We start from the raw sequence: 56,989 nt of genomic DNA, 5'->3' as shown, positions 1-56,989 counted from the left end.
ATGGAAGGGGATTGCTGGTATAATGCAATCAATAGATAGTTGGAGGAGAGACAATATGGAATCTGTTCAGTGGAATTTTCATTCCTATTTAAATTTATTCCGCGGTGTCTTAAAAGTAATGGAAGAAGACTGGCAAAAGGCGGCAAATGAGCTGGGAGTCACACAGGCCGAGCAGCATATACTCTGGATTATATACATAGAAGGCCAGGCTACGATGTCGCAGGTGGCGGACCTTGGCTTATGGGACTTATCAACCGTCATGCAGATTATGAAACGGCTGAGGGAGAAAAAATTAATCGAGGTAGAAAAAAATGACTCCGACCTCCGAGTATCCTACGTTTCGTTAACAGAAAAAGGAGAAGAAACCAGAAAAGCTTCCGCAGAAAGACACCACCGCTTATTTGATTTTTTAGCCGTCTATGCAGAAAAAGAATCAGACAGCGAAGCGATGCTGGAGAGTTTTCATGACTTTTTAAAAGAGGCCAATCTTTATTTTCACGGTCGTGAATTTGTAGACTGGGTGGGAAAGACAAGATCGTCTGAGACCACATAGGCGGGGTTTTTCTGCTTTTTAAGAAAGGGGAAGAGGATGGACGCAGCAGAATGGAAGGGGAAAATCATATTTCACATAGACATGAACAGTTTTTATGCCAGTGTGGAAAGAAATCACGATCCATCCCTGAAAGGAAAACCTCTAGCTATAGCAGGAAACCCGCGGGAACGAAAAGGAATCGTTGTGACGGCTAGTTATGAAGCAAGAGAATATGGCGTGAAAACAACGATGCCGGTGTGGGAGGCATTGAAAAAATGTCCCAGTCTTATTATTCGGAAGCCAGATTTTGAAAAATATAGAGCAGCTTCTGCGCAATTGTTTCAATTTCTGGAGGAATACACGGATTTAGTGGAGCCGGTTTCCATTGATGAAGGATTTATGGATGTTACAAGCGCTTTTAAAGAAAGAAATATTCTGGAAATGGCATCTGAAATCCAAAACCGACTGCAAAGGGAACTGGCCCTTCCTTCCAGTATCGGCATAGCCCCTGGAAAGTTTTTGGCTAAGATGGCGAGTGATATGAAAAAGCCGCTTGGGATTACGGTATTAAGAAAACGGGAGCTGCCGGAAAAACTATGGCCTCTTCCAGTGGGGGAAATGCACGGCGTTGGTAAAAAAACAGCAGAAAAGCTGAAGAGGCTTCACATTCATACGATTGGAGAGCTTGCTGCCCAGTCCCAGTTCACTTTGAAAGACCGATTTGGCGTAATGGGAATAAAACTTCACGAGCGTGCAAATGGAGTAGATGACCGCGATGTGGATCCAGAAGCAGCTCAAGAAGTAAAAAGCGTAGGGAATTCTACGACAATGTCTTACGACGTGACTCAAAAACAGGAACTGAAGCAGATTATCGCCCAGCTCTCTGAAAAAGTAGAACAAAGAATGAAGCGGAAGGGAGTCTGTTCCAACAATATTCAGCTTACGATCAGATACAGTGACCGGCAGACCATTACTAGAAGCAGGCAGCTGCTTAATCCCATGTTTTCCAAAGAAGAGATCAATACACAGGCTGCAGAGCTGTTGGATAAATACTGGAACACAAAGCCGGTAAGACTTTTAGGAGTCACAGGATTGAATGTCTTACCGGTTACTCAGGCATACAAACAGCTTGATTTGTTTTCTTATCAAAAAGATATCCAGGAGATGCAGATCACACAAACCGTTTCTCAATTAAAGGAAAAGTTTGGACATGATATTATTCAAAAAGGACAAAGGAATCATGATAATAAATAATATCCCGGGAAATAGTAATTCCCGGGTTTTTTAGTACCAAGGTACGATAAAATACTCCCGGCTTTTGACCGATAAAAAGAATAGAGAAAGCAAACGGGGTGAAAGGATGCAAGTAAATACATACATGCCCTCAAAACAAACCCAGACATCTTCGATGCGGATGCAGGAAGGGGAAGTCTATCGCGCCCGGATTTTAGAGAGAAGCGATAGTAAACAGGCCGTACTGGGGCTTCGGGGCGGAAAAATAAAAGCTTCTTTTGAAGGCGCGATGCCGCGTCAGAATCAAGTGGCTTTTCAGGTTACTGGAAATAAAGAAGGTGTCCTTCAGGTGAGAGCCCTGCAGCAGAATGCCGGCACCAGGACAGGGAGTTCCCTTGATATTTCCGGGATTTTAAAAAATCTCGGGATCCAGCGGCCATCCAATGCAATGACAAGTGCGGCGAAAACAATGCTTCAGGCCGGATCGCCCCTGACAAAGGATACAGCAGCCTCGGTGCAGCGATTTATAGAACAATCGACCGGAACCCAGGAACAAAAACAAAACACGATCCGGGCAGCATCAGCAAAAGGGGTTAAAATAAACAATACAAATCTGCAGCATATACATGAAGGGCTTCATCGTAAGAGTTCGATTGATTTTATAAATGATCTTACAAAACCCGGGACCTCTGTCTCCAATAAGGAAAATACAGATATAACAGCTGCGGTAAAAAATGCGTTAAAGACTTCTGGAAGCGCAGAAGACGGGGTCAAAGAAATAGCGGATGATATCCGCAGGAAGCTGCAAAATGGAGGATCTTTGGAAAAAGCCGTCACCTCTGTGAAAAAACAGCTCCTTAATCACCCTGATTTACCGAAAGAAGAAGCGGCACGGATTGAAAAAGCGGTAAAAGAGGCAGAACACTTGACGAACACAGGAAAAGAACGGCTTGAGAAGGCATTGCAGACCGTTCATTCCAAATCCACCGGCCCCACAGGTTCCCCGGGGGGGCTGGAAAAAACTTTTCAAGAACTGCACCAGCAATTAAAAAATGGGAAGCCTGTGGAGGAAGTTATCCAAAAAGCCAGAGAAGTACTTTCCGAGGCCAGTGTGGATAAGACTGTCAAACAAGCAGCGGAACAACAATTGGATAAAGTGGAACAACAGCTTCAGAATGGCAGCGGGAAGGAAGCACGCAGACAATTGGAACAGCTGCTTTCACCGCCCTCCTCCAACAAGCAGTCGGCGGCGGGGGACTTGCTGAACCAGATTCAGCGTATACAGGAGAAACTTGGAAGTTCAAGCGCAGCCCACCAGGAAATAAAACAGCTTTTGCAGGAAAACGGCATTCACGGAAAAGAAGCAGAACGTATTCTGAAATTAGTTTCCCAGCTCCAACAGTTGGATGAAGCTGGGAAACAACAACTTATGAATTCGCTGGACCGTACGCTTTCTTCAAGAACAGGGGAGACAGGAGGGCCTCAGGGTACCTTCCTTCAAAATGCGTTATCGAAAGTATGGAACAGCCTTCAGGAAGATCCTGACATGGAGAACGTGATGCAGAAAATGAAAACCGACCTTTCCGGTTTTCTGCCAGAAACCATACAAAAGCAGGTATCCGGCCAAATGGCCGAAGCAGAAGAACTCTTGAGAAATGGAAAGGAAATGGCTTCCCGACAGGCTGTCGATCAAATCCTTCAGGACATGAGACAAGCGGGGCAGACCGGAGAGTCTGTTCAGAACAGGCAGAGCTTTATGAATCCCGGTGCTTCTTATGCATTAAATGAAACCCAGCAGACCGTACCGCCTTTTGAAGCAAAGCAAATGCTTGAAACGAAAATAACGGATCGCATGGTGAGGGTCACGGATGATTTTAAGCAGCTGAGACAAAATACCGTAAAACAGCTGGATCAGGCAGCAAAAATGGTGGAACAGGAAAGACAGTCTGCTCCACAGGCGAAGCAGGTTCTCGAAGCAGCGATAAAAAAACTGGACCGCTCCATCCTGCGCAGTGATTTCATGCTTTTTACGGATATGAAGACCGAACGGAAAATGCTGCAGGCCAGCAGTCAATTGGCAGAAGCAAAAAACATGCTTTCAAAAGGCCAGAATCAGGCAGCCCTGAAGATAATAAAAGACGTGCAGCAATCAGTGGAGGCAATGGAATTTAAAGCGTCCGAACAGAAAGTGAAACATGTAATAACAAGAGAAGAAAGCATGGCCATCGATAAAAGCAGGCAGGGTGCTTTGCAGCAGGCTGCGGATCAATCGAGAGCTGTGACGCAGGAGCCCTCGTCACGACAGTTGTTTGAGCTTGTCCGTTCTCTCGGCCTTAACAGAGAAACAGAAATTGCTCAAAACCTTGCTTCGGGCGGAAAAGAACAACAGGGACAAACCGGCTCCCAGCAGCAGAACATGAAAGAAGCCCTTCTTCATTTATTAAAAAGGGAGGAGGGAGGAAGTACATTACAACAAAAAACCAGCCAAAGCCTGGCGAATGTTACCGGTCAGCAGCTTATGAGTAAATCAGATCAGGGAAATAACGTCCAGCAGCTCCTTTTTAACCTTCCTGTTCCGTTGAAGGATAAGCTCGAACAGTTACAGGTTTATGTTCAGTCCAGGCAGGAAGAAGGGCAGCTGGACTGGGAAAATTGTCATTTGTATTTCCTCATTGAAACCCCATCACTTGGGGAAACCGGAATTATGGTGCAGGCTGCAGACCGGCAGCTTTCTGTCACATTGAAAAACGATGAACCGGACTTCAAAGAGACGATGGAACCGCTGGTGGAACAAACGACCGAATCGATAAGTGATCTCGGCTATAACATTTATGATATACAGTATCAGCCGATGACGCCTCCTGCGGAGGAAGGGCAGGAGGAGGTCATGGAAAAAGAGGAGGAAAAACCAGCAGATTTGTTTCTTCCTTTTTATACGGAGAAAGGATTCGACTACAAAATATGATCCATTCCAATTATATTAATCAAAAAAACCGGAGAATGCAGAACGGCCCAACCGCAGCGGTGATTAAATACGATGAAGGGGAAGCCCCTCGTGTTACAGCGCAGGGCAGCGGAGACGTCGCCCGGCAGATATTGTCCCTGGCTGAAGAAAATGATATATACCTGCAGGAAGATCCAGGGCTTTTGGAAAGCCTGCTTGATATGGACCTTGGGGAAAATGTGCCGCCCCAGCTGTATTCCGTGATCGCGGAAGTATTACTGTTGATTGAAGAAATGGAAAAGAAATATTAACAGCCGGGACAGGACTGCCGATATTAATGGTAACTAAACAATCCGGTTGAAAAAGGATGAAAAATATGTTTCTCAGTGAAGAAATGTTGTTAAAAAAAACGCCGCAGCAGCTGACCGCGCTGTTGTATGAAGCATGTGAACGAAATCTTGAGGAAGCAGTTTCCAGTATGGAACAGAAGCATTTCACGGAAGCGAATCAAAAGTGCCAGCGCGCAATAGAGATTATTGAAAGACTTGGAGCAGGATTGAATTACGAAGCCGGGATCGTGGCAGATGAGCTGGATGCTTTGTATAACTATATGAATGAACAGCTTATTGCCGCTAATTATGAAAAAAACATAGAAACGGCACGGCATGTGTTACACCTGCTGCAGCGGATCGCGTCTTCCTGGAACGAAGCCCTTCAGACTCAGACAGACACACTGGGACGCCTTGAAAAGAAGCAAGCCAATGCTTATGAAAAACAGTTTCATTATGGAAAGTAAAAAGGGGAGAAGGAAATGAAAATCAACAGCAATATTCAGGCATTAAACGCCTACCGCAATTTAAACCAAAACCAAAGCCAGGTTTCAAAAAATCTGGAAAAGCTCTCTTCCGGGCTTCGTATTAACAGAGCGTCGGATGATGCGGCCGGCCTTGCGATTTCCGAAAAAATGCGTTCTCAGATCAGAGGTTTGAAGCAGTCGGAACGAAACTCCATGGACGGTATTTCGCTCATGCAGACCTCAGAAGGGGCGATGCAGGAAATGCATTCGATGCTGCAGCGAATGAGGGAATTATCCGTTCAGGCTGCCAACGATTCGAACACCGAATACGACCGCGGACAGATCCAGAAAGAGATCGATGAGCTGACTAAAGAAATTGACAGCATCTCCGAAAAAACAGAATTCAACACTAAAAAACTCCTCGACGGCTCCAGTGCTGTCTATGCCAGCATGGGGGAAGCTGATAATGGAGCCGGCCTTGCCTCTTCTCCAATGCCGGAAGACACCGATATCAAAGGTGGAAGTTATGAATTAGAAATAGATAGTGCTGATGTAAATATATCAGTGAGCGATAGTGGAACGAATATGGACGACCCTGCAAATTTTGAATTGACAGATAGCGATATGCCTTTAGGAGATTATAAGGTTGAAGTAGAAGACTATGATTCAGCAAATGAGAGTGCTAAGGTTACTGTGTTTGATCCAGACGGCGCTAAACTTGAAAGTAAAACGGTAAATACAGGCGGGGCCAGTAATGTGGGAGGAATGAAGGTACCTGCTGGAAGCATCGAAGGTAATGGCAGTGTAGAGGTCACAGCTGAAGCTTCCGGAAAAGTGACACTATTTCTGGATGGAGAAGAAGTTGAGACGATATCAGACTTTGATACGAAAAATGGAAAAGTAAGTATCGGAGGTCTGGAAATTCCGTTTGATTCAGACATTGATAATGGGACAACTAATTTTGAAGTCACCAATAACGCTTTGGCGTTTCAGATCGGGCCGAATTCGGATCAGCAGGTGATGGTGGATATTCCGGAACTGGATTCAGAGGAACTCGGCATTGCTGATGTCGATGTGACAACGTCGGAAGGCGCAGCGGCTGCGTTGGAAAAATTTGATAATGCCATTAATCAGGTGTCTGACGCTCGAGCCAAATTAGGAGCCGTGCAGAACCGTTTTGAACATACCGTCAACAATTTACAGGTGACCCATGAAAACCTGTCATCTTCGGAATCTAGAATTCGTGACGCGGACATGGCCCAGGAAATGACCGAATTCACAAGAAATAATATCATTAATCAATCAGCGACAGCAATGCTTGCCCAGGCCAACCAAATGCCGCAGGGCGTGCTCCAGCTTCTCCAATAGGAGAGCCTCTGTTTACGTTTAAACAAATTATGATAAAATGACCCTAGATTGACGGAAAAGGTCGTGACCATATGGATATCCAAAAAGTAATGCAGACAGGAACGACACCGCCGGCCCAAAAATCAAAAGAAGCCCCCCGCCCTGGTGTCACTTTTTCTGAAATCATGGAACAGCGCCGCAGTGATAAAGCTTACGATCGATTTACCAAAATAATTCAGGACATCGATGATCTAGGAAAAGTCCTGTCAGAATCGCGTACCGTTGAAGAACTTCGAAAATATAAGCAGCTCGTGAAAGATTTTATGGAGGAAGCCGTTGAGCACGGCCTGAATCTGGAAGAAAAGCGGGGCTTTAATCGGAGGGGACGCACCAAAGTATATAAAATTGTAGAGGAAGTAGACCAAAAACTGCTCGATTTAACCAATTCAGTAGTGGATCAACAGAAAAGCAGTCTGGACATTCTCGACCAGGTGGGAGAAATCCGGGGGCTGCTTGTCAATATTTACGCATAACGAATGGAGAACCAATCCCCCAGCTGGAAATGGTTCTCTTCTTCATTTCCATTCTGATTATTGTATAATGAAACAGATAGGTTATAATGAAGATAAAACGAGGTGCCTTTTTTATGAAAGTAAAAGTCTTATTCCTCTGTTTGGGTAATATCTGCCGCTCCCCGATGGCGGAAGCAGTGTTCCGAAGTAAAGTGGAACAAGCTGGTTTAGAGGAATCCATAGAGATTGACTCAGCCGGACTGGGCCACTGGCATATTGGAAAACCTCCGCATAAAGGGACAAGAAAGCTGTTAAAGAAAAATAAAATATCGTTCAAAAACATTACAGCCCGGCAGCTGGATGACGAGGATGTAAATCGTTTCGATTACATTATTGCGATGGATCAGGCCAATAGGACAGAACTGGGAGAACCGGAAGGGCCTTTTATCGGCAAACTCCTGGATTTTCATCCCGCCCTTCAGGGAGAAGATGTACCTGACCCTTATCACACCGGAAATTTTGATGAAGTGTATGATATGATACATAGCAGCTGCGAGTACTTTTTAGACTGGCTTCGAAAGCGGGAAAACCTATGAATGAAAACTTAACAATGGCATTACGGCAGGCCGGCATCCAGGAAGAGGTAAAGAACATACAACAGGTTTCCGGCGGAAGTATCAGCAAGGCTTTTATGGTGGATACCGGGCGTGCCTCCTATTTTATAAAATGGCACGAAGAAGCTCCTACTGACTTTTTCCGGCAGGAAGCCCTGGGGCTGGAGTTTTTGGCAGAGGCGGAAGCATTATCCGTCCCATATGTATATGCCTGGGATAAAAAATTTATCGTCATGGAGCCCGTAAACGGCCGCTCTGCTTTTGGTACGGAAGAAGAGCTGGGCCGGGGGATGGCTGTCCTCCATTCGACAAAAGGGACGGTTTTTGGACTGGAAGAAGATAACTTTATTGGGGAGCTTCCTCAGATAAATGGCTGGGAGGAGTCCTGGCTTCCTTTTCTGCGGGAGAAACGCCTGCGGCCGCAGATCGATCTGGCCCGATCCCTGGGGAGGCTGCCGGAATCAAGAGCAAAACGAGCCTATCGACTATTGGAGCGCCTGGACAAGTGGATTCCCGACCATCATCAGCCTGTAAAGTTACACGGGGATCTTTGGGGAGGGAACTGGCTCCCGGGACGGGACGGACAACCCTATTTTATTGACCCCGCTGTCTGGTATGGGGATCATGAATTTGAACTTGCCTTTACTTATTTATTCGGAGGATTTTCCGAAACAGTGTATCAAGCTTATCAGGAACATAAACAGATTGATTCTTTATTTGAAGAAAGAAAACCTCTGTACCAGCTCTATTACCTGCTGGTGCATTTGAATATTTTTGGGGAAAGCTACGGCTCTCCGGTGGACCGGATTCTGAAAAAATATACTGAATAAGAAAAAGGGAGCTCCGGGCGTTCAGACCGCCCGGGCTCCCTTTTCTTCAGACCCCTGTTTCTCCTTTTGTTTATTGGTTTTGGATAGCGGGAATGGAGCCAGCGATGGCTCTGCTGAAACCAGAGAACGACACGAGGTGAAATGATGGTAAAAGACTGGATACGATTAATACAGGCCCGGAAATGGATGAAGAAAACGGGAGCTTTTCTTCCGGCTTGGCATGCCTATCTTGGCTATTCGCTGGACTTATTTGATCTGTTTCATAAACCAGCCTGTCCCGGCTGTATCGCCAGGTTATACAACTTGGATGAAACGCTGCTGCGAAGGTGGATAGAGGTAGGCTTAACTTTGGGGCATTTAGAGCCCAAAGGAAATGGGAAAGTAAAAAGCAAAAAAGCGTACAGAAGGTATTTGTCCAAAAATAGTCCGTACTCCATAGGGAGCTTGTTGGAAGAAATGCTTGAACTTCATATCCCTGCGCTGCTGGACTATCCCAGTTTGATCAACCAAAACAGCAAAGCCCCTTATCTGGAAAAAGAGTATGGCGGGACAGTGGCCCAAACCTCTGAGTTATTGGAGTCCTACGCCTTTCCCAAAATAGCGGAGAGGATTAAAAAAAGGAAGGCAGGCTCCCTGCTTGATATGGGATGCGGCTACGGAGGGTATTTGAAAAGGATATATAATCAGTATCCCCGGATGAGACTGATTGGCATCGAGATTAACCCAAATGTTTATCAGGAAGCGTACACCAGATTAAAACATACTGCGGTAGAAGTAAGGCATGATGATATGATGGCGGTGGAGGGAAATGACCGCCGTATGGAAATGATTATGATGAATAACGTATTATACTATTTTCCACGTGAAAGCCGCCCGTCTTTGTTTGAAAAGGCTGCGGATATGATGACAGCGAAAGGAACCCTGCTTGTAATCTCCCCTTTGTCTAATGCTAAACACGGGAAAGCATTTTCTGCGGCGTTTAATAGTTTCCTGTCTGTTCATCACAATCTATTTCCCTTACCTTCCGTAAAGGAATTAAAAGAAGACAGTAAAACCTCCGGATTTAAAATAAAAAGGATGGATACAGTCGTGAAAGAAGGCGGATGGTACCTCATTGAATTACAAAAACAATAATAAACATACACGTCTCCCCCTGCGGATGAATAAAATGAAGTGATGTGTTTTTTTCAGAAAGGGGTATTTTTATGTGCGGTATTACTGGTTGGCTTCATTTTGATAAAAATATGAAAGAAAATGAGGGGCAGATTGTAAAAATGATGGATACCCTTCATTTCAGGGGGCCGGATGAAAAAAACGTATATGCCGCAGATCATATAGGTTTTGGCCATACCCGTTTAATTGTTATTGACCCGGACGGCGGGAGACAGCCGATGCAGAAAATTTACGACAACAGTAATTATGTCATGGTGTACAACGGGGAATTATATAATACCGAAAAGGTTCGTACGCAATTAAAACAGCTGGGCCATACGTTCTCCTCTCATTCTGATACGGAGGTCGTATTAACATCTTATATAGAATGGGGAAACCGCTGTGTTGAAAAATTGAATGGTATCTTTGCTTTTGCGATCTGGGATGAAACCAATCAGGAGCTGTACTTAGTGAGAGACCGACTAGGGGTCAAACCGCTGTTTTATACAGAAACCAGGGACGGCTTTTTGTTTGGATCAGAAATAAAAGCACTGCTGGCCCATGAAAGTGTAGAACCGCATGTCGATGAAGCGGGTCTCTTGGAATTATTCAGCCTGGGCCCTTCCAGAACTCCGGGATATGGTATTTATAAAGGGATATATGAAGTGAAACCAGGTCATGCGATGAAGATTTCCCGGGATGGAAAGAAATCTATCTGCTACTGGAACGTCCAAAGCCGGTCCCATTCAGAGTCACTTGAAGAGACAGTGGATCAGGTGCGGTCGTACCTTTCTGCTGCCGCGGATAGACAGCTGGTATCGGATAAACCGATCAGTACATTTCTGTCAGGAGGGTTGGATTCCAGTGCTCTGACCGCATTTGCAGCTGCCAGACACGAAGGAAAGCTCCATACCTTTTCGATTGATTATGAGGAAAATGACAAATATTTTAAAGCTAACGATTTTCAGCCGGACAGTGACAAATGGTACATTGATCAAATGAAAGAGGTGTTTGGAACCGAGCATCACTATGAAACGGTAGATATTGATACATTGATTCATGAGCTGGAAGAAGCGGTGATCGCACGTGATCTTCCGGGGATGGCGGACATTGATTCATCGTTATTGTGGTTCTGCCGGAAAATAAAACACCAAGCAGTGGTGTCCCTGTCCGGGGAATGTGCGGATGAGATTTTCGGAGGGTATCCGTGGTTTTATAAACAAGAATTAATGAATAGAAAAGGTTTCCCGTGGATAGATTCCCTGCCTGAACGCCAGAAACTTCTCCATAAAAAATGGAGAAAAAAACTGCCGCTGGAAGAGCATGCGTATCAACGGTATACAGAAACGATAAAGGAGACTCCTCTAAACGGGGAAGAAGACAGGGAGGAGCGCCGCCATAAAGAAATGTCATATCTTAACATGCAATGGTTTATGCAGACCCTTCTGGAAAGAAAGGACCGGATGAGTATGCGGGCCAGCCTTGAAGTCAGGGTGCCTTTTGCAGATCATGAACTGGTAGAATACGTTTGGAATATCCCTGCTGAGTGGAAGAGGTACGGAGGAAAAGAAAAAGGAATTCTGCGGGAAGCCTTAAAAGGGGTGCTGCCTCAGGATGTCTTATACCGAAAGAAAAACCCTTATCCAAAAACTCATCACCCCCGTTATACAGAAGGAATGACCCGCAAACTGCAGAACGTGCTGGAGAAGAATGATGCTCCCTTGTACGATCTGATAGATCCTAAAAAATTGAAACGTCTGGTAAACAGTCAAGGCTCTTCTTTTCCCCGGCCATGGTACGGCCAGCTCATGAGCGGACCGCAGCTATTGGCATATTTCTGGCAGGTGAATTACTGGATGGAAGCGTATGATATCAAAATAAAATAAAACTCCATCCGTGGAAGTTCCTTTGGGCCCTGCAGGAAAGGCAAAAGCTCGAAGGATCAAGGTGTTCGCCGCTTTGTTCCCGCCGCTTATGGAAACCGGCAGGGCCAGGCCTCTGGACAAAAAAGAAAGCTGCCCATTAGGACAGCTTTCTTTTTTATGGAAGCCGCTTCCGAAATGAATAGATGTCAGCGGTATAATATGTTTTGAACAGTATCCTCGATCATGGGCTCAACAGCTTCAAACAAAAATCCACTTTTCCTCGCTTTGGTTGTATCCATAAAATATGTAGTGTGCGGAAAAGGATATTGATTTTCCACCGTAATATCAGCTGTTGTTCTAGGTTCCGTTTTCGTGAGCTCTCCAATTCGGTTCAGTAATTGGGCTGGCGTGATCGTTCCCTGCGAGGCTGCATTAACCGCTCCTTTGAGGGGCTTGTCTTTGATCCAGGCAAGAAAACGAGCCGCATCTTCAGCAGAAATAAAGGATTGCTTTATACCTGTATCTGCGATGCCGATGGGGGTTTCGTTTCTTATCCGGTCCACCAGTGTCTCAAGCCTATTTGTATAATCACTGGTTCCGAGAACGACAGGGAATCGAACATAAGTCGTTACAAATGAAGCGTGTTGTGCAAATACCGCTTCGGCAAGCTGTTTTCCTTCCCCGTATCCGGTTTGTTCCTCGGAGTCTCCCTGTAACGAAACCAGCGCTGGATTAAAATCTTTCTCGAACAGCGCCTGACGAGAATCAGGATACACAGCCATGGTGGAAGTCATAATATAATGCCCTGTGTGTCCACGGAATACTTCTGTGCTGATGGCAGCATCGGCCGCATTAAAACAGAGCTGGTCATAAATAACATCAAACTGCTTGCCGGAAAACGCTTTGGACATTTGTTTCAAAGAAGACCGGTCTACCTTTACAAAGGAGCATTCTTTCAGAAAAGAAGGACGTTGATTTCCTCTTGTTGCAACTGTTATTTGGTGACCTTCGGAAAGCAATATGTCTATAAGCGCTTTACCAAAAAACCTGGTACCTCCCAATACTAAAATGTTCATGATTAACGATTCTCCTTTCTGAAACCAGCTTATCATAAATAAAAGAGGGATACCTTGTTTTTCCAACAATACTCTTAACTGTAGAAGAGAGGACAAGGAAAGGAATACAAGTTATGATGGAATAAGAAGAAGTTTGGTTTGCCCTGCGGGAAATTGTGATATAAGATGAAAAGGAAGTATACGCAGAAGAAAGCAGTTTCAACCTGCAATTAAACCATCTCTATGAAAACAAAATTACGCAGGCCGGACATTCGCTTAAAAATTTAACCATTTTACCAGGAGAGGTGGAGGACGATGTTAAAAAAACTTTTCGGTAAAGGTGAGAACCAGAAAACCATTGAAATCAAAGCGCCGGTAACAGGCAGGTATGTAGAATTATCCGATGTGCCGGACCCTACATTTTCCGAAAAAATGATGGGGGATGGGTTTGCTGTAGAACCCTCGGAGGGAAAAGTTTTATCTCCGATCAAAGGAAGGATTGTCCAGGTGTTTCCGACAAATCATGCCGTTGGTATTAAATCGGAGGAGGGGCTGGATGTTTTAATCCATATTGGACTTGAAACAGTTTCTTTAAAGGGAAAAGGGTTTGACGTACATGTGAAGGAAGGAGACAAAGTGGATATTGGTTCTCCATTAGTGGATTTTTCCCTGGAAGATATTCAGCAGGAAGCAAAAAGTGCAGTTACTCCGCTTGTTCTTACAGAAGAATCACAGGTGGCGGATATTTCACGGCAGGACGTAAAAGAAATAACAGGCGGCAAGAGCACCGTCATGATCGTAACAGTAAAATAATCGGTGTTATAGACGTTTTACACCGCTTATAAAAAGCAGCGAGTTAATAATTGGAGAGTTAGGCATGATCGTTCAAAAGGTATTGAACCATAACGCGGCTATTGTTGTCGATGAAAATGAAGAGAAAGTAGCGATAGGCTCCGGGATAGCTTTTAAAAAAAAGAAGCATGACTACATCAACCCGGATCATATTGAAAAGCTCTTTGTCTTACCAGAGGAGCAGAGTGATCCGTTTACTCATTTACTGGAATCCGCTGAAAACTGGGAAACTGGTTTGATTCAGAATGTTATCTTCTGGATTGAAAAAGAGTATGAGTTACAGTTGGATAGTCATTCTTACGCTTTATTATTCGATCATTTTATCCATTTAATGAAACGGCTGCATCATGGAACCCATCTTGTAAATCATCTGCTTCAGGAAATTCAGACGCTGTATCCTGATTCTTTCCATATTGCTGAAAGGGCTGCAGCAAAGCTCTCCGAAGAATCCGGATTCTCTATTTCCCAGGATGAAACCGGTTTTTTGGCTATGCATTTATATGCTGCAGGCCAAAAGAGAACGTCCCCAAAAAGGGTACGGCAGCATACAGAAATACTGAATTCAATGGTGTCGGTGATGGAAGAGGATTTAAATACAATTTTTCCCCGCCGTACGATGGCCTATGAAGGGTTAATCAGCCACCTGCATGTGACGGTGAAGGCGGCTGAATTGAATGAGGCACTCACCAAAGCACCTGCGGAAATGATTGAAATGATGAGGGAGAAATATCCTGCTTCGTACCATGCTGCCGAAAAAGCGGTAGCTGTTTTGCAGAAAGAACAGGGATTATCGATCCCAAATGATGAAAGTGTCTACATAGCGATGCATATCCAGCGGCTGCTAAGCAGAACAGAATAGCATTTCCCCGGCTTAAGCGCATTATTTGTGTCTATCTGCAATGGTCAAATGTTTTTTCATATGCTATACTGAATGTCATTATTTCCACAGATTTTATTAGAGATAATCAAGAAAAAAGTACGTGAAGTGAGGGATGAAAGTGGTTTCTCAGGTAAAACTTTATGATACTACGCTGCGCGACGGTACGCAGGGAGAGGGAATCAGCCTGTCGGTCGATGATAAACTGAAAATTGCCGTAAAATTGGATCAATTAGGTGTAAAATATATTGAAGGCGGATGGCCGGGAAGCAACCCGAAAGATATGAATTTTTTTGAAGAGGCCAAACACCTTTCGCTCGAAACAGCTGTCATTACCGCGTTTGGCAGTACGAGAAGGTCCGGGGTGGCTGCAAAAGAAGATCCTAATCTGGCCCGTATTCTGGAAAGCGGCGTAGAAGCAGCGGCTATTTTCGGGAAGTCCTGGGATTTTCATGTAAAAGAGGCGCTGCAGACTTCTCTTGATGAAAACGTCTCTATGATTTATGATTCCGTTCGTTATTTAAAAGAAAAAGGGCTGGAAGTCATATTTGATGCGGAACACTTTTTTGATGGGTACAAAAACAATCAGGCCTATGCAATGGAAACAATCGCGGCTGCAGAAGAAGCAGGAGCAGACTGTATTGTATTATGTGATACAAACGGAGGGTCCCTGCCTTCCGAGATTTCCAGTATATTACAGGAAGTAAAGCGGCACATTACGATTTCCATTGGCATTCACTGTCATAATGACGGGGAACTCGCTGTCGCCAATACACTTGAAGCGGTAAAAGCGGGGGCAGATCATATCCAGGGAACCATTAACGGATACGGCGAACGGTGCGGAAATGCAAACTTGATTTCTATCATTCCTAATCTGCAGTTAAAAATGGGCATTTCCTGTCTGGACGATAAAAGTATGAAACAACTGACGGAAACCTCTATATACGTACATGAACTTGCCAACCAGACTCCGCCTAACAGCCAGCCTTTTACTGGAAAGAGCGCGTTTGCCCACAAAGGCGGTATGCATGTAAGCGCTGTGCTGAAACATCCGGAAACTTATGAGCACATTGTCCCTGATAACATTGGGAATGAACGAAGAGTCCTTGTCTCCGAATTGTCCGGGCAGAGTAATTTATTATTTAAAGCGGAGGAACTTGGAATTCCGCTGGATAAAAACGATCCGGCTGTTAAGGAAACCATCGAAAAAATGAAACAGATGGAGCATAAAGGATACCAGTATGAAGCGGCGGAAGCCTCCTTTGAGCTGTTAATACGCAATGGTCTGGGAGAAAAGCACGAGTACTTTCATTTAGATCATTTTAAGATTATTTCAGAAAAACAAAAAGAGGGGGCGATCAGTACAGAAGCGCTGGTGAAAATAGATATTCAAGGGCAGAGTGTGATGACGGCAGCAGAAGGAAACGGACCGGTCAATGCCCTTGACTATGCTCTGCGGAAAACGATCGGCGAGTATTATCCATTAGTACACGAAATGTATTTATCGGATTATAAAGTACGTGTATTGGATGAAGCGGAAGCTACGGCATCCACCGTTCGGGTGCTTATTGAATCATCGGATGGCAAGGAGACCTGGAGTACTATCGGTGTTTCCGGAAACATTGTCGAGGCCAGCTGGCAGGCCCTGGTGGACAGTATCCGCTATTATTTTATGAAACACTCAGATCGGTTAACAAAATTGAATACGCCCTTAGTGCAGCCGGAAGCCGGAGTCAAAAACCACTGAATGAAAACAGGAAAACGGGTAAGGAGTTAATGGAAATGACGAAAGCAAACAATGTTACGGAAGAAGGATTCTTTGGTGAGTTTGGCGGAGTGTATGTACCAGAACAATTGGAAAAAGTACTCGTCAGACTGGAACGTTCCTTTCAGCAGTTTAAAGATGATCCTGGCTTCCTAGAGGAATACGAAGAATATTTACAGGAATATGTCGGCAGGCCGAATCCTCTCACGTACGCCGAACGATTGACCCGTAAATTGGGCGGGGCCAGAATTTATTTAAAACGGGAAGATTTAAATCATACCGGTGCTCATAAAATAAACAATGTCATTGGCCAGATTCTTCTGGCACGGAAAATGGGGGCCCATCGTGTTATAGCAGAAACCGGGGCCGGACAGCACGGGGTGGCGACAGCTACGGCCTGTGCCATGATGAACATGGAATGTGTTATATATATGGGAAAGGAAGACATCCGCCGACAGGAACTGAACGTATTTCGCATGGAATTGCTTGGCGCACGTGTTGTTTCTGTGGAGAATGGCGGAGGACGGTTGAAGGATGCTGTCGATGAAGCGCTGAATGATTTCGTCGAAAACTATGAAACTACTTTTTATTTATTAGGATCCGCTGTGGGGCCCCATCCATACCCTTCTATGGTTCACCATTTTCAGGCGGTGATCAGCAAGGAATCGAGACAGCAGATTCTTGAAAAAGAAGGCCGGCTTCCGGACGCTGTGATTGCGTGCGTAGGGGGAGGAAGTAACGCCATTGGTGCGTTCTCGCATTATATCGAAGATAAAACTACACGGCTGATTGGGGTAGAGCCCCTGGAGGCAGCTACCATGACCCAGGGAACTGCAGCGGTTCTCCATGGTTTCAGAAGTCTCTGCCTGCAGGATGAAAAAGGCAATCCCCTGCCGACGGAATCTATTGCCGCGGGACTTGATTATCCCGGTGTGGGACCGGAACACAGCATGTTAAAGCAGGCAAGCCGTGCCGAATACGTAACGGTGACGAAACAGGAAGTCCTCCACGCTTTTCAGGAACTATCCAGAACAGAAGGAATCATTCCGGCATTGGAAAGTGCTCATGCCATTGCTCATACGATGAAAATTGCTTCCGGAATGGAAGAAAATGCGGTTTTGGTGGTCAACCTTTCCGGCCGGGGCGACAAAGACGTGGCCGAGGTAAAAAAACTGACCTAACATTAGAAGAGATGGGGACAAAGAAGTATTGTCAGAAACGAACGTTTTGTGGTTTTTATTAGAGAAGACTGCCGGCGAAATATGCTGGCGCGGTAATAGAAAGACGCAAAAAATCTCCGAATGGATTTTTCAATGAATCCATTCGGAGATTTTTGTCTTGTCCCAGCTTTCCCAGGCCCCGTTCCCCTTTTTCGTCATTTTTTATTTTTGCAGGGCGGTGATCGCAATATTATCAATCATGGTGACAACCAGGATGGCAAGCAGAAAACAATAGAGAGCAAAGTACAGCAGTCTCCCCTTGTTTAGAAAATCGATCAGCCATACAATGCCGATCCAGGATGTGATGAAGGAAGCGATAAAAGCGATCATCAATGGCAAAGCTCCAAGCGCAGCCAGACTGCCGGTGTTTAAATCGTCAAAGGCCAGAACGGATGACCCGAGGATGACAGGAATAGCGAGTAAAAAGGAATAACGCACAGCGGTGCGCCTGTTCAGCCCGGCATACAACGCGGCAATAAGAGTACTCCCGGAGCGGGAAATACCGGGAAAAACAGCCAGAGTCTGCGCCAATCCTACAATAACAGCATCTAAAAATGTCATTTCCGTCTCCGTACGTTTTCCTATTTCATGTACCCGTTCAATCAAAATTAGAAAAATACCGGTTAAAGCCAGAGCAGCTGCTATAAATCCTGGTGTTTTCATAGTTTCAGCAAATATATCTTCTAGGAAAAGGCCTAGAATACCTGTGATGAAAGTAGCAGTAATAATATAGACAGCAAAGAAAAATTCTGGGCGGTCCTCGGAACGACGCCTGGCCATGTAACGGAAAAACGTAAGTGTTAAATGAATACAATCACGGCGGAAATAAAGAACAACAGCCACGATGGAACCGAGATGCAGAATAACCTCAAAGGAGAGGCCGGGAAAGGTTTTTCCAAAAACAAATTGGGCAATAATAATATGGGCGGTACTAGATATTGGCAGAAACTCAGAGATACCCTGAACGATTCCAAAAATCAGCGCTTCGAACACACTCATGCATCGATTCCTCCCGTGCTTCTTTTCTGTTTATAATCCCTTGTTAGTTTAGCAAACCACGCCGCATCTTGGAAGAAAAATCTATATTGTTTTTATATCGTCAATTCTCAGTCACATTCCTATGATAGGAATTCGCGGTTGATGCTAGTAAAATAGAGTATGAGAAGTCTGCTTGAAAACGGAGGCCTGTGCTATGCTGAATCGAAAATATATCACGCTGCTGGTAATAGGCACAGCAGTGCTTGCTATTGCTTATGTTCTGTTTGCAAACATATCCGTACAAAGGGTAGGGACAGATGTCGGCAATGCGGCCCCGGACTATGAACTGCCAATGTACAATCAGAAAAGCGGTTCGTTGTCCGACTACGATGGAAACGTTATTGTGATGAACATGTGGGCCTCCTGGTGCGAACCGTGTACTGAAGAAATACCGGCTTTAATGGAATTTCAGGAAGCTTATAGAGAAGAAGGGGTAACCGTATTAACGGTAAATATGAATTCGTACGAAAGAACACAGGAAGAGCCGGAACAATTTGTAGAGGAATACAACATGGAACGTTCTCCGGCGATGGTGGATAAGGAAGGAGAAGTGGCTGATTTGTACAACATCCAAAGACTGCCCACCACTTACATTATCAACCGGGACGGTACCATCGTGGAAAAAGTGGAAGGACCGGTGAGCTTTGATGACTTGGAACAATTGGTGGAAAGTGAACTATAATTTTAAAAGAAAACACATGAAACAGAAAGGGGCATGCGTATAGTAATAGCGAGGTGATATAATGTGTATACCGGGATAATGGTAAAGGTACTGTCCGTTCTGCAAAAAGAAGAGGAATTTCTGAAATTAAAAACAGATGGAGGAGCCGGCCGCGCGATTTTATATCTGCACTGTTTCCCACCCGTGTCTGAAGGAGAATTTGTCAAAGTGAATACGACAGCACAGTCTCTGGATCTGGGCACAGGCGGATGGGATTTTGTCACATCGACCCGGCATGAGAATTATACTGTTCAGGGAAAAGGCCATATCATGAAAGCACGGTACTCCCCTTTTCAACATAGTGTATTTTCTATTGATGACCCGGAACATCCGGATCATGACATTTTTGAGCAGCCTTTTTCCCTTCACCAGGCTCCGGTTCTGCTCGCCGAGTTACACAGCATGCTTCCCGTCCTTTTGGGCGCTGTCTCCCTGCATAGGCCGGATTTTCGAATAGGAGTGATTCTCTCGGATGAATCCTCATTGGCCGCGGGTCTTAGTGACCACATGAATGAATGGAAACGGAAGGAAACCATTGATGTAGTGACAGTGGGGCAGGCGTTTGGCGGCACAGCAGAAGCAGTGACTCTGATAAACGCCATGCAGTGGCTGATAACGAAACGAAACGCTGATCTTCTCATCATTTCAATGGGACCAGGAACCGTGGGTACAGGAACGCGTTTCGGATTCAGCGGCATGGCTCTCGCGGAATGGGCGAATATTGCCGGCGCCCTTGATGGAATGCCGGTGTGGATCCCGCGCTTATCTTTCTCGGAAAAAAGACAGCGGCATTACGGTCTGAGCCACCACACCATTACGCCTTTATGTTATTTCACCTATGCTTTTTCAACGTTGATCCTGCCCCGCCTGGATAAGGAAAAAGCTTGGACACTCAAAGAACAGGCACGGCCTCTGCTAAAGGCGGATCATGTGGAACTGTTATATCAAGAAACGGAACAATGGTTTTTGTCTTGGCAGGAACATTACAAGAACAGAGAAGCAGAGATATTCTCCATGGGGACGTTAATTGATAATGACCCGGAATTTATTCAAGGAATTCTTGCCCCGCTGATATTCTCTGTGAAAAAACAGGAGGAGCGTCATCATGGAATTTGAGGAAAAAACGATACATAAAGAGTCTATCTATGAAGGAAATATTGTAAATGTCAGTGTTCATGATGTGACTTTGCCTAATGGAAAAACAAGCAAGCGCGAAATTATTAATCATCCCGGCGCTGTAGCCGTCATTGCCGTAACGGAAGAAAACAAGCTCGTCATGGTACGACAATATCGTAAAGCGCTGGAAAAGGAAATTATCGAAATACCGGCCGGGAAGCTGGAAAAAGAGGAGCCGCCGATTCAATCTGCAGCCAGAGAACTGGAAGAAGAGACTGGCTACAAAACAGAGAGCCTTACGAAAGTAACGTCCTTTTATACTTCCCCTGGTTTTGCTGACGAGATGATACATCTATATGAAGCGGGGAAGCTGAAGGAAGGGGAAACATATACGGATGATGATGAATTCGTAGAGGTAATGGAAGTGTCGCTGGAAGAGGCGGAAGACCTGATAGAAGAAGAAAGAATTCATGATGCCAAGACGATGTTTGCCGTTCAATATTTGAAATTAAAGAGACTCGATTAATAGAAGTAATAGAACGCCATCCCTCTTCATAAAGTGTAATATGTTCTATTAGCAGGGAGGCCGTTCTATGATAGAGTCAATACCTTATCTCGCGCGAAAACACTGGATGGAATATCGTTCTATTTACTGGTTTTCTATTGTTTTATTATTTATGGGCATCATCTTTGGAGCTGTTCTCGTCAATAGCTTGTCCCTGCCCCTAAAAAATGATTTATATGGTTTTGTCCGGCAGTTTTTTACGCAGTTTAGAGAAGGGGCGGATATTGCCCCCAGGCATATTTTTATGCAAAGCTTATCCCAGCATTCGGGGTATCTTATTCTTATGTGGGTTCTTGGATTGTCGGTGGCGGGAGTGCCTTTCATATTGATTTTACTATTTCTGAAGGGCGTCGTCTCCGGGTTTACGATTGGATTTCTCGTGCAGCAGATGGGAAGTGATGGGTTTTTCCTTGCCTTCACGTCGATATTACCGCAGAACCTTATTATTATTCCTGCTTATATTATCATGGCAGTAGTGTCCATAAGCATTTCTTTAAGCATTATAAAGCATTTGTTTAAGCACAGCAGAACGTCGCCGGTTCCTGCTGTTATTGCCAAGTCCAGTATTATCGCTGCTTGTCTGTTTGTCAGCATCTGCGGTGCGGCAGCTATCGAAGGATACCTCTCTCCTCTCATTATAAAAAGTGTGATTGACTGGACTATGTGATAACTTATTTTAGATTATAATAATTATAAAATGATTTTTGTTATCATTATCATTTGACACCTTTCTCCATCGTGACTATAATTTATTATAGTTGGTAACAGGGGGAGGTTAATCATGGAGCAGCGTATTGACCGGATAAAAAAACAGCTTCATTCTCAAAGCTATAAACTAACACCGCAGCGGGAAGCAACGGTCCGGGTTCTCCTTGAAAATGAGAAGGATCATCTAAGCGCAGAAGATGTTTATCTGCTGGTAAAGGAAAAGGCTCCGGAAATCGGACTGGCTACGGTGTACCGAACACTGGAATTACTGAATGAATTAGAAGTCGTAGATAAAATTAACTTTGGAGACGGCGTTTCCAGATATGATCTCCGCAAAGAAGGGGCCGATCACTTCCATCATCACCTTGTTTGTATTGAATGCGGAACAGTGGATGAGATACAGGAAGATCTGCTGGGAGACGTTGAAAAAGTGGTAGAAAGCAGCTGGAATTTCAAAATCAAGGACCACCGTCTGACGTTTCACGGAGTATGCCACCGCTGTCAAGAGAAGGAAAAGACCAAAGATGAACATACAGACAAAGAGATGAATAACGCTTAACAAAAAACCTTTTCGAAAAGAAGAGGTTTTTTATTTTTTACAAGGAAGTTGAGGCGCTGCCCGCGCAAAGGGAGAGCCGATGACGCCCTTGGGCTCGAGGATACCGGGAGTCTGTCTATCATTTGCAGGGCATCCAGGGAGGCTGGATGGGCGTTTAGTGCAAAGCAGTTCCGTATTGGAGACGGACGCCAAATATTGCAGAGATGCGGAACCTCTCTTTCACTGGAGCAGGAGGACATTTATTCCGCTATTTCTATTATTATTCGTATGTTGGAGAAGGAATCGGACATTTTTTCCGTTATTTTCCCTTTTCAGCCTCATAAAAGCAGTCCAGGGCTCGGATAGCGGCACATATGTCCGAAAAAGCTGCTTCAGGCCGATCTCTCGGCCATTTAACGGAACAGATGTCCGAAGCTGCGCTTCCTGTTTAAGGTGCTAAATACTGGTTCCCCCGGGCAGTCTCTCCTTTCCCATGTATAATTTTCTTCCTGATTTGTCAAGCTGGTTTTATAAGTTTGAAAGAAAGGAAGAGTAATAATGAGAAAATGGTTGTCACAAGGATTGGAAACGTTTAAAATTTTTATTGTTTTCACAGCGTGTCTTCTGACCTTTTATTATGGTATTCTGTGGTTAAGTGAAAGTTATGATGGGGACGAGCGCCTGCAACGGACAGAAACAGATGCAAAGCAGGTACAGGCTCCGGAGGAATCCATTATGCCATATTAGTTAGTTAATACAGGAAAAAGGCGGGGAATTGGTTGAAAACCGATTTATATGATTTTATACATTACTGCCGGGTGGAAAAAGGGTTGACGAACAATACCCTGCAGTCTTACCAAAGAGATCTGCAGCATTATCTAAACCATCTGCAGAAGAATAATATTACGGGAATACAGGAGATCGAACGTTCACATATCGTAGCTTTTTTATATGATTTAAAAGAAAATGGTCGTTCCACTTCCACCATTGCAAGGACGATTTCTTCTATCCGGGCCTTCCATCAATTTCTACTACGGGATCAGCGTTCTTCCAAAGATCCGTCTGAATTGATAGAAATTCCAAAGGGAGACAAGAAACTGCCGGACGTCTTATCAACTTCGGAAATAGAAGCTCTGTTAACATCGGTTAATGGGACGACTTCTTTCGCACGGCGGAATAAAGCGATGCTTGAATTAATGTATGCTACCGGTCTCCGGGTGAGTGAACTGTGCAGTCTTGAAACCGGAGATATCCATCTACAGATGGGGTTTGTCCATTGTCTGGGAAAAGGAAATAAAGAAAGAATTATTCCATTAGGGCAGACGGCGGCAGAAGCGGTGGAGAATTATGTGCATCGAGCGCGGCCGCAGTTAATGAAAAAGAAAAAACATGAGATTTTATTTGTGAATCATCATGGCACCAGTTTGTCCAGGCAGGGATTCTGGAAAATATTAAAAGAGGCAGCCGAGCGGGCAGGAATTCAAAAAAAATTAACCCCCCACACGCTTCGTCATTCGTTTGCGACCCACCTTCTTGAAAACGGGGCGGATTTAAGAGCAGTACAGGAAATGCTTGGACACGCAGATATTTCCGCTACGCAAATTTATACGCATGTCTCCACCCATAAATTAAAAGATGTTTATTTAAATTACCATCCAAGGGCGTAGCCTGAAAGAAAGGAGAAAAAAATGACAAGACAAGAGTTTACACGGATATTTGTGATTGTGATGGACTCGGTAGGAATTGGCGAAGCGCCTGATGCGGCAGAATACAATGATTTGGGAGCAGACACGATTGGACATATTGCCGCCCATCGAAATGGGCTTCATATGCCGAATATGGAAAAACTTGGATTTGGTAATATCAAAAAAGTACCGGGGATTAAACCGATAAGAGAGCCTGGGGCTCATTATGGAATCATGCAGGAGGCCTCTAACAGTAAAGATACGATGACAGGCCACTGGGAGATTATGGGGCTGCATGTAAAAGAACCATTCCGCACCTTTCCCGACGGTTTTCCAGAGGAGCTGATCCAGAAGCTCGAACAGGCTGCGGGACGAAATGTCATCGGTAATAAGGTCGCTTCCGGAACGGAAATTATTAAAGAACTGGGGAAGGAACATATGGAAACCGGGTCGTTAATTGTTTACACTTCGGCGGACTCGGTATTACAGATAGCCGCGCATGAAGAAATTGTACCGGTGGAGGAGCTTCATCATATTTGTGAAAAGGCGCGGGAGATGACGTATGAAGCACCATACATGATCGGGCGGATTATTGCCAGACCGTTTATTGGAAAACCAGGAGCCTTTGAGCGTACGTCGAACCGCCATGACTACGCCCTGAAACCCTTCGGCCGCACCGTAATGAATGAACTGGCGGATAAAGGATTGGACAGCCTGGCGATCGGGAAAATCAGTGATATTTATGACGGTGAAGGGATCACAAAAATGATCAGGACCGAATCAAATGCAGACGGCATGGATAAAATCATTGCTTCGGCAAAGGAATCCTTTCAAGGGCTCAGTTTTTTAAATTTGGTTGATTTTGATGCTAAATTCGGCCACCGCCGGGATCCGGACGGGTATGGAGAAGCTCTTGAGGAATTTGATAAAAGACTGCCTGCATTGCTGCAGCAGTTAAAGAAAGATGACTTGCTGATGATCACGGCTGATCACGGAAATGATCCAGTACATCATGGGACGGACCACACCCGGGAATTGGTGCCGCTGCTTGTTTACAGCAAAAAATATACGTCTGGCCGGGATTTGGGACGCCGTCAGACGTTTGCAGACATCGGAGCTACGATTGCAGATAATTTTCAGGTGAAAATGCCGGAGTATGGAACTAGTTTTTTAGATAATCTGAACGAAAAAGGATGAGAATGGATGACGACCAAACGACTTTTGGAAGAAGCAGCAGAAAAAGTTAGAGAGAAAATATCGGCCCCTCCCCGGATAGGGCTTATCCTGGGATCAGGTTTGGGAGTGCTGGCTGAAGAGATAGAAGACGCTGTCAAAATTCCGTATGAAGAGCTTCCTGGTTTTCCGGTATCCACAGTAGAAGGACATGCCGGTCAGCTGGTGGCAGGAACGCTCTATGGGCGAAAAGTAGTAGCGATGCAGGGAAGATTTCATTATTATGAAGGCTACAGCCTTCAGGAAGTGACTTTTCCTGTCCGGGTGATGCGTGCTGTCGGGGTAGAAAAGCTGCTCGTCACGAATGCGGCTGGAAGCGTAAATGAATCATTTTCCCCCGGCAACTTAATGTTGATCAAGGATCATCTGAATCTGCTTGGGGATAATCCGTTGATCGGCCACAACGATGAAGGGCTGGGGCCGCGGTTCCCAGATATGTCGTCTGCTTATTCGAAAGAATTGATGGAAACAGCAAAAATGGCAGCCTCTTCCTTGCACATAACGCTGCAGGAGGGAGTATATGCTGCAAATACAGGGCCAAGTTATGAAACACCGGCAGAAGTAAAAATGATTCGTACCCTCGGAGCTGATGCTGTGGGGATGTCCACCGTTCCGGAAGTCATTACTGCTGTCCATGCCGGCATGGATGTCCTCGGTATTTCCTGCCTGTCTAATATGGCGGCTGGCATACTCAATCAACCGTTAAGTCACGATGAAGTGATAGAAACAACAGAAAGGGTCCGGGAAGATTTTCTTAGGCTGATGAAAGAGATTGTCAGCCGGGTTGGGAAAGGAGAAGCGTAACATGGAAAATATAGCAGCGAAAGTTAGGGAAGCAGCAGCTTATTTAAAGGATCAAACAGATACAAGCCCCTCAATCGGTCTAATTCTAGGGTCCGGCCTCGGAGATTTAGCAGATGAGATTCAGAATGCGGTAAGGGTCGATTACGAATCCATTCCTTATTTTCCAGTTTCCACTGTGGAAGGGCATGCTGGCCGTCTTGTCATCGGAGAGCTTCAGGGCAGGCAGGTTATTGCAATGCAGGGACGTTTTCATTACTATGAAGGGTACTCAATGCAGGAAGTTACGTTTCCTGTACGTGTTATGAAAGAATTAGGCGCAGAATCGCTTATTGTCACCAATGCCTGCGGCGGAATGAATCCTTCCTTTCAGCCCGGAGATCTTATGGTCATCGAAGATCACATTAATCAGACAGGGACGAATCCATTACTCGGGCCAAACGATGAGGCATTAGGACCGCGTTTCCCTGATATGAGCCAGGCGTATAACACGGAATTAAAGCAAACAGCCGTCCGTGCCTCTGAAAGTCTTGGTTTTTCTCTGCAGAAAGGTGTTTATCTTGGTATCTCCGGTCCAACCTTTATGACTGCAGCTGAATTGATTATGCTCCGCCGGCTGGGAGGAGACGTTGTTGGCATGTCCACGGTACCGGAAGTGATTGTGGCGAACCACGCCGGCTTAGAAGTGCTTGGAATCTCCTGTATCACGGACATGGCAATCGGTGAAGAAATCGAGGGGGTTTCTCACGAGGAAGTGATGGACACAGCTACAAAAACAAAACCTCGTTTTATTTCTCTAGTGAAAGAGATATTATCGATAATGCCGTCCAGGGGCTAATGGAAAGGAACGGTGGAATAGATGCGAATGGTTGATATTATTACAAAAAAAAGAGACGGTCTTGAACTGGCTGAGGAAGAAATCAGGTGGTTTGTCAATGCATACAGCAATGGAGATGTCCCGGATTACCAGGCGTCTGCATTTGCAATGGCTGTCTACTTTCAGGGGATGACTCAGGACGAAGCAGCAGCTTTGACCTATGCCATGGCTGAATCGGGCGATCAATTGGATTTATCTGAAATAGAGGGCATAAAAGTAGACAAACATTCCACAGGCGGAGTTGGTGATAAAACGACGCTGATACTCGGCCCGACTGTTGCGGCGCTGGATATTCCGGTTGCTAAAATGTCAGGAAGAGGGCTGGGACATACCGGTGGTACGATTGATAAGCTGGAATCATTTCAAGGATTTCAGGCTGAAATTGAGCAGGATGAATTCATCCGGCTTGTGAACGAAAACAAGCTGGCGGTGGCAGGGCAAAGCGGAAACTTGACACCTGCTGATAAAAAGCTGTACGCCCTCCGGGATGTTACCGCAACCGTCAATTCCATTCCCCTGATCGCCAGTTCCGTGATGAGTAAAAAAATTGCTGCTGGAGCCGATGCTATCGTACTGGATGTAAAAACGGGCTCAGGTGCGTTTATGGCCGAACTGGAAGAAGCAAAAGACCTGGCCCGCGCCATGGTGGAAATAGGAAATTCATTGAACCGGAAGACGATGGCTGTTATTTCAAATATGGATCAGCCATTAGGGCGCTTTGTCGGGAACGCTCTTGAAGTGAAAGAAGCGATTGAAACCCTCCAGGGCAATGGTCCCCAAGACCTCCACGAATTGAGCTTGACCCTTGCTTCTCATATGGCAGTACTGGGAGGCAAAGCATCAGATGAAAAAGAAGGCCGGGCTCTGGTGGAGAAAGTAATGCAGGATAACGCTGCGCTGGAAAAAATGAAACAGTTTGTCCAAAGCCAGGGTGGGGATCCGGCTGCGGTCGATCATCCCTCTTTATTATCTACAGCTGAACAACAAACCGATGTTCTTGCAGCAGACTCCGGGTATATAGCCGCCATCCATGCCGCCCAAATCGGAAAAGCCGCTATGATGCTTGGAGCCGGCCGTGCTACAAAGGATGACATTATTGATCATGCCGTTGGGATTGAATTAAAGGCTAAAATCGGAGATTACGTAGAAAAAGGGGAGCCTCTTGCAGTACTGCATGCCAATCAGAAAGATACGAAGCACATTGAAGAAATGATCCTTCAGGCCTACAGCACCTCAAAAGAAAAAGTGGAAAAACCGGAATTGATATTTGCTGCAATCTAAAAATCTTCAGGATGAAAATCCTGAAGATTTTTTTGTATATACCCTGAAATATTTGGAAAAAATAAAGGTATATACGATTGGGAGGTGTCTGTCATTGATGAAAATAAAGGTGAAGAAAACGATATGGGCTGCCATAATTTTCGGTGCTGCAGCTTTTATCATCAGCAATCATGCAATAGCGAAGGAAGAAGAAGGAAAAGACTTAGCAGAGGACGCCCTTTCTGCCTTTGTCATGGAAGCTGAAACGGGACAGGTTTTGTATCACAAAAATGAAGAAGAGAAGCTCCCCCCAGCCAGCATGACAAAAATAATGACGCTGCTATTAACAATGGAGGCTCTGGATGAGGGGCAGATTGAACTGGATGAAGAAGTACGTGCCAGCGAAAGAGCAGCCTCGATGGGAGGATCCCAGATTTTTCTTGAAGAAGGAGAACTGATGACGGTCGATGAACTGCTGAAAGGGATCGCGATAGCCTCAGGGAATGATGCCTCGGTAGCAATGGCAGAACATATAGCCGGAACAGAAGAAAAATTTATTAAGAAAATGAATGAAAAAGCGGAGGAATTAAACTTAAAACATACAAAATTTCAAAACACCACCGGGCTTCCGGCGGACGATCACTATACGACAGCAAAAGATTTAGCCATCATCAGCCAGGCCCTTCTGCAGCACGAGAAGGTGTTGGAGTACACAGGGAAATATGAAGATTATTTAAGACAGGGAGAAGATAATGAATTCTGGCTGGTAAATACAAATCCACTCGTAAAACATTACGATGGTGTCGACGGTTTGAAAACAGGGTATACCAATGAAGCCAAATATAATTTGACAGCAACAGCTAAAAAAGACAATATGCGGGTCATTACGGTATTGATGGGAGCCGGGACCCCGAAAGAAAGAAACCAATTTACTGCTTCCCTGCTTGATTATGCTTTTCAAAACCACGACTATCACATTTTAGCTGAAAAAGGGGAAAAAATGGGGGATGTGAAGGTGGAAAAAGGACGGGAGACAACAGTCGAAGCCGTACTGGCTGAAAATGCAGCTGTGGTTCTGCCTAAAGGGAAATCAGCAGATGATATAACTCAAAAGGTAAACATGAAAAAAACGGTCACCGCACCGGCAAAGGCGGAGGATCTGGTGGGCACCCTACAAATTTATGAGAACGAGGAGTTACTTTCAGAAACGGAGCTGGTTCTAAAGAAAGACGCTGCCCCGGCTGACTGGCCATCCCTATTCAAACGCACATTATTCAGGATGACAGGAAAAGTGTCATAATGCCGGTACATTTACCGAACCGGCACTAGTTTTGTCAAGCGGAAAGGATACTGCACCTCAAGTGGAGAAACCAGAATAGCACCGTGATCTATATTATACATGGGGGAATGATAATGAGTTTATCTGTAAACCTTGAACAAGTGGGAGACGTACTTTGTGTCAGGTTGAAAGGAGAACTGGATCATCATTCTTCAAGAGAACTGCGGGCGAAGGTCGAACAGTTTTTAGAGCAGAACCGTCCCCTTCATATTGTATTAAATCTTGAAGAATTAGTATTCATGGACAGTTCCGGAATTGGCGTGATTTTAGGAAGGTACAAGCAGGTTCGTAAAAATGGAGGAGAAATGGTCGTTTGTTCTATTTCGGCACCGGTGAAAAGGCTTTTTGAGCTTTCCGGGTTGTTTAAAATCCTGCGGCTGGAAAATCGGGAGATGGATGCATTACGTAAATTGGGGGTAGCCTAATTATGAAAAATGAGATGAAACTGGAGTTTTCCGCGGTTAGTGAAAATGAAGCTTTTGCCAGAGTCAGTGTTGGAGCATTTGCTGCCCAACTGGACCCGGATATGAATGAATTGACCGAACTGAAAACGGTGGTATCAGAAGCGGTGACAAATTCTATCATTCACGGCTATGACGAAAACCCGTCGGGAACGATTGCCATTTTAGTAAAAATAGACACAGATACGATAGAAGTTACCATTAAGGATGAGGGCGTCGGGATTGACAATATTGATAAAGCCAAGGAGCCGTTATTTACAAGCAAACCAGAACTGGAACGCTCAGGTATGGGTTTTACTATAATGGAAAATTTTATGGACGAAGTGGAAATAATCTCAGAACCGGACAGCGGGACGACGGTTTATTTGAGAAAACGACTGGCAAGAAGTCAAACACTTTGTAATTAAGGGGATACTGTATGGATGTTAAACTAGAAAAACAGCAGCCTCTTCAAGATGACAAAGTAAGAGAATTGATTCGAAACAGTCAACAAGGAAATAAAGAGGCACGGGATGAGATCGTGAATAAAAATACACGTCTCGTCTGGTCTGTGGTCCAGCGGTTTATTAACCGCGGATACGATCCTGAAGATTTGTTTCAAATCGGCGTGATTGGTTTGATCAAGTCGATTGACAAATTTGATTTAACATATGAAGTGAAGTTTTCTACGTACGCCGTTCCAATGATCATCGGCGAAATACAACGATTCATCCGGGACGACGGAACGGTGAAGGTCAGCCGTTCTCTGAAAGAATTAAATAATCGTGTCCGGAAAAAGAAGGAGGAATTAACGAAGGAGTACGGCAGGATCCCGACCCTGCAGGAAATTTCAGCGGCCCTGGACCTGCCGACAGAAGAAGTGGTCTTTGCCACAGAGGCCACAAGGACCCTTTCCTCTTTACATGAAACCATTTATGAAAACGACGGAGACCCTATTACGTTGATAGATCAAATTGCTGATCAAGGGGATAGCAAATGGTTTGATCAGCTCGCTGTAAAAGAAATTGTGGAACAATTAGAAGAGCGGGAACGGCTGATTGTCTATCTGCGTTATTATAAAGATAAAACGCAGGCAGAAGTAGCAAAACGCCTTGATATCTCTCAGGTTCAAGTATCCCGCCTAGAAAAACGAATATTAGACAAAATGAAAAGTCAGTTATCTGAATAGATGACTGACTTTTTTGTATAGAAGGGCCTTTGAATCGTACATACTATGCGAAAGGAGAGGGTTGAAATGAAAAACCATATCTATCTGCAGTTATTTTCAACTCATTCGGCAGTTCCCGGAGAACAACTGTATATTAAGGACGTTGCCAGACTGGAAGGAGAAAAAGAACAGGTGGCGTCTGTCCTTGCCCTTCCGATCTATCAGATCGGCGTGAAGGATAAAAGCCATGTGGTGGTGGATGGTTTATCGGTGATCCAGCACATTCACTCTGCTTTTCCGGAATTGAACGTAACATTGCTTGGACGGGAACAGACAGTGATTGAGGTATCCAGAGATAGGAAAATGATTTCCCCTCTTCTCTTTCTTTTTGTCTGGTTTTTGTTGTTCACGGGGGCTGCTCTGGCAATCATGAACTTTCATGAAGATGTCAGCATGCTTACGGTTCATCAGAAATTATATCAGTTAATTACAGGAAAAGAACTGGAACAGCCGCTGCTGCTGCAGATTCCTTATTCATTTGGACTTGGTCTTGGCATGATATTATTTTTCAATCATTTATTTAAGAAACGTATCAATGAAGAACCAAGCCCGCTTGAGATTGAAATGTTTCAATATAGACAGGAAATTGATAAATATTTAGCTGAAACGGAAGCAGAACGGGGATCCAAATGGCCTTCGAAGTCTTAATTACGATGATAGTCGGTCTCAGCGGAGGTCTTGCTGTAGGCAGTGGATTCGTAGCTTTTATTTCTGTGCTCGGGATTATTCCCAGACTGGTGCAGCTGACTAATACCGAAAAAGCAGCAAAGGCATATGAAATAGCTGTCATAGGCGGGGCGGTTTTTGGAACGGCAGCTGTTCTGCATCCACTCCAGTTTTCGTTTCCAGCTTTTTTTACGATACCGGTAGGTCTTGCTGCCGGTATCTTTGTCGGCATGCTTGCGGCCGCCCTTACGGAAGTACTGAATGTGTTTCCCATTCTTGCCAAACGTGTCGGGATGGAAAAGAATGTAATGAGTCTTGTCATGGCTATTGTACTTGGAAAAATTATTGGGTCATTATTTCACTGGATCATTTATGTTACTCTTTAAAATTTGAAAAAATAAGGAGTTTACTTGATGCGACGAGGAAAATGGAAATTACGAAACATACCGCAGGGCCAAAATCCGGAAAAAAAAGGAGTACCTTCTACGGAAAAAGATAAAACATATATTTCCAGAGATATTGAAGTAAACGAAGAAAAGATAAAAAAACGGGTAGGCATAGGGGTAAGCTTTGATGCCGGGGTAAGAAAACTGCATGTGCTGGGAAAAGAAATCCACATTTATTTTATAAATGGTCTATGTGATATGGAAGCTCTGACAGAATTGTTAAAAGAGCTTATGAAGCTGGAAGCCAGAGATAGAGAAACGCCATATGTCAGAGAAGCAATCGAAAATCATCTGACAGAAGTGCAGGTTGAATACAAAGATAACCTGGAAGACTGTATAACCGAAATGCTCTCCGGACTTGTGTTTATCCTGGTGGAAGGGGAAGATAAAGCGTTTGTGGTTGATGTCCGCAACTATCCAGGCCGCAGTCCGGAAGAGCCGGATAATGAAAAAGTGGTGCGCGGGGCCAGAGACGGTTATACAGAAAACATTATAGAAAATACCGGACTGACGAGAAGAAGGATCAGAGATGAAAGGCTCCGTAATGAAATCATGAGAGTAGGGGTCCGTTCAAAGACAGATATATGTATTTCCTATATTGAAGACATTGCTGATCCGGACATGGTAAATATCGTTAAAAAAGAACTGGAAGCCATTGATATTGACGGACTTACGATGGCGGATAAAGTAGTGGAAGAATACATTGTCGACCAGGGGGCCAATCCATTTCCGCTTGTACGTTACACAGAGCGTCCCGATGTCACGGCTGTTCATTTATTTGAAGGGCACATTGCTATAATCGTGGATGCCTCTCCAAGTGTCATCATTACGCCGACTACTTTTTTTCACCACGTTCAACATGCGGAGGAATACCGCCAGGCTCCTTTTATCGGCACGTATTTGCGCTGGATCCGGTTTTTTGGGATGCTGGCCTCTATGTTAATTCTGCCATTGTGGTTATTAGTCGTACTGGAACCGCAATTACTTCCGGAAGAACTGCAGTACATCGGTCCCAGTGAAGATTCAAATGTGTCTGAATTTATGCAGATAGTGATTGCAGAAGTGGGGATAGAGTTAATGAGAATGGCCGCTATCCATACGCCATCACCGCTCGCCACGGCTTTAGGATTGGTTGCTGCATTATTGATTGGAGAAATTGCCATAGAAGTTGGGCTGTTCACCTCAGAGGTCATTCTATATGTCGCACTTGCTTCGATTGGAACATTTGCAACACCGAGTTATGAGTTAGGCATTGCGATCAAGATTTTCCGTTTTGTGCTGCTGATAGCTGTTGTCTCTTTCCAAACCACTGGTTTTGTCATCGCCGCTACAGCATTATTTTTATTTCTCGCTTCCATTCGTTCCTTAAATAAACCTTACCTTTGGCCGTTTCTTCCCTTTGACGCCCAGGCGTTGTGGCAGGTCATCGTCCGCACGACGGTGCCAAATATTCGACGCCGGCCTCGAATCGTAAATCCGCAGGACTCGATCAGGCAGCGTACCGATTAATACTTCCAATAAATTTTGCTTTTTCTCCTTTTTAAATGATGCTAAAATGTAATCATTCATTGTCGGATTGAAGGAGAGAACGAACCATGTATTTACACGGAACGAGTACTATAAATGAACATGGCCTTCTGGAAATCGGGGGAGTAGACACAGTGAAACTCGCCCGGGACTACGGAACGCCGGTTTATATATATGATGTGGCCCTGATTAGGGAACGGGCGAAAGGATTTCAGAATGCCTTTGAAGAAGCCGGCATACCTTACCAAGTGGCATACGCAAGCAAGGCTTTCAGCTGTGTTGCTATGGTGCAGCTCGCAGCAGAGCTTAACTTGAGCCTTGATGTTGTATCGGCGGGGGAAATGATGACAGCGAAAAAGGCTGACTTTCCCATGGAGAGGGTGCATTTTCACGGGAATAATAAAAGTCCGGAGGAAATCGAATTTGCGCTTGATCTTGGCATCGGCTGTATCGTTGTAGATAACTTTTTCGAGCTATCCCTGCTGCAGGAAAAAGTAAAAACGAAAAAACAGCCAATGAATGTTCTGTTCCGGACAACCCCCGGAGTGGAGGCGCACACTCATGAATACATTTCCACCGGACAGGAAGATTCAAAATTTGGATTTGATCTTGAAAGCGGTCAGGCGGATCAGGCCGTCGAAACTCTGCAGAAGGATCCGTTTCTAAATCTGCGGGGGGTACACAGCCATATAGGTTCCCAAATCTTTGATACGGATGGTTTTGTCCTGACTGTGGAGAAACTGTTTAACGTATTTAAACGGTGGCAGCATCAGTATAATTTCGTTCCTGAGGTCTTTAATGCAGGCGGCGGCTTTGGCATCCGTTACGTGGAAGGAGATGAGCCGCTTGCTCCGGAGGATTATGTGAAAGATCTGATCTTGACTGTGAAAAAAGAAGCGGAAGATGCCGGAATGAATATTCCTGAAATCTGGATCGAACCTGGCCGCTCCATAACCGGTGATGCCGGCACGACACTTTATACGGTGGGAGCTCAAAAAGATATCCCGGGGGTGCGGAAATATATATCTGTCGATGGCGGAATGACAGATAACATCCGGCCGGCCCTCTACAATGCGGAATACGAAGGAGTACTTGCCAACCGCGCGCACGAAGAACACAAAGAGCTTTTTGCAGTGGCAGGCAAGTGCTGTGAAAGTGGAGATATGCTGATATGGAATCTGCCGCTGCCGCCGGTCGAATCAGGGGATATTCTGGCGGTGTTTTGTACAGGCGCTTACGGATATGCGATGGCAAACAATTATAACCGCATCGCCCGTCCGCCCGTGGTATTCGTAGAAAACGGAAGAACAGATCTGGTCGTTCAGGGGGAATCGCTGGAAGATTTATTGAAAAACGATCTACCGCTTCGGTCAAAAGAAAGAGTATAAAAATAGAATAAAGAAAAGGGGAAGAAATATGAAAACAGGAATCATTGAATTTGAAAATGGGGAATCCATCAAGTTGGAATTTTTTCCAGATGCGGCTCCGGGAACGGTAGAAAATTTTGAAAGTCTGGCAAATGAAGGATTTTATAATGGTCTGACATTTCATCGTGTCATACCGGGGTTTGTAGCGCAGGGCGGCTGCCCGAAAGGAAATGGAACGGGAGGGCCGGGTTATACGATAAAATGTGAAACGGAAGGAAACCCATACAAAAACGAGCGGGGATACTTGTCTATGGCTCATGCCGGAAAAGACACCGGAGGCAGTCAGTTTTTCATATTGTTTGAGCCACAGCCGCATCTCGATGGGGTCCATACTGTTTTTGGAAAGGTAACCGAGGGCATGGGAACGGTCGATCGTATCAACCAGGGAGATGTGATGCAGCAGGTAAAGGTCTGGGAGGAATAAGAAAAGCGCGAGTGTCCTGGTAGAGATGCCGCGACAAGTTCTGCGACGCCCAGGAGGTACTGGTTTCCTGGCCCGGAAGAGGAAGTTTGCGGGCTAAGTAGAAGATCCTTATGGAGGTTCGGCTAAGAGCATCATGTCCTTTGATAACGTCCCCCTTTAAACTTTCTTATCTCATAAAAAAGTAACCGGCAGTACAGGCTGCCGGTTACCTTCGCAGAGGAGGAACAATGAAAGAAATTGTAGGAAACTGCCAATCCTGCGGGAAAGAGATTTTATGTATCGATGGTTTCTTAAACGGCGTGGTGAAAGAGGATAAAACGATGCAGTGTTTTGAATGTGAAGAACAATCCAACAAGCCAAATAGTTGACGTTTTCCTTTGTTGAAGTATAAAATCAGTATATATAATTGAATAAATAAAACGGTTAGGTTACATCGGTTAGGTTGTAACCACTTCGGGGTCGGGTGAAATTCCCAGCCGGCGGTGATAAAGCCAATGCTTTTCAGTCCGCGACCCGCTTTGGCGGTGGATCCGGTGGAAGTCCGGAGCCGACAGTGACAGTCTGGATGGGAGAAGGAATAACCGTGTTCAAAAAAGAAGAAAATGACCCAGGTACCGGTGTGTCTAAAAAAGAAACGGTATCTGCCCGGCATTTTATAAATACCTTTGTAGAAAAGGCTTATTTGTTGAGCACGTAACAGAACCCTGGAGACGTATACCGTTCTCCAGGGTTTTTATTTTGATAAAATAAATATGATTTATGGGCTTTTGGGAACACGGCTAATCTTAAGAAAGGGCACAGAAGGCGGCAAAACAGCTTAGGGAAAACACCTGCTGGAACCAGCCGCATCGAGGGAATGAGGCGGCGGTGGTGCCATTCTTTGCGCTTACTTAAATCAGGAAGAGAAAAGAGGATCATAGAATGACAGATGAAGAATATATGCGTCTTGCCTTGGAGATGGCGGAGGCGACAACGGGCCAAACGTCTCCCAACCCAGTAGTAGGCGCCGTTGTTGTAAAGGATGGAAAAGTAGCAGGAATGGGAGCGCATCTAAAGGCTGGAGAGAAACATGCTGAGATTCATGCGCTCACAATGGCCGGTACAAAAGCGGAAAATAGTACTATTTATGTAACACTGGAGCCATGTTCCCATGTTGGAAAAACACCACCTTGTGTAGATGCCATTATTGAGAACAAGGTGAAACGCGCGGTCATTGCCACGCTTGATCCCAATCCCCGTGTAAGTGGAACGGGCGTGAAAAAGCTGGAAGAAGCAGGCTTGGAAGTAACAACAGGAGTTCTGCAGGAGAAGGCAGACTGGTTAAACCGTTATTTTTTTCATTACATGAAGACTGGGCTGCCGTATGTCACCTTAAAAACAGCTGTTTCTCTTGATGGCAAAACAGCAACTGCAGCAGGACAAAGCCAGTGGATAACCGGTCCGGAAGCAAGAGAAGATACCCACCTTCTCCGTCATCAGCATGATGCGATTATGGCCGGCATCGGAACCGTACTGCAGGATGATCCTTCTCTGACAGCACGCCCTGCCAATGGAGGCATCCAGCCGGTGAGAGTGGTGCTGGACCATCACCTGAGAATGCCTGTAAAGGCCAAAATGATACAGGACCAGGCGGCACCGGTATGGATTATTTGTTCAACTGAAGCCGATCCAGCAAAGAAATTGGAACTGGAACAGACAGGCGCTGTCGTCCATCAACTTCCGGAATCATCCATTCATTTAAAAGATGTGCTGCGTTTACTGGGGGGTCATGGTCTGGTGTCCGTTTTTGTAGAGGGGGGAGCTGAGGTGCACGGCAGTTTTGTTGAAAAAAAATTATTTCAGGAATTTATTTCTTATACTGCTCCGAAACTGATAGGAGGCAGAGAAGCTCCATCCGCAGCTGAAGGCCGCGGGATCGCTTCTTTAGCTGAGGTTCCCGATTTGGATATATGTTCTGTGGAATCCCTCGGACGCGATATTAAGATTACTGCGGTACAAAAGGAGGAAGCATAGATGTTCACAGGTATTATTGAAGAAAAAGCCGTGGTGCACAACCTTCAAAAAGGACTGGAAACAATGGTGATGGCCTTGGAAGCTCCTGGTATGATGACTGATATGAACACAGGGGACAGCATCTCTGTAAACGGCGTCTGTCTTACCGTGACATCCTTCACGGATAAGACTTTTACGGTCGATGTTATGCCGGAAACAATAAATGCAACGAGTTTGCGAACCCTGCAGGAAGGATCGCAGGTGAATGTGGAAAGAGCGATGTCGGCTGCAGGGAGATTTGGCGGTCATTTTGTCAGCGGCCACGTCGATACTGTCGGAACGATAGCTTCCATTCAGCCCTATGAAAATGCATATTACGTAGCCATTGATATCCCCGAAGATTATCTTCCTTATATGGTGGAGAAGGGGTCCGTAGCAGTAGATGGAATCAGCCTGACCATCTTTCAGGTTGATGATGAGCATCATACGATTACTCTCTCCCTTATTCCTCATACGTGGCAGGAGACTACCATAAGCCAAAAAGCAGCGGGAGATCCGGTGAATATAGAAGCGGATGTGCTGATGAAATACACAGAGCGATTGTTGAAAACAAAAAGCGATAAACAGGAAAGCGGGATAGATGAAAAGGTATTAAAGGAGAAAGGATTTATCTGACATTGAGGCAAAGATAAACCCAGCTTTTCTATTATAAAAGGGAAAGAAGGAAAAATGCTATGGCAGATGAAAAAATGTTTGATCCTATCGAAGAAGCGATTTATGAGTTAATGCAGGGGAAAACAGTCATCGTGTGTGATGACGAAGACCGTGAAAACGAAGGGGACTTTGTCGCGTTGGCGGATCAGATCACCCCTGAATCGATAAACTTTATGATCACTCACGGACGGGGACTCGTTTGTACGCCTATCACAGAACAAAAAGCGAACGAACTGGAACTGCATCCTATGGTGGATCAAAATACAGATCCGCACGGTACAGCTTTCACCGTAAGTATTGATCATGAATCGACTACTACCGGAATTTCCGCGGCAGAGCGGGCAGAAACCATTCAGGCTTTACTGGATCCTGACAATAAAAGCAGGCATTTTAAGCGGCCAGGGCATGTATTTCCGCTCATTGCTAAAAACGGGGGGGTGCTGCGCCGTGCGGGCCATACGGAGGCAGCCATTGATTTAGCCAGGTTGTCCGGTTCTGAACCGGCAGGAGTCATTTGTGAAGTGATTAAAGATGACGGAGAGATGGCAAGAGTTCCCGATCTGCGCAAAATCGCAGACGAACATGAACTGAAAATGATCACGATAAAAGACTTGATCCAATACCGCCATAAAAAAGACAAATTGGTCAACAAAGAAGCCGATATTAAACTTCCTACGGATTTCGGAGACTTTCGGGCAATTGGATACACCTCTATTGTGGATGACAAAGAAAGCATCGCTTTGATAAAAGGTCAGCTGATTCCGGGAGAGCCGACCCTTGTACGTGTGCATTCAGAATGTCTGACAGGGGATGTGTTCGGTTCCCACCGGTGTGACTGCGGTCCGCAGCTGCAGGCAGCCCTTCAGCAGATTGAAAAAGAAGGCAGGGGAGTTCTTCTTTATATGCGGCAGGAAGGAAGAGGGATCGGCCTCATAAACAAAATGAAGGCGTACCAGCTTCAGGAACAGGGCTATGATACGGTGGAAGCAAATGAGAAACTGGGATTTAAGCCCGACCTGCGGGATTATGGGATTGGAGCTCAAATATTAAGGGATCTTGGTATTTCTAAAATGAGACTTTTAACGAATAACCCAAGAAAGATTACCGGATTAAAAGGGTATGGTCTGGAAGTAGTCGACAGAGTTGCCCTCCAGCTGCCATACAATAAGGACAATGAAAAGTATATGCGTACCAAATACTCAAAACTGGGGCATATGCTTCATTTTTAAAAAAGGAGAGAGAAGATTGTCACGCATATTTGAAGGAAACTTAATAGGAACAGATTTAAACATTGGAATCATAGTAGGACGATTTAATGATTTTATAACAGAAAAACTGCTCGAAGGAGCCAGAGATGCCCTGATCAGGCATGGTACAGCAGAAAACAACATCGACGTGGCGTGGGTGCCGGGAGCATTTGAAATTCCTTATGCAGCGAAGAAAATGGCTGCATCTAAAAAATATGATGCCATCATTACGCTAGGGGCTGTCATAAAAGGCTCCACTCCTCATTTTGACTATGTATGCGCTGAAGCAGCCAAAGGGGTAAACCATGTTTCCCTGGAACAGAATGTTCCGGTAATATTTGGCGTTTTAACCACTAATACCATTGAGCAGGCTATCGAACGTGCCGGTACGAAAGCTGGAAACAAAGGGGCGGAGGCAGCAGCTGCCGCTGTGGAAATGGCAAACCTTGATAAAAATTTTCAAAAAGGGTAAACTAAGACCGGAGTGAAAACATGGCGGGGTTCCGCCATGTTTTCTCTTTGCCTAAATAAGGGGATAGGAAGAAACGAAAACGGTAAAAGGAAGCTGGAATCCTAATGCTGCACCCATGTTTTCTTTATGTTATATCCCATTTGTAAAATTGGGCGAAAGTTACAGTTAAATGTGTATAGGATATGGATAAGATTTTTATCAGAAGTTCTATAATTTTTGTCCCATTTCCTCTTTTCAACAGCGTGTTATGAAGTATAATGAGAGAGAAGAAACATAATCTCTCTCGATAATAAGGGATGATGAAAATGTTTATAAAATTTAAATCTTCTTATAAAAAGATTGCGATGGGGCTGCTTTCGTATATGCCGGAGGAAAAAGAAGTAAAAAAACTCCAGGAAACGATGAGTTGTTATGAAAATGATGACAATTGGCAGCTCTATCTGTGGAAAGAAAAAGAAGATATTATCGGAGTGATGGGTCTTTATTTTCAGGAAGACGGCTCAGCCGAGTTAAAGCATATATGTGTGAACCCTTCTTACCGTGAGGAGGGAATTGGACGGAAAATGGTGTTAACAATGAAAGAGCGGTTGGAAGGAGAACTAAAAGGGTGCGAGGAAACGAGCGAATTTTTAGGATGCTGCGAAAAAAATGAAACACCTGCAGATAAAGAGAAAACGGAAGAAGCCAGCAGTTAACCATGCGCAAAAGCTGTACCGGAAGCAGCCGACCGGACAGCTTTTTTATATGTTTCGTTTTTGCTGAATCCGCCCCTCCTCACTGCCGCTGTGGTGTCTTAGAATGTGACGGTGGATCAGCTGTTTGTTAGTCAAGTCACTGGCATTCAGCCAGGTTACCTGCTGATGGTCACATTCTTGCCTGCATCGTTCTGTCAGTCCGGGATCCGTGATCGGCAGGTTTATATCTTGAAACATGTTCCGGTGCCTGGCCGCTGTCAGGCATTGATCGACCTTGTCTAATAACATTTCTGCATCCAGACCAAGCTGCAGCAGACTGTCCGTATTGGCTTGGAGAATGGAATGCGCACTGGCAAAAATCTTTTCGGCTCCCCGAAAATTTTCACGGCGGTGGTGGTAGAGCCCTACGGCTGTTTGGATCAGCCCCACCCACAGGCTGAGGCGGTTTCCGGGGTCTGTTTCTTTCCAGAATTCCTCCAGGATTTCGTGGCATTCAAAGTAATCCCGGTGGGCGTGAAACTGAACAAGAAATTGGACATACGCTTCCGGATACATTACGGTCCCTTCTTTCTTTCCATTTAGAAAAAATTGTACCATAACTCTGTGTTTTCTTCATGCGAAAGTCATGATGCCTATGGAAACAAGGATATGATATAATTTACTGTAGCCTTTTTAATGGTAAGGATAACATTCAGAGAGGGTTCAATGTATGGAACGATATAATGTACACATCGACACGTTTCAAGGACCGCTTGATCTTTTGCTGCATTTGATCCATCAGGCCGAAGTGGATATCTACGATATACCGGTGGCTTCTATTACGGAACAGTATCTCCGTTATGTGCAGGCCATGCAGGAGCTTGAATTGGATATTGCCAGTGAATATTTGGTAATGGCTGCGACGCTGCTGGAAATTAAAAGCAAAATGCTGCTTCCCGGAGACCCAGAGCCGGAAGAAGAATACATAGAAGAGGAAGACCCGCGGGAAGAACTGCTTAGCAGACTGGTCGAATATAAAAAATATAAAGAGGCTGCAGAAGCACTTCGTGATAAAGAAAATCAGGGGGTTGTACAATATGCGAAGGGTCCTTCGATGGAATATGATGACGCCGCTCAGGAAGCTGACACTGCTGCCTTACCTGAAGAACTGACGTTATTTGATATGCTGGACGCTTACCAGAAACTAAAAGAAAGAGTCCGGTATCATGCCCCAAAGACAACAAAAATAAAAGGGGAAGAAATATCCATTGAGGAGCGGATGTCAACGATTTTAGCCTTCCTTCATGAACGAAAAGGCTCGAGTGGATTTTTTGAATTGTTTCCTTCCCGGGAAAAGGCACACATTGTCGTTTCGTTTCTGGCTGTATTGGAATTAATGAAAACCAGACAAATAACATGTGTGCAGAGTGAAAATTTTGAAGAGATCAAGGTTTATCAGACAGAGGAGGAGCTAGTCAGTGAATGAGGAAGAGCATCAGCACATATTGCAGGGTCTGCTTTATGTCTGCGGGGATGAAGGGCTGAGTATTCAGGACGCAGCCAGGGTGCTTGACTTGTCGGAAGAAGAAACCGTACAGCAGTTAAATAACTTAAAAGAATGGGTTCAGTCCCACCTCGGCGGGCTGCAGGTCAAACAGTTCGGCAGTAAATACCAGCTTGTCACAAATGAAGCGGTGGCTCCTTACATAGAGAAGCTGGCTGAAGTTCCGCATAAAGCCAAACTTTCCCAGGCGGCCCTGGAAACCCTGGCCATCATTGCTTACAATCAGCCGATAACAAGAATAGAAATTGACGATATCCGCGGGGTGAAATCGGAAAAAGCGGTGCAGACCCTGGTGAATAAAGCGCTGATAAAAGAAGCCGGCCGTACCCAGGCTCCAGGCAGGCCGATTATATACAAAACAACAGAACGTTTTCTAGAATATTTTAATATAGCCTCTATGGAAGATCTGCCTGATTTACAGGGCTCGTCTGGGGAGGAAGAGCCGTCGGGGGAAGAAGCGGATCTATTTTTTGAAGAGCTGGACAACGGCTAATTTGGTTTAGGCTCCTCATAGGTGTCTATATACAAAGGAAAATCCCCGTTCCATTCTGCGTACAGGACACGGTTAATATCAGGAATATTTTTGGATTGGAGATGACGCAGAATTTCTGATTTAGATACATTGGATTCTGTAATGTTGTCTTCTACCCATTCTCCATCCAGAATAACGGCGAGCGGAATTCTGGAGGGCGGAGGGATCTCCTGCAGGACATCTGGTTTCAATGCTTCCGAGGCGTGCGGTTTTTTCAGTACATTCACGCTTCCATTTGCTTCTAGAATCGCGTAGTACACATCCTGCAAGGAAAAGACATCTTTATCCCTCAACAAATGCTGCAGCTGATTTAAGTCCAGTTTATTTTTGCGCAGCGCTTCATAATCCAGTTTTCCTTCCCTGATGACAATGGCTGGTTTTCCTTCCAGCATACTGCGGGTTCCTTTCTTTTTCTGGGTAATCATTTCAACCACGCCGACTAATACCGCCCACAACCCAACAGCGTACAGAATATAGTGAAGAGCAATTTCCTTATCGTAAATCGCATTTCCGACTAATTCCCCCATAACGATGGAAGATATGAAATCAAAAGGAGTTAATTGATTAATCTGGGTTTTTCCCAATACTTTTGTAATAACCATCAAGGCAAAAAATCCAACTGTCAATTCGATCGTTAATTGTAAGAAATTAGCCTGCATAGCGTCCTCCTGTTCAGGGATGCTTTTATCTCCACACTATTTTCTTTTCTTAGCCTGCCCGGCATGATGAAAAATACCCCTGTCCTTTATTGGAAATGGACAAGGGTGTCATCCAGCTTTTTCATAAGCTGGCGGGATGCCTGCTGAACCTGGGCAAACTCGTGATAAGATTCTGAGGGGCTGCCGCGGAATACTTTTTTTATTCCGCCTTTCGTGGTTCTCCAATAGGTGTCCACGTAGGTGCGGTAAGCCGTGAAATACTCCTCCATCTGTTCCGCTGTCCTGCTGCCGAACATTTCCTGAAGAAGATTCGAATCATACCCGGAGGTTACAGGTGTTTCCTCCACAGCCCGGGGATGAGGGGCTTTAGTCTGTTTAAAAACAGTATTTCTAATATCCAGGGCTTTCATATGCAGATGGTGGCGTATTTCCTCCTTTTTTGCCTCGTTATCTTCTTTCCTTTTAGTCTTTTTCCATTCTTCGAATTGCGATTGTAATATCGCATGTTCTTCCGCAAGACGTTTTACTCTCCCCCATAAAAACAACATTAAGGTGAAACTGCAAACAAACAGAAACAATACCAGTAAAAGCAGAACAGAATTCATGGCTGCCTCCCTTTCTTAAAAATTACAGAAGGATGCTTTCATAGAAACCACCCCTCCGCGGCCGAAGCAGGAACGGAAAGCGAGTCCGTGCAGGGCTCCTCCCTATAAATCAGCGTACCTATAAAATGACGGTTCTCCTTCCGGAAGAAACATTGGAATGATGTAAGATCCGTTTTTTTAAAAGATCACATAAAAAAAAGTAACTTATTTCATACTATAAAGGCAGCCTTTTACGGAAGGAAGAGAAAATTATGGGACATACACAAAAATATTTTTTCAAGGTTTTTTTTATTTGTCTCTGCCTGACAGGAGCAGCAGCCTGTGAAGATAAGGAAGAAGCCGGCCCAGCCCAGGTAAGTTACAAAGGCACAAACCAGGCGGAACAGCTGTTGGAAGACATGGAGGAAGTAACATCAGCCGTTTCCGTGAAAGAAGGAAAACAAATTTTTGCAGCGGTTACTGTTCACCAATTTGATCGTCTTCAGCTGGAAAACATCAGAAAAAAAGGCCATTCCCTTTTAAAAGAACAGTGGCCCGAGGAAACCGTTCATTTCTCAACAGACTATAAATCTTGGCTTGAACTAAACAAATACAAGGAAGATAGAAGAAACAAATCCATGTCAGAAAAGGAACGGAAAAAAAGATTAACTCAAATTGAAGAGTTTATGAAAGGATAAAGGTGGTGCAAATGAGTCAAAAGCAGCAGGAATCGGTAAATCAGACATATCAAAAATTTGCTCAGAAGCAGGAACCAAAAATACCTGTGGCGGCAAACTGTATCAAAGCGTTCTTGATTGGTGGAGCAGTCTGCACATTTGGACAGGGGCTGCGCTCCTTTTTTCTTCACTTTTTTAATTTCAATGAACAGACTTCCGGTGATCCAACACTGGCGGTTCTCATTTTGATTGCTGTCTTATTAACCGGATTTGGGGTGTATGATAATATTTCCCAGTTTGCGGGCGCAGGAACAGCTGTCCCGGTGACAGGATTTGCAAACTCCATGGCCAGTGCTGCCATTGAATACCGCACGGAAGGCATTGTACTTGGGATAGGGGCTAATATGTTTAAGCTGGCCGGTCCGGTCATTGTATTTGGAACGGTAGCAGCGTTTCTTATCGCAATCATTAAAACAATCTGGATGCAGGTCGCGGGGGGATAAAAATGCTGCAGGGAAAACAGTCCTGGATGTTTACGACATCCCCTTCTATAGCGTCTACTGGAGTAGTAGGCGGCCCCTTTGAAGCAAAAGGGAATGTGGCCAGAGATTTTGATCATTTATTTGATGATCTCTGGATGTCGGAAACGTCGTTTGAAAACGCACAGAAGAAACTAATGGAAGAAGCCTCTACTATTGCTTTATCAAAAATAAACAAACAGCCGGAAGATATTCAATTCGTATTTGCCGGGGATCTTATCAATCAAATTACAACAACCAGCTTTGCCTGCCGGACGCTTGGAATTCCGTACCTTGGCTTATTTGGAGCTTGTTCTACATCGATGGAAGGACTCGCTCTAAGCGCCATGGTTATTGAAAACAATGGAGCGGAGTATATATTAACCGGCTCAGCAAGTCATAATGCCGCAGTCGAAAAGCAGTTTCGTTATCCCACGGAATATGGTTCTCAAAAGCCTCCCACTGCCCAATGGACGGCAACAGCTGCAGGGTTTGCCGTCGTCGGCCGTCAGGGAGAGGGGCCATCAATGACCTCTGCCACCCTTGGAAAAGTGGTAGACCGGGGGATGACGGATCCATTCAACATGGGCGGAGCAATGGCCCCGGCCGCAGCTGACACAGTGGAAGCCCATTTCACTGACTTAAACCGGGACCCTTCGTATTATGACTATATTATAACGGGGGACCTTGGTAAGGTGGGGCTGCCGCTTATGAAAGAACTTCTGCGGGAGAAAGGAATCATGGTAACCGATGAACAGTGCCTCGACTGCGGCACTCTGTTATACAAGGAAGATCAAAAGGTACAGGCTGGCGCCAGCGGGTCGGGTTGTTCGTCTGCCGTCGTTTACGGACATATTCTAAATCGTATGAAAAACAATGAAATGAGTACAGTGCTTGTCGTCGCCACAGGGGCACTGTTAAGTCCACTGACGTATCAGCAGAAAGAATCCATCCCCTGTATCGCACATGCTGTGGCAATTGAACAGAAAGGAGTCGGATCGTCTTGATATATTTCTGGGCTTTTGTGGTCGGCGGCCTGATTTGTGTACTTGGTCAACTGTTAATGGACGTTGCGAAATTAACTCCGGCGCATACGATGAGCACCCTGGTCGTGCTGGGTGCTGTATTTGATGGAGTAGGATTATACGAACCATTGATTGACTTTGCAGGCGCGGGGGCCACGGTCCCTATTACCAGTTTTGGGAATGCGCTGGTCCACGGCGCAATGGCGGAGGCGGAACAAAATGGGATTATCGGGGTGATTACCGGCATATTTGAAGTGACAAGTGCCGGTATTTCGGCGGCTATTATTTTTTCCTTTCTGGCTGCCCTTTGTTTTAAACCAAAAGGTTAAACGGGGAACACGCTTCTTCCAGCGGGAAAAAGCGTGTTTTTTTTAATCAGGCAGACACGGAATCATAATAAATGAAGACAAGCATATTTATATAAAAAAGATCGGACAAGGAAGATGGGATACCCATGAAACGATGTATGATAATTGCCTTCAGTCTTATCCTTCTCCTGAGCCAGCCCGGCTTGATAAGAGCTGACCATACGGAAGGAGTGGAGACCTCAGCGAATGCAGCGATTCTGATGGATCAAGACAGTGGAAGAGTATTGTTTGATAAGAATCCGCACGAAAAACGTAAAATTGCAAGCATCACAAAAATCATGACCGCTGTTTTAGCGATGGAATCGGGAAAATGGGAGGAAAAAGTTGAGGTCAGCCAAGAAGCTGCCGGGGTGGAGGGTTCCTCTTTGTTTTTGAAACCCGGAGAACATATAACGCTCCAGGATTTGACGACAGGATTAATGCTGCGTTCCGGGAATGATGCAGCGGTTGCGATTGCCGAGCATGTCGGGGGCAGTATGGATGGCTTTATTTACATGATGAATGAAAAGGCCGAAGAAATAGGGATGGAGAATTCTCATTTTACAAATCCTCATGGATTGGACGATGGGGATCGTCATTATTCCACGGCTTACGATATGGCTCTGCTTATGCAGTACGCCATGAAAAATGAAACGTTCCGCAAAACAACAGCCCTGGAAAAATACAAAGCCCCGCAGGAAGGAGAAAAATGGGATCGGATCTGGCAGAATAAAAATAAACTGCTGACGTCTTTATATGAGTACTCTACCGGCGGAAAAACGGGATATACCAAAAGTGCCGGACGAACTCTTGTTTCAACAGCAGAAAAGGAGAATATGGGATTGATTGCGGTTACCCTGGATGCTCCCTCGGACTGGGAGGATCATATATCCATGTTTAACTGGGGGTTTTCTACCTTTGATCGCATCCAGCTGGCAGAAGCCCGGGAAACGATCCCGCAGCAGGAAGAGAAAAAAGGAGATTTATTTATACCACAGGACTTTTATTATCCATTAATGGAAGAGGAGATCAATAACGTGTCGCGCTCGATTACACTTGATAAACATTATCAAAAAAACCCATCTGGAATCTCAGCCGCAGGGGAAATAAAATGGACGTTGGATAACCACACCATTCAAAGGATGCCGGTGATGCTGGATAAAGAACAGGAGGATAAGACAAGCTGGTTTGGCAGAGTCGGGAAGTTTCTTCGTCTTTTCATAGGAGGGGAATAGAGCGTGGTTCATTATATCTGGATGTTTTTACTTGGGGTTGGAATTATTACCGCTATGTTTAATGGACGAATGGAGGAAGTATCGGAAGCCATTTTTTCAGGAGCGGAAGAGGCGGTAGCTCTGTGTTTTGGGTTAATCAGCGTGATGGTATTCTGGCTTGGAATCATGAATATCGCCAAAACAAGCGGGCTACTTGATATCTTTACGAAGGGACTTCGTCCCGCAGCAGTAAGACTGTTTCCTGAAATTCCACCGGATCATCCTGCGATGGGATATATTCTTTCCAATATAACAGCGAACCTGATGGGACTGGGCAACGCTGCTACACCAATGGGAATTAAAGCAGTGAAGGAAATGAAAAAATTAAATGATGATAAGGACGAAGCCAGTCGTTCCATGATTACTCTGATGGCGCTGAATACAGCTAGTTTAACGTTGGTTCCGACCACGGTGATAGCTATCCGGATGAACTACGGCTCGGCTGCGCCGGCTGAAATTGTAGGGACAACTATTATAGCCACCGCCTGCTCTACGGCTGCTGCTTTATGTATAGACCGGTTCTTTTATTACCGCAGGTTAAGAAAAAGGAAAGGATATACATGAATTGGTTAAATGCATTATCCTTATGGATCGTTCCGATGCTGCTTTTAACGGTTATTGTTCATGCAGCGTTAAAAAAAATACCGGCGTACGATAGTTTTGTAGAAGGAGGCAAAGATGGATTTCAGCTGGCCGTCTCTCTTATCCCTTATTTGGTTGGAATGATGGTGGCTATTTCTGTTTTCAGGGAATCCGGGGCTATGGAACTTCTGCTCGATGCGGTAGAGCCGGTGCTTGTTCTTATTGGGGTTCCTGCGGATATCGTGCCGCTTGCTCTCATCCGCCCGATTTCAGGCACGGGTGCATTGGGAATGATGAGTGACCTCATTGCAGAGCATGGACCGGATTCGTTTATCGGCAGGCTGGCTTCCACGATGCAGGGAAGCACCGATACAACGTTGTATGTACTGACGATTTATTTTGGCGCCGCTGGTATAAAAAGCATCGGCGACGCTCTCAAGGTTGGTTTATTTGCCGATGCTGTCGGCGTAGCCGCCTCCATCATTATTGTCACCCTCCTTTTTCTCTAACAAACAGCCGCACCGCCTGTAAATCCCTCAGCCATCAAACATTGCTGTTTACCCAATCAATCAAAGACCCAAATTAAAAAGACGGAGCTTGACCAACTTCCAAGCTTCGTCTTTTTTATCGTATCAGAATTTATAAGTTTGGGTTCCCTTTTTGGATTTTGAGGTATATGAATAGTATAGATAAAAGAGAAAATGCAGGAGCTGAAAAGGCCAGCGCTTGTGAAACAGCGTGCAGATGGTTAAGATAGGAAAAGAGGTGAGGAAAATGGAACGACTTCAGAAGGTTATAGCAAATGCAGGAGTAACATCAAGAAGGAAGGCAGAAACGTTTATTGAGGAAGGAAGAGTAAAAGTCAACGGAAAAATCGTCCGTGAACTTGGGAGCAAGGTCTCTGCCCATAAGGATACAGTGGAAGTGGACAATATTCCAATCGATAAAGAGGAACCGGTGTATTACGTGTTTTATAAACCAAAACAGGTTATCTCGGCTGTCCGCGATGATAAAAACCGTAAAGTGGTAACAGACTATTTCGAAGAGGTGGAAGAACGAATCTTTCCAATCGGCCGTCTTGATTACGATACGTCCGGCCTGCTTTTGCTGACCAACGACGGAGATTTTGCAAACTTGATGATGCATCCTAAAAATAAAATATTTAAAACCTATATCGCCAAAGTAAAGGGAAAACCGTCCAAAGAGAATATTGGCCTTTTAATAAAAGGGATAGACATAGAGGGCATAAAAACAGCACCGGCGAAGGTGAAGATTAAATCGACGAACAAAAAAAACAACTCATCGATCATAGAAATCAGTATTCACGAAGGCAGGAACCACCAGGTCAGAAAGATGTTTGAGACCATCGGCCACCCGGTTCTGAAGTTGAAGCGGGAAAAATATGGTCCAATTACCCTGGATAAATTAAACCCTGGAGAAAAAAGAGTATTGAAGCCTGTGGAAGTAAAAAAATTAAAAGAAAGTGCTGTCACATAAGTGTCATAAAAAGCCGCTTATACATGCAAGTTGTTCAGCGTTATAATGATAACATAGTGCAGTGAAGCAGTCAGGCAATAATTAGAGGTGTTCTCATGGAAAAAATAAAATGTGAGTGCGGCCATTTCAATCCATATGGAACGCACCTTTGCGAATCGTGTGGTAAACCGCTCGATGATAAAGATAAAAATGCGTCGATGGTAGACATGCGCTATGAAGGAGTGGCAAGACGTTCCCAGACATACAATAAAACGATAATTGACAAAATATGGAACTTCTTTTCCTCTGTAAAAGTGGGAATCGGAATCATTGTACTAACTCTTATTGCCTCATCAGTAGGTACTATTTTTCCACAGGAAATGTACATACCGAGCAATGTAAACCCGGCGGAACACTATGAAAATGAATATGGCATTGCCGGACAGATTTATTATACTCTCGGTTTTCATAATCTTTACGGCTCCTGGTGGTATATGGCATTAATAGCCGGACTTGGGATTTCTCTTATTATAGCAAGCCTGGATCGTGTGGTTCCCTTATACCGCGCACTAAAAATGCAGAAAGTATCACGGAATGAAGGATTTCTAAAGAGGCAGCGGATGTTTGGGATACATGAACCTGATGCCCCGGAACAGACGGTGGAAGACACCAAATGGTTTCTTTCCAAAAAAAGGTACAAGGTAAGAGAAGAAAACGGAAGCCTGCTCGCGGAAAAAAACCGATTTGCCAGATGGGGGCCTTACATCAATCATGTCGGACTTATTATATTTTTAACAGGTTGTGTGCTTCGGTTTTTCCCGGGGATGTATGTAGATGAACTGGTATGGGTGAGAGAAGGGGAAACAGAAGCCATCCCCGGCACAGATAGAGAATATTATATCGAAAATGAAGAGTTTTTTGTTGAACTTTATGATGAAAATGATGAAACCTTTGCCCCGGCTCTGCAGCGTGCCGGAGGCCCCCAGGTTCAGACGTACCAGACAAATGCTGTGCTGTACCAGAGCGAGGGAACTGGAACAGTGGGAACAGAACCGGAATTGACAGAAGTAAAATCAGATGAAATTCAGGTGAACCATCCCCTTCGTTTTGACAATTTCGCGTTGTATCAAATGGATTACAAATTGAATGAATTGAATGTCATGTCATTGTCTATGAACGACCGCGCCTCCGGTGAAAAAATCGGAACCATCGACATTGATTTGTTCGATCCGCAGGGGGAATATGATCTTGGGAATGGATACCGCGTTGTCATTGATTCTTATTTTCCAAATTTCGAATTTAACGAAGACGGGGAACCTTCTACCGTATCGGACATCCCAGACAATCCTGCTTTTATTTTCCAAATGTTTTCCCCCGAGCATCCGGAAGAAGGAGAATATAGTTTTGTAGGGATCCAGCGGAATGAAGACGTGTTCGGCGAAAATGATTACGAAATGTCGTTTGAAGGAGTCGAAACAAAAGATGTCACCGCACTTACTGTAAGAAAAGACTTGACACTTCCCTTCTTAATCGCGGGAGGAAGTATCTTTATGATTGGCTTAATTCAAGGTTCCTATTGGTCTCACCGCCGCATATGGCTGCGCCGGTTCGGCGGGGAAATCTGGACGGCAGGGCATACCAATAAACATTGGGCTTCATTGAAAAAAGACTTTGTGGCTCTTTCCAGGGAGACGGGATTGGAAGTACCGGAAGATAAGCAGGCCAAAAAAGCCATGAAGGAAAAGGAACCAAACGGAAGGGATGACAGCAATGGTTGAAATTAGTTCGAATTTATTGTTGGTTGCATTCTTCCTGTATTTAATAGCAACGATCTGTTTCGCCATTTCAGTTACAGGAAGAAAATGGCGTGATAAACAGGGAGATGTAACCGGGAACCGCCTTGGTATGGTTGGTTATATGGTTACCGCAATAGGGTTTATCTTTAATGTCGGCTATTTTATCACGAGATGGCTGGCAGCAGGACACGTTCCTGTAAGCAACATGTTTGAATACACTACCTTTCTTGGAATGGCATTAACGTTTGCTTTTCTTATCTTGTACGGTATTTATAAAACGAACGTCCTTGGTATGTTTACACTGCCTATTGTAATGCTCATTATCGCTTTTGCGTCTGTATTTCCAACAGAGGTAGAGCCGCTTATTCCAGCACTGCAAAGTAATTGGCTGAAGATACATGTAACGACAACAGCGCTTGGTCAGGGAATATTATCTATAGGTTTTGCGGCAGGCTTGATCTATCTTGTCCGGACTCTTGATTTCAATAAACGGGACAAGAAAGTGTTTTGGCTGGAGTTTATCATGTACTGTCTTGTCAGTCTTGTCAGTTTCATCCTTATTCGATATGTCTTTGGATTATTCCAATATCAGGCCGTTTTTCAATATGTGAATGAAGCAGGCGAAGAAGCAGAAATGGTATATCATATGCCTGCTGTTTTAGCCCCGCATCAGGGGACCCCGGTTTCGAGCGGGGTGATGGAACCGCTGTTATCGATGCCGGTATGGCTGCGCAGTGATGATGCCAATACCGTTCTGTGGTCCCTTGGTACGGGTGTACTGGTATACGCTGTTTTGAGACTGCTTTTGCGCAAACCGCTTGGCGGGGCTGTTCAGCCTCTGCTAAAAAACATTAACCCCGATACAGTGGATGAAGTAAGTTACCGGGCTATTGCCATCGGGTTTCCTGTCTTCACGCTTGGCGGACTCATTTTTGCTATGATTTGGGCCCAAATCGCCTGGACAAGATTTTGGGGCTGGGATCCAAAGGAAGTATGGGCGCTGATAACATTTTTGTTTTATGCGGCCTACCTTCATTTACGGTTATCGAGAGGCTGGCACGGGGAACCTTCCGCCTGGCTGTGTGTGATTGGTTTTGTTATTATTATGTTTAACCTGATTTTTGTTAACCTGGTTATAGCGGGTCTTCATTCGTATGCATAACGGTTTTACCGGAGGAACGCCTTTATAAAAATTGGAATACATGCTTTGCAGGAGGTAACGAATCCATGGATAATGAAGCAAAAGTATTGGTCGTTGATGACGAAGAACGAATCCGCAGGCTGTTGAAAATGTATCTGGAACGGGAAGAATTTAAAGTAGAAGAAGCCGAAAATGGAGAAGAGGCCCTGGATGCAGCGTTGGATAATGATTATGATGTTATTCTATTGGATTTGATGCTTCCCGGTATGGACGGGGAAGAAGTCTGTCAGGAGCTTCGCAAATCAAAGGCAACCCCTGTGATTATGTTGACGGCAAAAGGGGAAGAGAGCAATCGTGTCCAGGGATTTGAAGTGGGCACGGATGATTACATTGTCAAACCTTTCAGTCCTAGAGAAGTCGTACTAAGAGTGAAAGCTATTTTAAGACGTTCATCGGCGACGAAGTTTCTGCAGACAGAAACACAAACAAAAGATGTCCTCGTCTTTCCCCATTTAACGATTGATAATGATGCCCATCGTGTCACGGTGAACGAGGAAGAAATCAGCCTTACTCCTAAAGAATATGAACTGCTTTATTACCTTGCCCAGGCCCCTGATAAAGTGTTCTCCCGCGAACAGCTGTTAAAAGATGTGTGGGATTACGATTTCTTCGGTGATTTAAGAACGGTGGACACCCATGTGAAACGGCTCAGGGAAAAGTTGAGTAATGTTTCGGAAGAGGCAGCCGATATGATTTCCACGGTCTGGGGTGTAGGATATAAATTTGAGGCTGCCGGCGGAGAATGATCTGGAGAAGTGTTGTCGGCAAGCTTTGGGGCACCATTTTACTGCTCGTTTCCGTAGTACTGGTTATTTTAACGATTCTGCTGCTTCAATTTTTTGAACGGTTTCATATTACAGAAGCAGAAGAACAATTAACCAATCATGCCAATGTTATCGTTTCCGTGCTGGAAAGCCAGGAGGACCCTTCTGCTTCTCAAGGAACGGTCGAAAAAATAGCCGGATCGTATAATACTTCTGTCATAGTGATGCAGGGGGACAATAACTGGGAATATGCGGATGAGGAAGAAGCGGGAGTTCATCTGCCCCTGTCTATTTTTCAGCAGGACAGCCGTTTATCTCCAGTACAAGAGGACCGGACCTCCGTCATTACCCATGGTGATTTTCCAACAGAAGAAGATGGCGAAGAAGTCCATAACGAAATCTTTGTAGTGGGAATGCCGTTTGTCTCGGCTGAGGGGGAAGAAGGTTCCCTCTATTTATATCAATCGCTTGATATTATTGAAGACACAACGGGAGAGACAAAGCAGATTATTCTTCTTTCCGCCGGAATTGCTATCATACTGACAACTGTTTTTGCTTTTTTCTTGTCTTCCAGAATAACGGCGCCGCTTAGGAAAATGCGCCAATTGGTACTGAATGTCGCAAAAGGGGACTTTGAAACCAAAGTTCCGATCCTCACTAATGATGAAATCGGACAGCTCGGAAACGCTTTTAATAAAATGAGGCGGGAGCTGAATCGAAACATTACGGCTTTAAACCAGGAAAAGGAACAATTAAGCCGTATTTTAACAAGCATGGCAGATGGGGTTATTACGATTGACCGGAAAGGCTCCATTGCTGTTACGAATCCCCCTGCCCAGCGCTTTTTGTATTCCTATCATTACGACAGTGGAATAGCTGATCCACAGGACCGTCTCCCTAAAGAAGTAAAAAAGTTATTTCAGAAAGTCGTAGCCCTGGAACAGGAACAATGGATAGAAATGGATGTGCAGGGAAGAAGTTTTGTGGTGTTAATGACGCCATTGTATGATGGGGAATTCGTTCGCGGGGTCGTCGCCGTTATTCGTGACATGACGGAAGAACGGCGTCACGATAAATTGAGAAAGGACTTTATTGCCAACGTTTCTCATGAGCTGCGGACTCCTATTTCCATGCTCCAGGGTTACAGTGAAGCCATTGTAGATGATATTGCCGGAAGTGAGGAAGAAAAGAAGGAGATAGGGCGTATCATTTATGATGAATCCATGCGGATGGGAAGACTGGTCAATGAACTGCTTGATCTTGCCCGTATGGAAGCGGGCCACATCCAATTAGAAAAACAATGGGTGGATATATATTCCTTTGCAGACAAAGTGTATAAAAAATTTCAAGGACTTGCCCGGGAAGCAGATGTCCAGATGACCCTTGATAAACATGGAGAAAAGAAACAAGTGTACATGGATCAGGACAGAATTGAGCAGGTTATGACAAATCTGATACACAATGCTATACGCCATACAAGTGAAAAAGGCAGTGTTCATATTGTGGTAAATACGGCAGGTTCGGGATGGACGGTAGAAATACAGGATACGGGATCAGGTATACCGGAAGAAGACCTGCCCTATGTATTCGAACGATTTTATAAAGCGGATAAAGCACGCACAAGAGGAAAAAGCGGTACTGGGCTCGGTCTTGCTATTGTAAAAAATATTGTGGAAGCTCATGATGGAGAAATAGCAGCACACAACAGGCGGGAGAAAGGGACCATCTTCAGCTTTTATCTGCCATACCCGGAACAGGAAGAATAAATTCATGATGATCGGCTGGGGGTACTCAATATGAAAGCCTGGTTTGAGGAGCATTTTCAAGAAGACTATTTAAAGGTATATGACCACAGAGACGAAGAAAAAGCTGCTAATGAGCTGGCTTATCTAATGACCTATCTTCCTCTGGAGCGGGGAATGAAGGCTGTTGATTTATGTTGTGGAAACGGCAGACACTCACGCTTTCTGGCCAGAAAAGGCATCCATGTGACAGCGGTCGATTTATCGCCCGCTCTCCTGAAAAAAGCAGTGGATCTAACTTCAGGACTCCCTGTCCAATATATGCGCGCTGACATTAGAGACGTTGCATTGAAAACGGAATACGATGCTGCCTTTAATTTATTCACGAGCTTTGGATACTTTACCGATGATGCGGAGAATGAACTTGTTTTTGTCCGGGCGGCGGAGGCGCTGAAAGAAAACGGCTGGTTTTTTTTCGACTATCTGAATCCTTCCTATGTAGAGCGTCGTCTTGTCCCCCGTGATATAACTGAAAAAGAAGGGCTGACAGTAACGCAGGAGCGGTATATAGAAGCAGGATTTATTAATAAAAAAATCACGATTGAAGAATCGGGTTCACAAAGAGAATATCGGGAACGAGTGAAAATGTACAGTCCAGAGGCTTTAAGAAATATGCTTACCCGGAATGGGTTCCGCGTGCAGTATGTTTTCGGAGATTACGATGGAACGCCGTATGAGCAACAGGAATCACCCAGACAAATTTTAATTTGTCAGAAACAGTCAAAAGGGAAGTGAAAAACGGAAGGCCTGTTCGCGATTATCCGTATTTTTTACTATAATAAAGTGAGTTACTCACAAAAACAGAATAATTTAATGAAAATGGTCCTCCTTTGGAAAAAGGGAGTTAAAAGGGAAACCGGTGAAAGTCCGGTACGGTCCCGCCACTGTAAGTATGATAAGCAGGAGCAACATCCACTGTCCCGCTATGGGATGGGAAGGAGCTGCTGTAAGGTGCAAGTCAGGAAACCTGCCATTTTCAACGGTGTTATCCTTCGAGGAAAAGGAGCAGCCGGAGTTTATCAATATTGCCAAAATACCAGGGCATCTGTGTCGAAAATTCCGCTCTCCTATAAAAGGGAGAGCTTTTTCTATATGGTATACGCCTGCATATAAGGAGCATTCCTGTTAGGGGAAAATGTGAGTTTTGAACAAAAAAGAGCCCCCTTGGTATAGTACGGAGTGTCTGATGAAAAATCATCGACCTCGAATCCAGGAAACCAAGGAGGACTCACCATGCATTATACGCAAAACGAAAAACTCACGCAAATCACCTCTAACACACTCATTATTGGCGTAGATATCGCTAAAAACAAACAGGTGGCTCGTGCTTTCGATGACCGCGGTTTTGAATTTGGAAAACGAATCAGCTTCTCCAATGATAGAGAAGGATTCGAAGCTTTTCTACAATGGGCAGCCATGCATCAAGAAAATCATCACAAGACCGACATGATTGTCG

General features: G+C 44.8%; 62 protein-coding genes, 1 pseudogene and 2 riboswitches. Of the genes and pseudogenes, 58 read left to right on the top strand and 5 right to left on the bottom strand.

All coding sequences use genetic code 11. The features are described 5' to 3' along the window. Positions 1 to 55: 55 nt before the first annotated feature. From G475_RS26265 to asnB, 11 genes are all read left to right on the top strand, one after another. Complete coding sequence (locus G475_RS26265; protein ID WP_051302165.1) at positions 56 to 553, top strand: MarR family winged helix-turn-helix transcriptional regulator; 498 nt, start codon at positions 56 to 58, stop codon at positions 551 to 553. 36 nt (positions 554 to 589) lie between these two features. Beyond that, positions 590 to 1,786 (top strand): DNA polymerase IV, encoded by a 1,197-nt coding sequence (locus G475_RS24215; RefSeq protein ID WP_035710325.1) that lies wholly within the window; start codon positions 590 to 592, stop codon positions 1,784 to 1,786. 106 nt (positions 1,787 to 1,892) lie between these two features. Beyond that, positions 1,893 to 4,730, top strand: a complete 2,838-nt coding sequence (locus tag G475_RS0104325; RefSeq protein WP_156911622.1) for a hypothetical protein — start codon at positions 1,893 to 1,895, stop codon at positions 4,728 to 4,730. Then, positions 4,727 to 5,020 carry an EscU/YscU/HrcU family type III secretion system export apparatus switch protein gene (locus G475_RS0104320; RefSeq protein ID WP_026700229.1) on the top strand — a complete coding sequence of 98 codons (294 nt, stop codon included), beginning with the start codon at positions 4,727 to 4,729 and terminating at the stop codon, positions 5,018 to 5,020. Before G475_RS0104325 ends, G475_RS0104320 begins: the two co-directional genes overlap by 4 nt. Positions 5,021 to 5,085: 65 nt before the next feature. Continuing rightward, a complete protein-coding gene (fliS, locus tag G475_RS0104315; protein WP_233275726.1) occupies positions 5,086 to 5,505 on the top strand; it encodes a flagellar export chaperone FliS in 420 nt (139 codons plus the stop codon). A 15-nt stretch (positions 5,506 to 5,520) separates the two neighbouring features. After that, positions 5,521 to 6,873, top strand: coding sequence for a flagellin N-terminal helical domain-containing protein (locus G475_RS0104310; RefSeq protein ID WP_026700227.1), 1,353 nt, complete (start codon positions 5,521 to 5,523; stop codon positions 6,871 to 6,873). 71 nt (positions 6,874 to 6,944) lie between these two features. After that, a complete protein-coding gene (locus G475_RS0104305) occupies positions 6,945 to 7,385 on the top strand; it encodes a YaaR family protein (RefSeq protein ID WP_026700226.1) in 441 nt (146 codons plus the stop codon). A gap of 113 nt (positions 7,386 to 7,498) precedes the next feature. Next, positions 7,499 to 7,960, top strand: coding sequence for a low molecular weight protein-tyrosine-phosphatase (locus tag G475_RS0104300; RefSeq protein ID WP_035710230.1), 462 nt, complete (start codon positions 7,499 to 7,501; stop codon positions 7,958 to 7,960). Then, on the top strand, positions 7,957 to 8,808 hold the full coding sequence (locus tag G475_RS0104295; protein ID WP_026700224.1) for a fructosamine kinase family protein: 852 nt from the start codon (positions 7,957 to 7,959) through the stop codon (positions 8,806 to 8,808). Before G475_RS0104300 ends, G475_RS0104295 begins: the two co-directional genes overlap by 4 nt. Positions 8,809 to 8,952: 144 nt before the next feature. Next, positions 8,953 to 9,942, top strand: a complete 990-nt coding sequence (locus G475_RS0104290; protein ID WP_026700223.1) for a class I SAM-dependent methyltransferase — start codon at positions 8,953 to 8,955, stop codon at positions 9,940 to 9,942. 71 nt (positions 9,943 to 10,013) lie between these two features. Continuing rightward, positions 10,014 to 11,846, top strand: coding sequence for an asparagine synthase (glutamine-hydrolyzing) (asnB, locus tag G475_RS0104285; RefSeq protein WP_026700222.1), 1,833 nt, complete (start codon positions 10,014 to 10,016; stop codon positions 11,844 to 11,846). A 185-nt stretch (positions 11,847 to 12,031) separates the two neighbouring features. On the opposite strand, the gene G475_RS24210 is transcribed toward asnB, so the two are convergent. Continuing rightward, positions 12,032 to 12,901 (bottom strand): NAD-dependent epimerase/dehydratase family protein, encoded by an 870-nt coding sequence (locus G475_RS24210; RefSeq protein WP_035710322.1) that lies wholly within the window; start codon positions 12,899 to 12,901, stop codon positions 12,032 to 12,034. Between the two features lie 294 nt (positions 12,902 to 13,195). On the opposite strand from G475_RS24210, the gene G475_RS0104270 reads away from it, so the two are divergent. From G475_RS0104270 to trpB, 4 genes are all read left to right on the top strand, one after another. Then, entirely contained in the window at positions 13,196 to 13,693 is a 498-nt protein-coding gene (locus G475_RS0104270) for a PTS sugar transporter subunit IIA (protein ID WP_026700221.1), read from the top strand. Positions 13,694 to 13,757: 64 nt separating this feature from the next. Beyond that, positions 13,758 to 14,591, top strand: a complete 834-nt coding sequence (locus tag G475_RS0104265) for a PRD domain-containing protein (RefSeq protein WP_026700220.1) — start codon at positions 13,758 to 13,760, stop codon at positions 14,589 to 14,591. Between the two features lie 133 nt (positions 14,592 to 14,724). Next, the gene (gene cimA / locus G475_RS0104260) at positions 14,725 to 16,356 is read left to right on the top strand and encodes a citramalate synthase (RefSeq protein ID WP_035710224.1); all 1,632 of its coding nucleotides are present in this window, start codon (positions 14,725 to 14,727) and stop codon (positions 16,354 to 16,356) included. Between the two features lie 35 nt (positions 16,357 to 16,391). Further along, complete coding sequence (gene trpB, locus G475_RS0104255; protein ID WP_026700218.1) at positions 16,392 to 17,555, top strand: tryptophan synthase subunit beta; 1,164 nt, start codon at positions 16,392 to 16,394, stop codon at positions 17,553 to 17,555. A gap of 201 nt (positions 17,556 to 17,756) precedes the next feature. Here the strand turns inward: trpB and uppP are convergent, their stop codons facing one another. Next, positions 17,757 to 18,593, bottom strand: a complete 837-nt coding sequence (gene uppP, locus G475_RS24205; protein WP_035710218.1) for an undecaprenyl-diphosphatase UppP — start codon at positions 18,591 to 18,593, stop codon at positions 17,757 to 17,759. A 193-nt stretch (positions 18,594 to 18,786) separates the two neighbouring features. Between uppP and G475_RS0104245 the strand changes: the two genes are divergently transcribed. The 27 genes from G475_RS0104245 to G475_RS0104110 all read left to right on the top strand — a co-directional run bounded on the left by G475_RS0104245 (position 18,787) and on the right by G475_RS0104110 (position 40,753). Continuing rightward, entirely contained in the window at positions 18,787 to 19,314 is a 528-nt protein-coding gene (locus G475_RS0104245; protein ID WP_051302161.1) for a TlpA family protein disulfide reductase, read from the top strand. Between the two features lie 63 nt (positions 19,315 to 19,377). After that, positions 19,378 to 20,469 carry a DUF3866 family protein gene (locus G475_RS0104240; protein WP_026700216.1) on the top strand — a complete coding sequence of 364 codons (1,092 nt, stop codon included), beginning with the start codon at positions 19,378 to 19,380 and terminating at the stop codon, positions 20,467 to 20,469. Continuing rightward, complete coding sequence (locus G475_RS0104235; protein WP_026700215.1) at positions 20,456 to 20,995, top strand: NUDIX hydrolase; 540 nt, start codon at positions 20,456 to 20,458, stop codon at positions 20,993 to 20,995. The genes G475_RS0104240 and G475_RS0104235 overlap by 14 nt, the downstream gene beginning before the upstream one ends. 67 nt (positions 20,996 to 21,062) lie before the next feature. Continuing rightward, positions 21,063 to 21,701 (top strand): stage II sporulation protein M, encoded by a 639-nt coding sequence (spoIIM, locus tag G475_RS0104230; RefSeq protein WP_026700214.1) that lies wholly within the window; start codon positions 21,063 to 21,065, stop codon positions 21,699 to 21,701. A 114-nt stretch (positions 21,702 to 21,815) separates the two neighbouring features. Beyond that, positions 21,816 to 22,301 carry a ferric iron uptake transcriptional regulator gene (gene fur, locus G475_RS0104225; RefSeq protein ID WP_026700213.1) on the top strand — a complete coding sequence of 162 codons (486 nt, stop codon included), beginning with the start codon at positions 21,816 to 21,818 and terminating at the stop codon, positions 22,299 to 22,301. A 537-nt stretch (positions 22,302 to 22,838) separates the two neighbouring features. Then, entirely contained in the window at positions 22,839 to 23,027 is a 189-nt protein-coding gene (locus tag G475_RS26260; RefSeq protein WP_051302156.1) for a DUF4227 family protein, read from the top strand. 32 nt (positions 23,028 to 23,059) lie between these two features. Next, positions 23,060 to 23,947 (top strand): site-specific tyrosine recombinase XerD, encoded by an 888-nt coding sequence (gene xerD / locus G475_RS0104210; RefSeq protein ID WP_026700211.1) that lies wholly within the window; start codon positions 23,060 to 23,062, stop codon positions 23,945 to 23,947. A gap of 21 nt (positions 23,948 to 23,968) precedes the next feature. Continuing rightward, a complete protein-coding gene (deoB, locus tag G475_RS0104205) occupies positions 23,969 to 25,162 on the top strand; it encodes a phosphopentomutase (protein WP_026700210.1) in 1,194 nt (397 codons plus the stop codon). Between the two features lie 6 nt (positions 25,163 to 25,168). After that, entirely contained in the window at positions 25,169 to 26,002 is an 834-nt protein-coding gene (locus tag G475_RS0104200; protein WP_026700209.1) for a purine-nucleoside phosphorylase, read from the top strand. Position 26,003: 1 nt separating this feature from the next. Then, positions 26,004 to 26,837: a purine-nucleoside phosphorylase gene (locus tag G475_RS0104195; protein WP_026700208.1), complete on the top strand. Its 834-nt coding sequence runs from the start codon at positions 26,004 to 26,006 to the stop codon at positions 26,835 to 26,837. A gap of 21 nt (positions 26,838 to 26,858) precedes the next feature. Next, complete coding sequence (locus G475_RS0104190) at positions 26,859 to 28,157, top strand: pyrimidine-nucleoside phosphorylase (RefSeq protein ID WP_026700207.1); 1,299 nt, start codon at positions 26,859 to 26,861, stop codon at positions 28,155 to 28,157. A 97-nt stretch (positions 28,158 to 28,254) separates the two neighbouring features. Beyond that, complete coding sequence (locus tag G475_RS0104185) at positions 28,255 to 29,436, top strand: D-alanyl-D-alanine carboxypeptidase family protein (RefSeq protein WP_084414012.1); 1,182 nt, start codon at positions 28,255 to 28,257, stop codon at positions 29,434 to 29,436. Between the two features lie 113 nt (positions 29,437 to 29,549). After that, positions 29,550 to 29,900, top strand: coding sequence for an anti-sigma F factor antagonist (gene spoIIAA, locus G475_RS0104180; protein WP_026700205.1), 351 nt, complete (start codon positions 29,550 to 29,552; stop codon positions 29,898 to 29,900). Between the two features lie 2 nt (positions 29,901 to 29,902). Continuing rightward, the gene (gene spoIIAB, locus G475_RS0104175) at positions 29,903 to 30,343 is read left to right on the top strand and encodes an anti-sigma F factor (protein WP_026700204.1); all 441 of its coding nucleotides are present in this window, start codon (positions 29,903 to 29,905) and stop codon (positions 30,341 to 30,343) included. Positions 30,344 to 30,354: 11 nt separating this feature from the next. Further along, complete coding sequence (gene sigF / locus G475_RS0104170; protein WP_026700203.1) at positions 30,355 to 31,104, top strand: RNA polymerase sporulation sigma factor SigF; 750 nt, start codon at positions 30,355 to 30,357, stop codon at positions 31,102 to 31,104. Positions 31,105 to 31,170: 66 nt separating this feature from the next. Next, entirely contained in the window at positions 31,171 to 31,791 is a 621-nt protein-coding gene (locus G475_RS0104165) for a stage V sporulation protein AA (protein ID WP_026700202.1), read from the top strand. After that, a complete protein-coding gene (locus G475_RS0104160; protein WP_026700201.1) occupies positions 31,773 to 32,195 on the top strand; it encodes a stage V sporulation protein AB in 423 nt (140 codons plus the stop codon). Before G475_RS0104165 ends, G475_RS0104160 begins: the two co-directional genes overlap by 19 nt. Positions 32,196 to 32,222: 27 nt before the next feature. After that, positions 32,223 to 33,764 (top strand): spore germination protein, encoded by a 1,542-nt coding sequence (locus tag G475_RS0104155; protein ID WP_084413983.1) that lies wholly within the window; start codon positions 32,223 to 32,225, stop codon positions 33,762 to 33,764. Positions 33,765 to 33,850: 86 nt separating this feature from the next. Continuing rightward, on the top strand, positions 33,851 to 35,170 hold the full coding sequence (gene lysA, locus G475_RS0104150; RefSeq protein WP_026700199.1) for a diaminopimelate decarboxylase: 1,320 nt from the start codon (positions 33,851 to 33,853) through the stop codon (positions 35,168 to 35,170). Between the two features lie 28 nt (positions 35,171 to 35,198). Further along, a complete protein-coding gene (locus tag G475_RS0104145; protein ID WP_026700198.1) occupies positions 35,199 to 35,633 on the top strand; it encodes a peptidylprolyl isomerase in 435 nt (144 codons plus the stop codon). A 227-nt stretch (positions 35,634 to 35,860) separates the two neighbouring features. Further along, the gene (locus G475_RS27510) at positions 35,861 to 36,001 is read left to right on the top strand and encodes a hypothetical protein (protein WP_169728509.1); all 141 of its coding nucleotides are present in this window, start codon (positions 35,861 to 35,863) and stop codon (positions 35,999 to 36,001) included. Positions 36,002 to 36,078: 77 nt separating this feature from the next. Beyond that, positions 36,079 to 36,214, top strand: a riboswitch (FMN riboswitch). After that, complete coding sequence (locus G475_RS27080) at positions 36,187 to 36,330, top strand: hypothetical protein (protein ID WP_156911621.1); 144 nt, start codon at positions 36,187 to 36,189, stop codon at positions 36,328 to 36,330. (Overlaps the previous riboswitch by 28 nt.) A gap of 224 nt (positions 36,331 to 36,554) precedes the next feature. Further along, on the top strand, positions 36,555 to 37,646 hold the full coding sequence (gene ribD, locus G475_RS0104130; RefSeq protein ID WP_026700196.1) for a bifunctional diaminohydroxyphosphoribosylaminopyrimidine deaminase/5-amino-6-(5-phosphoribosylamino)uracil reductase RibD: 1,092 nt from the start codon (positions 36,555 to 36,557) through the stop codon (positions 37,644 to 37,646). After that, positions 37,647 to 38,300: a riboflavin synthase gene (gene ribE, locus G475_RS0104125; RefSeq protein WP_026700195.1), complete on the top strand. Its 654-nt coding sequence runs from the start codon at positions 37,647 to 37,649 to the stop codon at positions 38,298 to 38,300. A gap of 74 nt (positions 38,301 to 38,374) precedes the next feature. Further along, on the top strand, positions 38,375 to 39,568 hold the full coding sequence (locus G475_RS0104120; protein WP_026700194.1) for a bifunctional 3,4-dihydroxy-2-butanone-4-phosphate synthase/GTP cyclohydrolase II: 1,194 nt from the start codon (positions 38,375 to 38,377) through the stop codon (positions 39,566 to 39,568). Positions 39,569 to 39,584: 16 nt separating this feature from the next. Further along, positions 39,585 to 40,058, top strand: a complete 474-nt coding sequence (gene ribH, locus G475_RS0104115; protein ID WP_026700193.1) for a 6,7-dimethyl-8-ribityllumazine synthase — start codon at positions 39,585 to 39,587, stop codon at positions 40,056 to 40,058. Positions 40,059 to 40,363: 305 nt separating this feature from the next. After that, a complete protein-coding gene (locus G475_RS0104110) occupies positions 40,364 to 40,753 on the top strand; it encodes a GNAT family N-acetyltransferase (protein WP_026700192.1) in 390 nt (129 codons plus the stop codon). Between the two features lie 45 nt (positions 40,754 to 40,798). Here G475_RS0104110 and G475_RS0104105 read toward each other — a convergent pair whose 3' ends face one another. Beyond that, positions 40,799 to 41,308, bottom strand: coding sequence for a DUF309 domain-containing protein (locus G475_RS0104105; RefSeq protein WP_026700191.1), 510 nt, complete (start codon positions 41,306 to 41,308; stop codon positions 40,799 to 40,801). Positions 41,309 to 41,462: 154 nt separating this feature from the next. On the opposite strand from G475_RS0104105, the gene G475_RS0104100 reads away from it, so the two are divergent. Continuing rightward, entirely contained in the window at positions 41,463 to 42,218 is a 756-nt protein-coding gene (locus G475_RS0104100; protein ID WP_026700190.1) for a segregation/condensation protein A, read from the top strand. Then, positions 42,211 to 42,789, top strand: a complete 579-nt coding sequence (gene scpB / locus G475_RS0104095) for an SMC-Scp complex subunit ScpB (RefSeq protein WP_026700189.1) — start codon at positions 42,211 to 42,213, stop codon at positions 42,787 to 42,789. The genes G475_RS0104100 and scpB overlap by 8 nt, the downstream gene beginning before the upstream one ends. Here scpB and G475_RS0104090 read toward each other — a convergent pair. Continuing rightward, positions 42,786 to 43,487, bottom strand: a complete 702-nt coding sequence (locus tag G475_RS0104090) for a DUF421 domain-containing protein (protein ID WP_026700188.1) — start codon at positions 43,485 to 43,487, stop codon at positions 42,786 to 42,788. The two genes, scpB and G475_RS0104090, sit on opposite strands and share 4 nt — an antisense overlap. Positions 43,488 to 43,573: 86 nt before the next feature. Further along, positions 43,574 to 44,092, bottom strand: coding sequence for a hypothetical protein (locus tag G475_RS0104085; RefSeq protein WP_026700187.1), 519 nt, complete (start codon positions 44,090 to 44,092; stop codon positions 43,574 to 43,576). A gap of 251 nt (positions 44,093 to 44,343) precedes the next feature. Between G475_RS0104085 and G475_RS24195 the strand changes: the two genes are divergently transcribed. From G475_RS24195 to G475_RS0104010, 14 genes and pseudogenes are all read left to right on the top strand, one after another. Further along, a complete protein-coding gene (locus G475_RS24195; protein ID WP_051302155.1) occupies positions 44,344 to 44,769 on the top strand; it encodes a hypothetical protein in 426 nt (141 codons plus the stop codon). A gap of 11 nt (positions 44,770 to 44,780) precedes the next feature. Beyond that, positions 44,781 to 45,251 (top strand): stage V sporulation protein AC, encoded by a 471-nt coding sequence (gene spoVAC, locus G475_RS0104075; RefSeq protein WP_026700186.1) that lies wholly within the window; start codon positions 44,781 to 44,783, stop codon positions 45,249 to 45,251. 2 nt (positions 45,252 to 45,253) lie between these two features. Continuing rightward, positions 45,254 to 46,273: a stage V sporulation protein AD gene (gene spoVAD / locus G475_RS0104070; RefSeq protein ID WP_026700185.1), complete on the top strand. Its 1,020-nt coding sequence runs from the start codon at positions 45,254 to 45,256 to the stop codon at positions 46,271 to 46,273. Further along, positions 46,270 to 46,620 (top strand): stage V sporulation protein AE, encoded by a 351-nt coding sequence (spoVAE, locus tag G475_RS0104065; protein ID WP_026700184.1) that lies wholly within the window; start codon positions 46,270 to 46,272, stop codon positions 46,618 to 46,620. The genes spoVAD and spoVAE overlap by 4 nt, the downstream gene beginning before the upstream one ends. A gap of 125 nt (positions 46,621 to 46,745) precedes the next feature. After that, on the top strand, positions 46,746 to 47,873 hold the full coding sequence (locus G475_RS24190) for a D-alanyl-D-alanine carboxypeptidase family protein (protein ID WP_084413981.1): 1,128 nt from the start codon (positions 46,746 to 46,748) through the stop codon (positions 47,871 to 47,873). 3 nt (positions 47,874 to 47,876) lie between these two features. Beyond that, positions 47,877 to 48,476, top strand: coding sequence for a nucleoside recognition domain-containing protein (locus G475_RS0104055; RefSeq protein ID WP_026700183.1), 600 nt, complete (start codon positions 47,877 to 47,879; stop codon positions 48,474 to 48,476). Then, entirely contained in the window at positions 48,473 to 49,003 is a 531-nt protein-coding gene (locus G475_RS0104050; protein WP_026700182.1) for a spore maturation protein, read from the top strand. The genes G475_RS0104055 and G475_RS0104050 overlap by 4 nt, the downstream gene beginning before the upstream one ends. A 265-nt stretch (positions 49,004 to 49,268) precedes the next feature. Beyond that, a complete protein-coding gene (locus G475_RS0104045; protein ID WP_026700181.1) occupies positions 49,269 to 49,991 on the top strand; it encodes a pseudouridine synthase in 723 nt (240 codons plus the stop codon). A gap of 95 nt (positions 49,992 to 50,086) precedes the next feature. Further along, complete coding sequence (gene resB, locus G475_RS0104040) at positions 50,087 to 51,748, top strand: cytochrome c biogenesis protein ResB (protein ID WP_026700180.1); 1,662 nt, start codon at positions 50,087 to 50,089, stop codon at positions 51,746 to 51,748. After that, on the top strand, positions 51,741 to 52,928 hold the full coding sequence (gene ccsB / locus G475_RS0104035) for a c-type cytochrome biogenesis protein CcsB (protein WP_026700179.1): 1,188 nt from the start codon (positions 51,741 to 51,743) through the stop codon (positions 52,926 to 52,928). Before resB ends, ccsB begins: the two co-directional genes overlap by 8 nt. 65 nt (positions 52,929 to 52,993) lie before the next feature. Continuing rightward, a complete protein-coding gene (locus G475_RS0104030; protein WP_026700178.1) occupies positions 52,994 to 53,713 on the top strand; it encodes a response regulator transcription factor in 720 nt (239 codons plus the stop codon). Continuing rightward, positions 53,710 to 55,497 carry an ATP-binding protein gene (locus tag G475_RS0104025; protein ID WP_026700177.1) on the top strand — a complete coding sequence of 596 codons (1,788 nt, stop codon included), beginning with the start codon at positions 53,710 to 53,712 and terminating at the stop codon, positions 55,495 to 55,497. Before G475_RS0104030 ends, G475_RS0104025 begins: the two co-directional genes overlap by 4 nt. Positions 55,498 to 55,527: 30 nt before the next feature. Further along, the gene (locus G475_RS0104020) at positions 55,528 to 56,268 is read left to right on the top strand and encodes a class I SAM-dependent methyltransferase (protein ID WP_026700176.1); all 741 of its coding nucleotides are present in this window, start codon (positions 55,528 to 55,530) and stop codon (positions 56,266 to 56,268) included. 68 nt (positions 56,269 to 56,336) lie between these two features. Continuing rightward, positions 56,337 to 56,522: riboswitch (cobalamin riboswitch) on the top strand. A gap of 244 nt (positions 56,523 to 56,766) precedes the next feature. After that, positions 56,767 to 56,989, top strand: a pseudogene (locus G475_RS0104010) (IS110 family transposase); the annotation flags it as partial.

This window comes from Salibacterium aidingense DSM 18341 (assembly GCF_000429685.1).
Taxonomy (GTDB): domain Bacteria; phylum Bacillota; class Bacilli; order Bacillales; family Marinococcaceae; genus Salibacterium; species Salibacterium aidingense.
Note: the sequence above shows the minus strand (reverse complement) of the source record. Positions and strands in the feature narration are given on the sequence as shown.

What these genes read in the sequence shown, in the direction of transcription:
- G475_RS0104165 (WP_026700202.1), top strand. Translation starts at nt 31,171, where the DNA reads ATGAAAAACCATATCTATCTGCAGTTATTTTCAACTCATTCGGCAGTT.
- G475_RS0104295 (WP_026700224.1), top strand. Translation starts at nt 7,957, where the DNA reads ATGAATGAAAACTTAACAATGGCATTACGGCAGGCCGGCATCCAGGAA.
- G475_RS0104120 (WP_026700194.1), top strand. Translation starts at nt 38,375, where the DNA reads ATGTTTGATCCTATCGAAGAAGCGATTTATGAGTTAATGCAGGGGAAA.
- G475_RS27510 (WP_169728509.1), top strand. Translation starts at nt 35,861, where the DNA reads ATGAAAGAAATTGTAGGAAACTGCCAATCCTGCGGGAAAGAGATTTTA.
- G475_RS24195 (WP_051302155.1), top strand. Translation starts at nt 44,344, where the DNA reads ATGGGACATACACAAAAATATTTTTTCAAGGTTTTTTTTATTTGTCTC.
- deoB (WP_026700210.1), top strand. Translation starts at nt 23,969, where the DNA reads ATGACAAGACAAGAGTTTACACGGATATTTGTGATTGTGATGGACTCG.
- G475_RS0104270 (WP_026700221.1), top strand. Translation starts at nt 13,196, where the DNA reads ATGTTAAAAAAACTTTTCGGTAAAGGTGAGAACCAGAAAACCATTGAA.
- G475_RS0104310 (WP_026700227.1), top strand. Translation starts at nt 5,521, where the DNA reads ATGAAAATCAACAGCAATATTCAGGCATTAAACGCCTACCGCAATTTA.
- G475_RS0104050 (WP_026700182.1), top strand. Translation starts at nt 48,473, where the DNA reads ATGAATTGGTTAAATGCATTATCCTTATGGATCGTTCCGATGCTGCTT.
- spoIIAB (WP_026700204.1), top strand. Translation starts at nt 29,903, where the DNA reads ATGAAAAATGAGATGAAACTGGAGTTTTCCGCGGTTAGTGAAAATGAA.
- G475_RS0104030 (WP_026700178.1), top strand. Translation starts at nt 52,994, where the DNA reads ATGGATAATGAAGCAAAAGTATTGGTCGTTGATGACGAAGAACGAATC.
- G475_RS0104045 (WP_026700181.1), top strand. Translation starts at nt 49,269, where the DNA reads ATGGAACGACTTCAGAAGGTTATAGCAAATGCAGGAGTAACATCAAGA.
- G475_RS0104110 (WP_026700192.1), top strand. Translation starts at nt 40,364, where the DNA reads ATGTTTATAAAATTTAAATCTTCTTATAAAAAGATTGCGATGGGGCTG.
- G475_RS0104145 (WP_026700198.1), top strand. Translation starts at nt 35,199, where the DNA reads ATGAAAACAGGAATCATTGAATTTGAAAATGGGGAATCCATCAAGTTG.
- G475_RS24215 (WP_035710325.1), top strand. Translation starts at nt 590, where the DNA reads ATGGACGCAGCAGAATGGAAGGGGAAAATCATATTTCACATAGACATG.
- G475_RS24190 (WP_084413981.1), top strand. Translation starts at nt 46,746, where the DNA reads ATGAAACGATGTATGATAATTGCCTTCAGTCTTATCCTTCTCCTGAGC.
- G475_RS0104185 (WP_084414012.1), top strand. Translation starts at nt 28,255, where the DNA reads ATGAAAATAAAGGTGAAGAAAACGATATGGGCTGCCATAATTTTCGGT.
- G475_RS26260 (WP_051302156.1), top strand. Translation starts at nt 22,839, where the DNA reads ATGAGAAAATGGTTGTCACAAGGATTGGAAACGTTTAAAATTTTTATT.
- G475_RS0104090 (WP_026700188.1), bottom strand. Translation starts at nt 43,487, where the DNA reads ATGCAGGCTAATTTCTTACAATTAACGATCGAATTGACAGTTGGATTT.
- cimA (WP_035710224.1), top strand. Translation starts at nt 14,725, where the DNA reads ATGAAAGTGGTTTCTCAGGTAAAACTTTATGATACTACGCTGCGCGAC.
- G475_RS0104025 (WP_026700177.1), top strand. Translation starts at nt 53,710, where the DNA reads ATGATCTGGAGAAGTGTTGTCGGCAAGCTTTGGGGCACCATTTTACTG.
- spoIIAA (WP_026700205.1), top strand. Translation starts at nt 29,550, where the DNA reads ATGAGTTTATCTGTAAACCTTGAACAAGTGGGAGACGTACTTTGTGTC.
- G475_RS0104105 (WP_026700191.1), bottom strand. Translation starts at nt 41,308, where the DNA reads ATGTATCCGGAAGCGTATGTCCAATTTCTTGTTCAGTTTCACGCCCAC.
- G475_RS26265 (WP_051302165.1), top strand. Translation starts at nt 56, where the DNA reads ATGGAATCTGTTCAGTGGAATTTTCATTCCTATTTAAATTTATTCCGC.
- G475_RS0104020 (WP_026700176.1), top strand. Translation starts at nt 55,528, where the DNA reads ATGAAAGCCTGGTTTGAGGAGCATTTTCAAGAAGACTATTTAAAGGTA.
- fliS (WP_233275726.1), top strand. Translation starts at nt 5,086, where the DNA reads ATGTTTCTCAGTGAAGAAATGTTGTTAAAAAAAACGCCGCAGCAGCTG.
- fur (WP_026700213.1), top strand. Translation starts at nt 21,816, where the DNA reads ATGGAGCAGCGTATTGACCGGATAAAAAAACAGCTTCATTCTCAAAGC.
- G475_RS0104265 (WP_026700220.1), top strand. Translation starts at nt 13,758, where the DNA reads ATGATCGTTCAAAAGGTATTGAACCATAACGCGGCTATTGTTGTCGAT.
- ccsB (WP_026700179.1), top strand. Translation starts at nt 51,741, where the DNA reads ATGGTTGAAATTAGTTCGAATTTATTGTTGGTTGCATTCTTCCTGTAT.
- sigF (WP_026700203.1), top strand. Translation starts at nt 30,355, where the DNA reads ATGGATGTTAAACTAGAAAAACAGCAGCCTCTTCAAGATGACAAAGTA.
- G475_RS0104190 (WP_026700207.1), top strand. Translation starts at nt 26,859, where the DNA reads ATGCGAATGGTTGATATTATTACAAAAAAAAGAGACGGTCTTGAACTG.
- G475_RS0104300 (WP_035710230.1), top strand. Translation starts at nt 7,499, where the DNA reads ATGAAAGTAAAAGTCTTATTCCTCTGTTTGGGTAATATCTGCCGCTCC.
- spoIIM (WP_026700214.1), top strand. Translation starts at nt 21,063, where the DNA reads ATGATAGAGTCAATACCTTATCTCGCGCGAAAACACTGGATGGAATAT.
- ribE (WP_026700195.1), top strand. Translation starts at nt 37,647, where the DNA reads ATGTTCACAGGTATTATTGAAGAAAAAGCCGTGGTGCACAACCTTCAA.
- G475_RS24210 (WP_035710322.1), bottom strand. Translation starts at nt 12,901, where the DNA reads ATGAACATTTTAGTATTGGGAGGTACCAGGTTTTTTGGTAAAGCGCTT.
- G475_RS0104200 (WP_026700209.1), top strand. Translation starts at nt 25,169, where the DNA reads ATGACGACCAAACGACTTTTGGAAGAAGCAGCAGAAAAAGTTAGAGAG.
- G475_RS0104320 (WP_026700229.1), top strand. Translation starts at nt 4,727, where the DNA reads ATGATCCATTCCAATTATATTAATCAAAAAAACCGGAGAATGCAGAAC.
- resB (WP_026700180.1), top strand. Translation starts at nt 50,087, where the DNA reads ATGGAAAAAATAAAATGTGAGTGCGGCCATTTCAATCCATATGGAACG.
- asnB (WP_026700222.1), top strand. Translation starts at nt 10,014, where the DNA reads ATGTGCGGTATTACTGGTTGGCTTCATTTTGATAAAAATATGAAAGAA.
- lysA (WP_026700199.1), top strand. Translation starts at nt 33,851, where the DNA reads ATGTATTTACACGGAACGAGTACTATAAATGAACATGGCCTTCTGGAA.
- trpB (WP_026700218.1), top strand. Translation starts at nt 16,392, where the DNA reads ATGACGAAAGCAAACAATGTTACGGAAGAAGGATTCTTTGGTGAGTTT.
- uppP (WP_035710218.1), bottom strand. Translation starts at nt 18,593, where the DNA reads ATGAGTGTGTTCGAAGCGCTGATTTTTGGAATCGTTCAGGGTATCTCT.
- G475_RS0104085 (WP_026700187.1), bottom strand. Translation starts at nt 44,092, where the DNA reads ATGAATTCTGTTCTGCTTTTACTGGTATTGTTTCTGTTTGTTTGCAGT.
- ribD (WP_026700196.1), top strand. Translation starts at nt 36,555, where the DNA reads ATGACAGATGAAGAATATATGCGTCTTGCCTTGGAGATGGCGGAGGCG.
- G475_RS0104195 (WP_026700208.1), top strand. Translation starts at nt 26,004, where the DNA reads ATGGAAAATATAGCAGCGAAAGTTAGGGAAGCAGCAGCTTATTTAAAG.
- spoVAC (WP_026700186.1), top strand. Translation starts at nt 44,781, where the DNA reads ATGAGTCAAAAGCAGCAGGAATCGGTAAATCAGACATATCAAAAATTT.
- G475_RS0104325 (WP_156911622.1), top strand. Translation starts at nt 1,893, where the DNA reads ATGCAAGTAAATACATACATGCCCTCAAAACAAACCCAGACATCTTCG.
- G475_RS0104245 (WP_051302161.1), top strand. Translation starts at nt 18,787, where the DNA reads ATGCTGAATCGAAAATATATCACGCTGCTGGTAATAGGCACAGCAGTG.
- G475_RS0104155 (WP_084413983.1), top strand. Translation starts at nt 32,223, where the DNA reads ATGCGACGAGGAAAATGGAAATTACGAAACATACCGCAGGGCCAAAAT.
- G475_RS0104160 (WP_026700201.1), top strand. Translation starts at nt 31,773, where the DNA reads ATGGCCTTCGAAGTCTTAATTACGATGATAGTCGGTCTCAGCGGAGGT.
- G475_RS0104100 (WP_026700190.1), top strand. Translation starts at nt 41,463, where the DNA reads ATGGAACGATATAATGTACACATCGACACGTTTCAAGGACCGCTTGAT.
- G475_RS0104290 (WP_026700223.1), top strand. Translation starts at nt 8,953, where the DNA reads ATGGTAAAAGACTGGATACGATTAATACAGGCCCGGAAATGGATGAAG.
- spoVAD (WP_026700185.1), top strand. Translation starts at nt 45,254, where the DNA reads ATGCTGCAGGGAAAACAGTCCTGGATGTTTACGACATCCCCTTCTATA.
- G475_RS0104305 (WP_026700226.1), top strand. Translation starts at nt 6,945, where the DNA reads ATGGATATCCAAAAAGTAATGCAGACAGGAACGACACCGCCGGCCCAA.